We start from the raw sequence: 50,595 nt of genomic DNA, 5'->3' as shown, positions 1-50,595 counted from the left end.
CCGGGCCGATGCCGCCCAGCCCCGGACCGCGTTGCGCGCCATCGCGCTGCGGTTGCGGCCATGAGCACGACGGCTGCAACCATGAGCGCGGCGGTCGTCGCCCCGTGTGCAATCGGATCGAGCGTGCGCGGCAGCGCCGGTACGCCATGGCAGTCCGCGGCGACGGCCGGATGGTCGCTGGTCGAGGTGATGGTCGGCCTGCTGCTGGGCGCGCTGGCGAGCAGCGCGGCGGTGACGGCTTGGCTCACCATGCGATCCGCCTATGTCCTGGCCGCCGAGCAACGCGAACTGGAGCAGCGCGGCGGCGCCCTGCTGGAGGCGATTGCCGGGCTGCTGCGCCATGCGGGCTGGCATCCGGCTCCGACCGCCGCCCTGCCTCCGCCGCTGATCGGCCGCGACGACTGCGGCCAGCCGACGCTCGGCGACGCCCTGAGCTGCGGCAAAGCCGGCGTCGCCGGCAGCGATGCGCTGCTGATCCGCTTCGGCGGCGACCATCCGTTTGGCGATCCGGCGGTGCCCGACCGCTACCTGTCCGACTGCAGCGGTTACCCGGTCTCCATCGCGGTGGCCGCTACGGAAACCGCAGGGGCCTCGTCGCCGCAGGCGGCCGGCTACCTGACCGCCAACCTGCTGTACGTGGCCAACGGCGCCGACGGCGAGCCGCAATTGCTGTGCCGCTATCCCGGGCGCCGCGATGGTGGCAGTGGCAGCAGTAGTAGCGGTGGCGGTGGCGGTGGCGGTGGCGGTGGCGGTGGTGGCGGTGGTGGTAGCGGTGGTGGCGGTGGTGGCGGTGGTGGTGTCAGTGGCGGCATTGGGGGCAGCGGCGGCACGACGTGGAGCACGGGCGCACTGGCCCGCGGTGTCGAGACCCTGCAGCTGCGCTATGGCGTCGACCGCGACGGCGACGGCCGCGTCGATACCTTCCTGCGCGCCAGCGAACTTGCCATCGGCGGACCGGATGCGTGGCGCAAGGTGTTGGCCGTGCAGATCGCCCTGGTGCTGCGCAGCGGGGCTGGCATGCCGGGCACGGCCGCGACGCCCTTGCCACTGCTGCCGCCACGCACGACCGGCGAGCAAGGCGACGATATCGCGTTTATGCCCCGCTCCCGGCCCACCGCTTCGCGGCGAGTGTTCGCCACCACGGTGTGGCTGCGCAATGCGCCGTTCTGTGCGGAGTCGACATGCTGAGATTCGAAGACGATGCGATGCCGCCGCAAGCCGCACGCGGCGCCATCACGCTCATTTCCGTAGTCGTGCTGTCGACGATGACCCTCGCGCTGGCCGGCGCGCTGTTCGTGCTGCTCCTGGCCGGACATCAGGCGATCGGCCAGCGGCTCGAGCGCGAGATCGCGTTCCGCGGCGCGGAGGTCGCGCTGCGCGATGGCGAGCGCGATCTGCGCAGCGCAACTGCCGCCATTGCTGGGACTGCTGCGACTACCGCGACTGCTGCGACTGCTGCGACTGCTGCGACTGCTGCGACTGCTGCGACTACTGCAACTGCTGCGACTGGTGCGACTGGTGCCACAGCTGCGACTACCGCCACTACCGCCAACCAAGCGCTCGCCGGCCACAACGATCGCCTCGCCTCATGGCCTGCGCCCGGCCATTGCGGCACGCAGGCGCAGCGCGGCCTGTGCAGCCCTGCCCCCGGGCAGCCCCCGCCGTGGCGGGCTTGGATGGACCAGGCCCTGCCCGCGGACGGCATCGGAGTGCCGATCGGAAACGTAACCGGTGCAATCCTGCCGCTCATCCCGCCGGAGATGGCCGGCGCGACCACCGTGCCGCGCTATCTGATCGAACGGCTGCCGCCGAAAAGCGCCGGCGGATCGGCGCCCGCCGGCGTGCCGGCGCAGCGCTATCGCATCACCGCGCTCGGTCAGGGACGCGATCCGGCCGCGCGCGTCGTGCTGCAGACCGAATGGATCGAACCGGAACGGATCGATCCGCCTTCACGGCGTGGAGCGGCAAGCCAGCCGGAAGGCGGCCGCGTCCGGCGAATCGGTTGGCGCGAACTCGTCCCGCCATATCCGTCATGACGTCATGCCGCGTCATGAGGCCGCCATGAGGCGCCATGAAGCCCATGACCCCTCCATGAGGTGCCGTGACCCTCCAGGGAGCGCCGTCACTCGCGATGACCCTCCGTGACCCCGCCGCCACCGTCCATGACCGCCAACCGCACCGCCGCCTTCACGCTGATCGAGCTGCTGGTCGTGATCGTCATCGTCGCCATCGTCGCCGGCATCGCGGCCACCAGCTGGCATCGGCACCTGCAGCGCAGCTGGCGCGCGCAGGCGCGCACCGCGATGATCGCGGCGATGCTGGACCTGCAGCGCCACGCGATGGCCCGCGGCAGCTTCGCCGACGACAGCGGTCGCGGTCCCGCGGGACGCTGGCCACAGTGGGTCCCGCCGCCGCCTGCGCGTCCGCACTACCGGCTGGCGGCGCTGCCCTGCACCGCCGCCGGCCAGCGCGACGCCGACCTCGACCGCTGCATCGAACTGCACGCCTTCCCGCAATGGCCCGACGTCACTTGCGGCACGCTGATCCTGCGCGGCAGCGGCGAGTGGCTGGTGGAATCGCAGGACCAGGCGGGACCCGTACCATGGCCGGAGGGCTGCTGAGCGTCCGCGGCGGCGAGCGCGGGCGGCACCCCGCACGCTCGGCGGGCGCCACACTGATCGAATGGCTCGCCGCGATGGCGATCACGGCAACGCTGGCCGCTGCCGGCTACCCGTCCTATCGCGACGCGCTGGAGCGGCAGCAGGTGCGCCTGGCCGCCGACCTGCTGGCCGCCTCGATCGAGATGGCGCGCGAATTCGCGCTGGCCAGGCGCAGCACGGTTCTGCTGGCGCCGCAGCCCGGCTTCTCCGACTTCTCGCGCGGATGGCATATCGTCGCGAGGGAGGCCCGGGTGGCGGACGGGGCCACCGGGGCCACCGGGGCCATCGGAGCCACCAGGGCCATCGGAGCCACCAGGGCCAGCGAGGCCACAAGGACCAGCCAAGCCCCCGACGCCCCGGTGCTGTCATCGGTGGGCCTGGCCGCCGCCTGCCTGCGCGTCGCGCTGCGCGCCACCGACGGCGGCCGCGCGCTGCGGCTGGCTCCTGTGGGATACTCTCGGTCGGAACGTGGCGGCTTCTATGCGGCCACCTTTACCCTGCGCTGCGGCCATGCGCAGCGTCAGGTCAGGCTCGGCGCGCTGGGCCGCTTGCGCATCTGTACGCCCGGGCACGACGCCGACTGCGACAGCCGCATCGACAGCGAGCCCTGAGCCGCAGACCGGCCACGACCTTGGCCCGGCATGCCGGGCCGATTTAGCCCGACCGACTTGGCCGACCGACTTGGCCGACCGACTTGGCCCGACCGACTTGGCCGACCGACTTGGCCCGACCGACTTGGCCCGGCCGACTTGGTCCCAACCGAGTCAGCCAGCCCGACCACGCCAGCCACGCCAGTCAAGACAACCGGCAGGAAAACCGCTTACTCATGTTCTCCGAAACCGATCACGCCGCCATGCAGCAGGCCCTCGCGCTCGCCGCGCGCGGCATGTTCATCACCACGCCGAATCCGCGCGTGGGCTGTGTGCTGACCAAGGGCGGCAAGGTGATCGGCGAAGGCTACACGCAGCCCGCGGGCCAGGACCACGCGGAGATCCAGGCGCTGAAGAACGCCGCCGCGCGCGGCATCGATCCCGCCGGCGCGACCGCCTACGTCACGCTGGAGCCCTGCAGCCATTTCGGCCGCACGCCGCCGTGCGCCGATGCGCTGGTGCGCGCCGGCGTCAAGCGCGTGGTCGCGGCGATGGAAGATCCGAACCCCACGGTATCGGGACGGGGCCTGCAGCGGCTGCGCGATGCCGGCATCGACGTGCGCTGCGGCCTGCTGGAGAAGGAGGCGCGCGACCTGAACATCGGCTTCGTCTCGCGCATGACCCGCGGCCTGCCGTGGGTCCGCGTCAAGGTCGCGGCCTCGCTCGATGGCGGCACCGCGCTGCATGACGGCACCAGCCAGTGGATCACCGGCCAGGCCGCGCGCGACGACGGCCATGCCTGGCGCGCACGCGCCTGCGCGATCCTGACCGGCATCGGCACCGTGCGCGACGACGACCCCCAGCTGACCGTGCGCGCCATCGACACGCCGCGCCAGCCGCAGCGCGTGCTGATCGACTCGCGCCTGGAGGTGCCGCTGGACGCGCGCATGCTGACGCCTGACACCGGCGAATTCGCCAAGCCCGTGCTGGTGTTCTGTGCGATCGACGATCGCGCGCGCCGCACCGCGCTGGAGGCGCGCGGCGCCGAAGTGGTGGTGCTGCCCAACGCGCACGGCAAGGTCGAGCTGCGCCGCATGCTCGAGGAGCTAGGCCGGCGCGGCATCAACGAGCTCCATGTCGAGGCGGGCTTCAAGCTCAACGGTTCGCTGATCCGCGAAGGCTGCGCCGACGAGTTGCTGGTCTATCTGGCGCCCCGCCTGCTCGGCGACGCGCAGGGCATGTTCAACCTGCCGCCGCTCGCCCGCCTGCAGGACGCGCCGGCCTTCCGCTGGCACGATGTGCGGCAGATCGGCGACGATTTGCGGCTGATCGCGCGCCGCCATCCTGCGGGCTGAACGGCACGTCTCGCTGCGGGCTGCTAGCATGCCGCTTTGTCCTTGCTCTCTCCTTGCTTTCCCCTTCGCTTTCCCTCCCTGCTGACCAGACCATGTTTACTGGCATTGTGGCGGCCGTCGGCCGCATCGACTCCGTGACGCCGCTGGGCGACCAGAACACCGAAAACGCCGGCGTCCGCCTGCAGATCGACGCCGGGGGCCTCGACCTGTCCGACGTGCAGATCGGCGACAGCATCGCCATCCAGGGCGCCTGCATGACCGTGGTGGCGCTGCAGCCGGGCCGGTTCGATGTCGAGGTCTCGCGCGAGTCGCTGGACAAGACCACCGGCCTCGCGCAGCCCGGCCGGGTCAATCTGGAAAAGGCGCTGCGCCTGGCCGACCGGCTCGGCGGCCACCTGGTCTCCGGCCATGTCGACGGACTCGGCGAGGTCACCCATTTCGCGCCGGTCGGCGAATCGCACGAGCTGCGCGTGCGCGCGCCGCGCGAGCTGGCGCGCTATCTGGCCTACAAGGGCTCGGTGGTCGTCAATGGCGTCTCGCTGACGGTCAACCGCGTGACCGACCACGCCGACGGCTGCGAATTCTCGATCAATCTGATTCCCCATACGATCGAGGTCACCACGCTGCAGGACCTGCGGCCCGGCGCCAAGGTCAATCTGGAGATCGACCTGATCGCCCGCTATGTGGAGCGGATGCTGAGCGCCGACGGCAAGCTGGGCTGAACGCCCGCTGGCGGGCACGCAGGGCTGCCGGGGCCGGATTGCCCCGTCCATCGGCGGGCCCATCCCTCGTCCATCTCCTGGCTATCCCCCGGGCCATCCCCGAGGGCCATTCCCGGGCCGGCTCCGACCGGGCGCCTCGGGCCAACCCAGCCCCCGGCGCCCCTTGCCCCCGGCCCGCATCGCGTACAATGCCGGGTTAAACCGCGCGCCGCCCCGGCGCGCCGCAGTCGCCTCACGGGCCTCGCCCGGGGCCGCCCCGCCAGACTTTCCTTTGCCTACCTCATGACGATCGCCCCAACCGAAGACATCATTGCCGAGATCCGTGCCGGCCGCATGGTTATCCTGGTCGACGAGGAAGACCGCGAAAACGAGGGGGATCTGGTGCTGGCGGCCGATTTCGTCACGCCCGAGGCCATCAACTTCATGGCCAAGTACGGCCGCGGCCTGATCTGCCTGACGCTGACGCCCGAGCGCTGCCGCCAGCTGGAACTGCACCCGATGGTCAGCCGCAACGGCACCCCGCACGGCACCGCGTTCACGGTGTCGATCGAGGCGGCCGAGGGCGTCACCACCGGCATTTCGGCGGCCGACCGCGCCCGCACCGTGCAGGCCGCCGTCGCCCGCGACGCCAAGCCGAGCGATCTGGTCCAGCCGGGCCACATCTTCCCGCTGACCGCCCAGCCCGGCGGCGTGCTGATGCGCGCCGGCCATACCGAGGCGGGCTGCGACCTGGCCGCGCTGGCCGGCGTGACCCCGGCCGCGGTGATCTGCGAAATCATGAAGGACGACGGCACCATGGCGCGCCTGCCGGACCTGATCGAATTCGCCGAGCTGCACGGCCTGAAGATCGGCACCATCGCCGACCTGATCCACTACCGCAGCCGCACCGAATGCATCGTCGACCGCGTCGGCGAGCGCACCATGCAGACCCCGTACGGCACCTTCCGCAGCATCGCCTACCGCGACAAGCCCAGCGGCCACGCCCATCTGGCGCTGATCAAGGGCGACCCGCAGCGCGACCGCGAGACCCTGGTGCGCGTGCACGAGCCGCTGTCGGTGCTGGACCTGCTCGAGGTCTCGCGCACCACCCACTCGTGGACCGTGCCGGCCTCGCTGGAGGCGATCGGCGCGGCCGACAGCGGCGTGATGGTGCTGCTGAACTGCGGCGACAGCGCCGAGCGGCTGTTCGCGCAATTCAGCGCGCTGGACGAGCCGCAGACCCGCGCCCCGCGCAAGCCCGACCTGCGCACCTACGGCATCGGCGCGCAGATCCTGCGCGATGTCGGCGTCGGCAAGATGCGCGTGCTGGCCTCGCCGCGCAAGATGCCCAGCATGACGGGCTACGATCTCGAAGTGACCGGCTACCAGCCGATGAACGGCGACGACGACTGAGCGTCCCCCCCCCAATACCGGCGGCCGGCCCATCCCGGGCGCGGCCGCCCACCGAACCCTGGAGAACGATATGGATCACGGTTTCTACCCGAGCAACCTGGACGGCGAAGGCCTGCGCATCGGCATCGTGCAGGCGCGTTTCAACGAGCCGGTCTGCGACGAGCTGCGCGAGGCCTGCGTGGCCGAGCTGGAAAAGCTGGGCATCGAAGGCGAAGACACGCTGGTGGTGACGGTGCCCGGCGCACTGGAAATCCCGCTGGCGCTGCAGAAGATGGCCGAGAGCGGCCAGTTCGATGCGCTGATCGCGCTGGGCGCCGTGGTGCGCGGCGAAACCTACCACTTCGAGCTGGTTTCGAACGAGTCGGGCGCGGGCATCACCCGCGTCGGCCTGGACTTCAACCTGCCGATCGCGAACGGCATCCTGACCGTCGATACCGACGCCCAGGCCCATGCACGCACCCGCGAGAAGGGCCGCGACTGCGCCCGTGCCGCGGTCGAGATGGCGAACCTGGTGGCGGCGCTCGATTCGCTGCGCGGCCAGGACGACGAGGACGAGGACGACGATGAGTGATGCAGCACAGGGCGGCAAGCCTGCCGCCAAGTCCGGCCGCTCCGACGCCAAGGCGCCGCCCAAGAGCGCGCGCCGCCGTTCGCGCGAACTGGCGCTGCAGGGCCTGTACCAGTGGCTGCTGAACCGCAACGACATCGGCGCGATCCAGGCCCATCTGCACGACGCCCAGGGCTTCAACAAGGCCGACCGCGAGCATTTCGACGCGCTGCTCAATGGCGCCGTGCGCGAGGAAGAGCGGCTGACCGCCGCCTTCTCGCCGTTCCTGGACCGCACCGTCGAGGAACTGTCGCCGGTCGAGCGCGCCGCGCTGCTGATCGGCAGCTACGAGCTGGTGCATTGCATCGACATCCCGTACAAGGTCGTCATCAACGAGGCCGTCGAGCTGACCAAGACCTTCGGCGGCGTCGAGGGCTACAAGTACGTCAACGGCGTGCTCGACAAGGTTGCCGCGCAGGTGCGCGCCACCGAGGTCGCCGCCCGACGCTGACCGGCGCCCCGCCCCGCGGCATGCGCCGGACCGACACCCGCCCAGGCGGGTGTTTTCATTTCCGGCGATGATCGCGGGAGTGCGCCACACCGCGCCGGACCGCACCGCCCCGCGCCACGACGGCGCACCGCCTTACCCACCGATTCCAAGTTACCGCCATGGACCCACAGCGCCTCGCCACTGCCTCCCGCCTCGCCAATATCCGCGCCTTCCACGTGATGGAACTGGCCAAGCAGGCCGCCGAGCTCGAACGTGCCGGCCGGCACATCATCCATATGGGCATCGGCGAGCCCGACTTCACCGCGGCCGAGCCGGTGATACGGGCGGCGGAAGCGGCGATGCGTCGCGGCGTGACGCAATACACCGGCGCGCTGGGCATCCACGCGCTGCGCGAGGCGATCGCGGGCTACTACAAGACCGCCTACGGGCTCGATATCCCGGCCCGCCGGGTGATCGTCACCGCCGGTGCCTCCGGCGCGCTGCTGCTCGCCTGCGCGGTGCTGGTGGAGATCGGCGCCGAGGTGCTGATGCCGGACCCGAGCTATCCCTGCAACCGGCATTTCGTCGCGGCCTTCGACGGCGTCGCCCGGATGATCCCGAGCGGCCCGGAGGCGCGCTTCCAGCTGACCGCCGACCAGGTGCGCGAACACTGGGGCGAAGCCACCCGCGGCGTGCTGCTGGCCTCGCCGTCGAACCCGACCGGCACTTCGATCCTGCCCGACGAGCTGGATCGCATCCTCGCCGAGGTGCGGCAGCGCCGGGGCTTTGCCATCGTCGACGAGATCTATCAGGGGCTGTCGTACGACGGTCGGCCGGTGTCGGCGCTGTCGCTCGACGACAATGTCGTCACGGTCAACAGCTTCTCCAAGTACTTCAACATGACCGGCTGGCGGCTGGGCTGGCTGGTGGTGCCGGAGGCGCTGGTGGCCGACTTCGAGAAGGTCGCGCAGAACCTGTTCATCTGCGCGTCCGCGGTGGCCCAGCACGCGGCGCTGGCCTGCTTCACGCCCGAGGCGCTGGCGATCTACGACGAGCGCAAGGCCGAATTCCAGCGCCGCCGCGACGCCATCGTGCCCGCGCTCGAAACGCTGGGCTTCGGCGTGCCGGTCAAGCCCGATGGCGCCTTCTATGTCTACGCCGACTGCCGCGGCGTCCAGCACCCGGCCGCCGGCGATGCGGACCGGCTGACGCAGGCGATGCTGCACGATGCCGGCGTGGTGCTGGTACCCGGCCTGGACTTCGGCCCGCATACCGCGCGCGAGTACATCCGCATCTCGTACGCGACATCGATGGCCCACATCGAGGAAGCGATGCGGCGGCTCGGCAAGCTGTTCGGGAAATAGAGACAGCGATAGCGATAGGGCAATCGCGACGGCGGGCCATCGAGCCCGCCAAAACAGCCCGCCAAAACGAAAGCGGCGCAGCCAACCAGGCTGCGCCGCTTTTCTTGACCGCGCGCTTTCGACCGCGCGCCTTCTACCATGCGCGGACCCGCCGCGCCGGCATCAGGCCTTGCGGGGCGTCTGCGCCGCCTCCAGCTCGAACTTCTCCGGCTCGGGCGTATGCTCGGCCTGCGTCTTGGTCGACGACGGACCCGGCAGCGACTCGGTCGCGTCCGGCGTCGCCGCCGGCGCGTTGCCGCGGATGCCCAGCACCTGGCGCAGCTTCGCGCGCTCGGCCAGCACCTTGGCGCCGTAGCCGCCATCGGTGGCCGTGGTGGCGCCCACGTAGTACTTCAGGCCGCCTTCGATCGAACCGGCGCGGGCGATGCAATCCTTCAGCACCAGCGCACCGATCTTGATGTTGGCGTAAGGATTGAGCGCGGCCGCGACGCCGCCGACGTGCTCGTACTTGTCCTGGTGGACCTTGGTCATGACCTGCATCAGGCCCTGCGCGCCCACGCCGCTCTCCGCGTACGGATTGAAGCTGGACTCGATCGCGATCACGCCCAGGATCAGCAGCGGATCAATACCGACCTCGCGGCCGGTCAGATAGGCGGCCTTGACCAGTTGCGCGGTCGCCTGCGCGGCCACGCGGTACTTGCGCGCGATGTACTCGGCCACCGCGGCCTGTTCGCGCGCGCTGGCCAGCGCGCTGCTGTAGCGCGCGTCCAGGGCCACGCGCTGGGCCGGGATACGGGCCGCCAGATGGGCGACCGACGGCACCTTCGACTGGCTGGCATTGGCCCACTCGCCGACGCCCGACACGCTCGGCAGACCCACCCCCGCCACGGCCGGCACTGCGGCGCCGCCTGCCGGCACCGCTGGCACCTTCACCGCCGGCAGCAGCTTGGCGGCCGCCACGTCGGCCGTGCTGGCATGCACCGGCGCCGACGCGGTCGCCGCCTCCAGCAGGATGGCGGGCGCCTCGTTGCCGGCCAGCATGCCGGCCAGCGCGGTGCGCCATTCCTGGCTGACCGACAGCGAAATACCGGCCACTACCGCGATCAGACCCGCGCTGTTCAGCGCGTATTTCAACGTTGCGCGACCGCTGCGCAGTGCGCGGCCCGCGACCGGATGCGCGAGACGAACCTGCAGGGCACGCCGCACACCGGGAACCGGTTGCCTGAAGCGGACCTGCAACGCCCGCCCGACACCGGGAAGATGAAGGGTTTTCCAACCACTCATGCTTACCTCCATGCGCCGCCGGCTCCCGGTCCTGCAGGGCATTCGCCCACGCATGGCCGTCCACTGGCAACGTAGTCAAGTAAGGATGTCGCACCGCCTTGCAGGGGCGATCGGCATCTGTTGTTGGTGGGCGCTCCCCAAGCGCCCAGCGATTAGCAGAGGAGGCTCTTGGGGTAGCCTGCCCTGCTGCGAAGACTCAAGACGCGCCGGTCATTGCCGGCGGTGATCGGAGGGACCTCCCTTGTAGCGGTCCGCTCTGGTTGATCCAACGTGGTGATCTGCGTTACACCCCTTGACAGGATCGAAAAGTTCGTTGTTGCAACGCAGCACACCTTTGAGCAGACGCGATTGTAAAAACCGTTTTATATCGAGTCAAGAATTAAAGAACGAAAAACAATTCCTTTTTGTTATAACGGATCCCCGCTACGGTGGGGTGAAAGAATCACTCAGCTGGCCGCAATCGTAGTGCTGGCCTAGGCTGTCCGGCCCTGCTCGTCCGCCTGTCTTTCAAAAAAACTTACAATTTGCCGGTACGCTGTGCCGCAAAATTTTTCTTCCGAAGCGGTCGAATATGGACCGCACTTCACTCAGATTGACGCTCCGACGAGCGTGGCGCTCTCGCCGCGCCCCTCGCCCAACCACAAATTCCTGATGCAATACAAAGACTTGCGCGATTTCATCGGTCAACTCGAACAGCAGGGCGAGTTGCGGCGCATCGCGGCGCCGGTGTCGCCCGACCTCGAAATGACCGAGATCTGCGATCGCCTGCTGCGTGCCGAAGGGCCCGCCGTGCTGTTCGAGAAGCCCGCGCGCGCCGCCACGGCAGCCGGTGAGGCGATTTTCGACATGCCGGTGCTGGCCAATCTGTTCGGCACGCCACGCAGGGTCGCATTGGGCATGGGCGCGGAATCGCTGGCCGATCTGCGCGACATCGGGCGCGTGCTGTCTGCGCTGAAGGAGCCCGAGCCGCCGCGCGGCCTGCGCGAGGCCGGCAAGCTGTTCACGCTGGTCAAGTCGGTCTGGGACATGGCACCGAAGAAGGTGTCGAGCCCGGCCTGCCAGGAGATCGTCTGGGAGGGCAATGACGTCGACCTGGCGCGCCTGCCGATCCAGAAGTGCTGGCCCGGCGACGCCGCGCCGCTGATCACCTGGGGCCTGGTGGTGACCAAGGGCCCGCACAAGAAGCGGCAGAACCTGGGCATCTACCGCCAGCAGGTGATCGGCCGCAACCAGGTCATCATGCGCTGGCTGGCGCACCGCGGCGGCGCGCTGGACTTCCGCGAGCACGCATTGGCCAATCCGGGCAAGCCGTTTCCGATCGCGGTCGCGCTGGGCGCGGATCCGGCCACGATGCTCGGCGCGGTGACGCCGGTGCCCGATACGCTGTCCGAATACCAGTTCGCCGGCCTGCTGCGCGGCAGCCGTACCGCGCTGGCCGGCTGCCTGACGCCGACGCTGTCCGAGCTGAGCGTGCCGGCCTCGGCCGAGATCGTGCTCGAAGGCCATATTCAGCCCGACCCGACGCATCCGTCCGGCTACCAGCACGCGCTGGAAGGTCCGTTCGGCGACCACACCGGCTACTACAACGAGCAGGACTGGTTCCCCGTCTTCACCATCGACCGCATCACGATGCGGCGCGATCCGATCTATCACTCGACCTACACCGGCAAGCCACCCGACGAGCCGGCCGTGCTCGGCGTCGCGCTCAACGAGGTGTTCGTGCCGCTGCTGCAGAAGCAGTTTCCCGAGATCACCGACTTCTATCTGCCGCCCGAGGGCTGCAGCTACCGGATGGCGGTGGTGCGCATGAAGAAGCAGTACGCCGGCCACGCCAAGCGGGTGATGTTCGGCGTCTGGAGCTTCCTGCGGCAGTTCATGTATACGAAGTTCATCGTGGTGGTCGACGACGACGTCGACGTGCGCGACTGGAAGGAGGTGATCTGGGCGATCACCACGCGGGTCGACCCGACGCGCGATACGGTGCTGGTCGACAACACGCCGATCGACTACCTCGATTTCGCCTCGCCGGTGTCGGGGCTCGGCTCCAAGATGGGCATCGACGCCACCGACAAGTGGCCCGGCGAAACCACGCGCGAATGGGGACGTCCCATTCAGATGGATGCGGCGATCAAGACCCGTGTCGACGGCATGTGGGAGACGCTGTTCGAACGGCCGCCCGGCGGTTGAGGGCCGAGGGCCGAGGGCCGAGGGCCGAGGGCCGAGGGCCGAGGGCTGAGGGCTTCAGGGCGTGAGGGCTTGAGGTGCCCGAGACCCTGAGCGTCCGGCGCCCTCCGGCGTCCTGGACGCGGCCGCCGCCATCCCCCGCTATCATCTGCAACCAGAACCGATTACAGGAGACCACGATGGCCAATGCGCTAGACCGAATCCAGGACCGTGCCCTGGTCCGCAGCCAGTCCTATGTCAACGGCGAATGGGTCGGGGCCGACAACGGCACCACCTTCCCGGTGATCGACCCGGCCAACAACCAGGAACTGCTGCAGGTCGCCAACCTGGGCGCCGCCGAAACCGAGCGCGCGATCGCCGCCGCCGAGGCCGCCTGGCCGGCCTGGCGCGCGAAGACCGCCAAGGAGCGTGCCAACCTGATGCGCCGCTGGTTCGATCTGCTGATCGCCCACGCCGACGACCTGGCCGCGCTGATGACCGCCGAACAGGGCAAGCCGCTGGCCGAATCGAAGGGCGAGGTCGTCTACGGCGCGTCCTTCATCGAGTGGTTCGCCGAGGAAGCCAAGCGCGTCAGCGGCGACGTGCCGGCCTCGACCTGGGCAGACAAGCGGATGGTGGTGCTGAAGCAGCCGATCGGCGTGTGCGCGTCGATCACGCCGTGGAACTTCCCGATCGCGATGATCACGCGCAAGTGCGCGCCCGCGCTGGCCGCCGGCTGCACCATCGTGGTCAAGCCGGCCGAGCAGACGCCGCTGTGCGCGCTGGCGATGGCCGAACTGGCGCACCGCGCCGGCATCCCGGCCGGCGTGATCAATATCGTCACCGGCGATGCCGACCAGTCGATCGCGATCGGCAAGACGCTGTGCGCGTCGCCGGTGGTGCGCCATCTGTCCTTCACCGGCTCGACGCCGGTGGGCCGCATCCTGATGGGGCAATGCGCGCCGACGGTCAAGAAGATCGCACTGGAGCTCGGCGGCCACGCGCCCTTCATCGTGTTCGACGATGCCGATATCGATGCCGCTGTCGAAGGCGCGATCGCGTCCAAGTACCGCAATGCCGGCCAGACCTGCGTCTGCACCAACCGCTTCTATGCGCACGAGTCGATCTACGACGAGTTCGTCGCCAAGCTGGCGCGGCAGGCCGAAGGCCTGCGCGTGGGCAACGGCTTCGACGCCGGCGTGGCGCAGGGTCCGCTGATCGACGACCAGGCGGTGCAGAAGGTGCGCCAGCATATCGACGACGCGACCTCGCGCGGCGCCCGCCTGCTGACCGGCGGCAAGCTGGTGGAAGGCCTGGGCTCGGGCCGCTTCATCGCGCCGACCGTGCTGGCCGACGCCACCCCCGAGATGCTGATCTCGCGCGAGGAAACCTTCGGCCCCGTGGCGGCCGTGTTCAAGTTCCGCGACGAGCAGGAAGCCGTGGCGCTGGCCAACGCCAGCGAGTTCGGCCTCGCCTCGTATTTCTACAGCCGCGATATCGGCCGCGTCTGGCGCGTGGCCGAGCAGCTCGAATACGGCATGGTCGGCATCAACACCGGCCTGATCTCGAACGAGGTGGCCCCGTTCGGCGGCGTCAAGCAGTCGGGCCTCGGCCGCGAGGGCTCGACCTACGGCATCGACGAGTACCTGGAACTGAAGTACCTTTGCCTCGGCGGCATCTGACCCGTCCGACCGCCTCGCGGGCGCCGACGGCGCCCGCCCCCACCCCTTGAGCCATCCCGGTCCCGCGCAGCCATCGGCACGCGGGCGCAAACAACAAGGCAGAGGAGGAGACATGACGACGCTGGAAGAAGGCAAGCTGGTCTGGACGCCGTCGCCCGCGGTGCGCGAGCGCGCGCGGCTGACGGCCTTCATGCGATGGCTGCGCGAAACGCGCGGCCTCGCGTTCGACGATTACGACAGCCTGTGGCGCTGGTCGGTCACCGACATCGAGGCCTTCTGGGACGCGATCCGCGCCTACTTCGATGTCCGCTTCGACACGCCGGCCCGCCAGGTGCTGGCGCGCCGCGAGATGCCGGGCGCGCGCTGGTTCGAGGGCGCCAGCCTGAACTATGTGCAGCAGGTCTTCCGCCATGCGGGCGAAGGCGCGGCGCGCCAGCGCGCCGCGATCCGCCATGCCGGCGAAGCGCAGCCGCTGGCCGAACTGAGCTGGGACGCGCTGGAGTCGCAGGTCGCGGCATTGGCGCATACGCTGCGTCGGCTGGGCGTCGGCCGCGGCGACCGCGTGGCGGGCTATCTGCCCAACATCCCGCAGACCATCGTCGCCTTCCTCGCCACCGCCAGCGTCGGCGCGGTCTGGTCCGGCTGCGCGCCGGACATGGGGCAGGTCGCGGTGGCCGACCGCTTCCGCCAGATCGAACCGAAGGTGCTGATCGCCGTGGACGGCTACCGCTACGGCGGCAAGGCCTACGACCGCGCGCCGGTGGTGGCGCAGCTGGTCGACGCGCTGCCGTCGCTGACCGACCTGATCGTGGTGCCGCTGCTGGGAACGCCGGACGAGATACCGACCACCGCGCTGGAAACTGCGCGGGCAACTACGCTGGAAACTGCGCCGGAAAGCGCCCCGGGCAAGGCGAGCGCGCTGCGCCGCCATCGCTGGCAGGACGCACTGGCGCACGACGTGCCGCTGCAGATCGACAGCGTGCCGTTCGACCATCCGCTGTGGATCGTCTATTCGTCCGGCACCACCGGCATGCCCAAACCCATCGTGCACGGCCACGGCGGCATCGTGATCGAGCAGCTCAAGCTGATGGCGTTCCACAACGACCTCGGCCCGGACGATGTCTTCCACTGGTACAGCAGCAGCGGCTGGATCATGTGGAATGCGCAGGTGGCCGGGCTGCTGCTCGGCAGCACCATCGCGATCTATGACGGCAATCCGGCCTGGCCCGACGCCGGCGTGCTGTGGCGCTTTGCGGAAGCCGCCGGCATCACGGTCTTCGGCGCCGGCGCGGCGTTCTTCACGGGCGGCATCAAGGCCGGCGTGGTGCCGTCGCGCGAGGCCGACCTGAGCCGCCTGCGCGGCATCGGCTCGACCGGCTCGCCGCTGCCCGCGGAAGCCTACGACTGGATCTACCGCAACGTTCGCGACGACATCTGGCTGGCGCCGATGTCCGGCGGCACCGACTTCGCGGGCTCCTTCGTCGCCGGCTGCCCGCTGCTGCCGGTCTACGCCGGCGAGATGCAATGCCGCTGCCTCGGCGCCAAGGTCGAGGCCTTCGACGAGGCCGGCCACGCGCGGATCGACGAGGTCGGCGAACTGGTCTGCACCGAGCCGATGCCCTCGATGCCGCTCTACCTGTGGGGCGACACCGACGGCAAGCGCTACCGCGACAGCTATTTCGATACCTACCCCGGCGTCTGGCGCCACGGCGACTGGATCAAGATCACCTCGCGCGGCGGCGCCATCATCTACGGCCGCTCGGATGCGACCATCAACCGGCACGGCATCCGCATGGGCACCAGCGAGCTGTACCGCGTGGTCGAGGAACTGCCCGAGGTGCTCGACAGCATGGTGGTCGACCTCGAATATCTCGGCCGCGATTCGTACATGCCGCTGTTCGTCGTGCTGCGCGAAGGCATCGCGCTCGACGACAGGCTGGTCGACACGATCCGCGCGCGCATCCGCGAGGCGCTGTCGTCGCGGCACGTGCCCAACGCGATCCTGCAGGTGCCGGGCATTCCGCGCACGCTGTCGGGCAAGAAGATGGAGGTGCCGATCAAGAAGCTGCTGCTGGGCCACGACCCGGACAGAATCGCCAACCGCGACGCGATGGCCAATCCGGACACGCTGGACTGGTACTTCGATTACGCGCGGCGTTACCTGAGCGAGACCAGCGCCGCGACGGCCTAGCGCATCGAGGGCGGGCGGGCCGTGCCTTGCCGCGCCCTCCCGCACCCTGCCCTGGCCAGCCCCGCCGCGCCGCGCCTGCAGCGCCGAGCCCTTTCGTGGCCGTGCCCTGCCGTGCCGGTATCATGCGCCATCGCCCCGCCCGTTTTATCGCACGACCATGCCCAGCACTCCGAGGTTTCGCTACCAGGACCAGGACCTGATCCGCATCGGCCACGAGCACAACGCCCTGCTGCTCGCGCCTTGGGCCGGCGGCCGCCTGGTGCGCTGGATCCATCGCGGCACCGACATCCTGTACTGGCCCGACGACGCCGACTGGTCGCGCCCGGCGAAGATCCGTGGCGGCAATCCGCTGCTGTTTCCCTTTATCGGCCGCCATTTCGTCGACGGCCAACCGGGCCAATGGCGCGATCGCAACGGCGTGGTCCGTGCCATGCCGCAGCACGGCTTCGCGCGCGACCTGCCGTTCGAGATCGCAGCGTGCGATCCGGCGCGTTCGATCACGATGGCGTTGACCGATTCGGACGCGACCCGCGACGCCTATCCGTTTTCGTTCCGCTTTGAAGCGAGCTACCGGCTGCTGGAAGACGGACTCGAGGTCGCGCTGGTAGCGCGCAATACCGGCACCGAGCCGCTGCCCGTCTATGCGGGACACCACTTCTATTTCGCCGTGCCGCACGCCCTGCGAGGCCGGTGCCGATTGGCGATGCCGCCGGCCGAACGGTTGCGCCAGCGCGCCGACGGCAGCCTGACCGCGACCGAGCCCGGCGAAGGGGTCTACGCGCTCGACGACCCGCGCTTGCAGGACACCTTCCACCGCTTGCATGCGCCCGTTGCCGGAACGTGCGAGCTGGCGATTCCATCGGGCGAGGGCAGCGGCACGGGCCGCACGATCCGCATCGATCTCGAGGCCAACCGTGGGGCCGTCCCCTGGGAGGCCGTCACGACCTGGAGCGAACGCGAGGATTCGGACTTCTATTGCGTCGAGCCGTGGCTGGCCCTGCCCGATGCGATTCATCGGCCAGGAGAAACGCGATGGGTCGCGCCTGGCGACAGCACCGAAGCCGTTTGCCGGCTGCTTCCGACCTAGCCGCCTTGCGCGCGCAGCCGGATCGCGCATAAAATGGCCGCCTCACGCGGGCGTCGTATAATGGCTATTACCTTAGCTTCCCAAGCTAAAAACGTGGGTTCGATTCCCATCGCCCGCTCCACTTCGACTTTCCAGGGCGTTCCAAGGACGTCCATGGAGTGTTGCAAGTCATTGTCACTATTCGACTTTTTCAGAATCTTCGATCCAGTGACGTCCAGCGAAATCCACTGACAGCCGGTCCAAACTGGTACAAAAAGTGGCCCAAACAATGCGCGAGCTTCCCTTGCCGCATTGTTGCTGGAGGAGCCGGGACCCGACGGGAAACATGGCACTCAACTCGCTTTCAAGGAGTTGGGATCATGCTTTCGGACCTCATGGCACGGCAGGCCAAGTGCACCGGCAAGCCATACGCGCTGGCCGACTTCGACGGCCTCTATCTCTACGTTTCCGCCATCGGCACCAAGGCCTGGCACTTCCGCTATTCGTGGTTTGGCAAGCGCGAGCGCATCACCCTCGGTAACTACCCGGCGCTTTCCCTGAAGGACGCCCGCGCGCTGCGCGATGAAGCCCGCTCGCTGCTCGCCAAGGGCGTCAATCCCCACAGCGAACGCAAGCGCAAGCGGCACGCGATCGTCCTGGCCGGCGAGCACACCTTCATGGCCGTCTACGAGCAATGGCTGGCCCATCGCCGTCTCTCGCTGGAGGAAGGACGGCAGACCAGCCTGGAGCAGATCGGGCGCGTCTTCAAGAAGGACGTGTTCCCGTCGCTGCGGCACCTGACCATCTACGAGATCACCCGCGCGCACCTGCTGGACATCATCGGCAAGGTGGAAAAGCGCGGCTCGCTGTCGGTGGCCGAGAAGCTGCGGACCTGGTTCACCCAGTTGTTCACCTACGCCACGGTGGCGATTCCCAACATGGGCGAGAACCCGTCCAGGGACCTGGAAGTGGTCGCACTGCCCTTGCCGCCGGTCGAACACAACCCGTTCCTGCGCATGCACGAGTTGCCGGTCATGCTGCAGACGCTGCGCAAGTACCGCGGTCGCCTGAACACGCAATTGGGCTTGCGGCTGCTGATGCTCACCGGTGTGCGCACTGGCGAGTTGCGCTTCGCCACGCCCGATCAGCTCGATCTCGACCGGGGCCTGTGGATCATCCCCGTAGCCAGGCTCAAACAGCGCAAGCTGCTCACCAGGAAGAAGCGCAAGCGCCTGATCGACATCCCACCCTACATCGTGCCGCTGTCGGTGCAGGCGCAGGAGATCGTTCGCCACCTGCTCGACAACTTCAAGCCGGCCCAGGTTTATCTCATCCCCGGCGACTGGTGTCTGAAGAACCCGATCAGCGAGAACACGCTCAACGCCGCGCTCAAGCGCATGGGCTACGAGGACCAACTCACGGGGCATGGCATCCGGGCAACGATCTCGACGGCGCTGAACGAACTCGGCTACCCGAAGAAGTGGGTGGACGCCCAGCTCTCGCATGCCGATCCAGACAGGATCAGCGCGACCTACAACCATGCCGAATACGTCGAGCAGCGCCGCGTCATGATGCAGGACTGGGCCGATCGCCTGGACCTGTTCGAGCAGAACCAGGTCGAGGTTGCCAGCCGGCATCTGACCATCACGCTTCAGGGCCTGCCGACCATCGCCGGCCAGGCGGCCGTGCAGCCTCCGGTGGTCGACCTCACTGCGCCGCAACTGATCGTGACCGCGCCAACGCCCGACCAACTTGAAGCGCCGGCATCGGTGCAGCGGCTGTCGGCCGTGCGCATGCCCGAGTACGCACGGCCGCGCCTGTCGGAGGCGCAGCGCGAACGCCTGCAAGTGCTGGAGACCTTCGAGGCACCACACAACCTCTCGGTGGCGGACTACGCCAAGCTCGCGGGCAAGTCGCGCCGCTGGATCACCTACGAGATCCAGGCCGGCAACCTGCTGTCGATCCACATGGGGCATCGCGGGCAGCGGGTGCCGGACTGGCAACTCGATCCGCTCAAGCGCAGGCTGGTCCAGTCCGTCCTGAAGCAACTGCCACGGGGCATCGACACCTGGGACATCTACCACGCACTCCTGCGCTCGTACGAGGCGCTCGGGACACGGCCGGCCATCGAAGCCGTCAACCCAACGAACCTGCACCTTGCCGCGCGGCTGGTGGCCGCACAGTGCACGCAGGCGAGCGAGCCAGTCGTGACGACCGAGTTCCCTGAGCCGGTCCGGCAAAGCGTGCAGCGGCTGGTGCGCGAAGCCGTCGCTGCCGATGCCGCCGAAGCGACGGCCGGAGATTGATCAAGCCAGGGTCGCGCCGAGGTTCGGTCAGGCGCTTGCCTGGCAGATCGAAGTAGGACTTTTCGGTGGAAGTGGTCATGGTGAATCTCCTGAAGAACAAAGAGGCGGAGACACACCCGACCCAAGGCGGGGAAGGTGTGAACCCCCCGCGTGGGTTGATGGAACAGCTTGGTGGCATCGCCATCGAGAACCGATGGCCGTTCGCGCATGGACGCCGGTGCGAACTGGAGTGATCAACGCGGTCGGAACCGCGTCGCAGCCTTGAAGATCGTGGCTGCCTGGGCATGTCGCTGACGGACGTCAGCGGAACATGGCCGGAAGCGTGGCGCCAGGGCAGCGCGCAGGCGAGCGGCAATCGGCACTCGCGGCTGTCCGCATTGCCGGGAAGAAAGAGGCCCCCGGAGCGGGGGCCAGGGATGGGCGGTCAGTTGCCGCTGGGGGTGGAAGGAACCGCCTGCAGCGACAGGTGTGTCGCGGTGGTGGACACGTCGAGGTCGTCCTCGCTGTGCAGGATGCGCGCAAACACGCTCTCCTGCGGATCGAAGAACTCGCCGAAGTCGTCGCCACCGAACGCGGCGCGCGCCAGCTCCCACCAGTCGTCGAAGGCATCGACATCCGGGTTGCGGCCGGCGGCATAGGCGATGGTCTTCTGGCGACCATCGGGTCGGCGCTCGCCGCGCTCGGCCAGGAAGTACACGCCCTGATCCTTGACCAGGATGATGCGGCATTGGTTGACCACGGCCTCGGCAAGTACGGGCCGCAGGTCGGTACCTTTGAATCACACAGACATGGGTGTGATCTCCAGAGAGGCAGGAAGAGAGGCTTCCCGCCGCGAGCGCGGGAAGCCGCTGGGAGCATGTGGTACAGCATGCCTTCCACGGTCATTCGTAGATCAGTAGATGGCCTTGTGCAGCAGAATTTACCGCAGCTTCGACCAGTGCTCGTCACTGAGCAGTAATCGGGGCATTGCAAGCTCGTATTGGTGTTGTGTGAGAGCTACAACGACACGATCTTTTTATTATATATCAATGGCTTAGATCGAAACGGCAACAGACCCTAGGCAAAAACGGCGGGCGCCATTGACATAGATCAATGTTATGTGCTGTGCCCCTTGAAATTTGCAAGAAAGCGCGCATTAATGCAAATGGTTGCAAGAATCGGCAATTGATGAACAAGGTCAAAGAGTTGCGTGGTGGAACCATGAAAACTGGTCCGGATGAAATCTTCACGCTCGACGAGCTGGCGGCGTACTTGAAGGTTGGCAAGCGCACGCTATACCGACTCGCCGCGCAAGAGGAGATCCCGGCGTTCAAAGTGGGTGGGACATGGCGGTTTCGGCGAAGCGACATCGATCGCTGGATTGAAGATCGATCGCCAACCGAGGCACGGAAAGGAGGTGATGCGCGAAGGTGAACAGCTTGACTCCGACACGTACGCCGTATGGCCTGTGTGCCTTGGCCTGGATCAGCAGGCAAACGGATTGAGAGATTCCCTGACTATTTCTGGAGGTGTGACATGAGTTTCGATCTGAAAAAGTTGGCTCCCTGGAACTGGTTCAAGAACGAACAGGAAGAGCAACAGGCGGCTGCCTCGCTGCCTGTGCAGCGCAATGACCAGCCTGTGGCAGGGGGTGCAGTCAGTCCGATCCTGCAATTGCATCGCGAAATCGACCGCCTCTTTGATGACGCATTCCGCGGGTTTGGTGTTCCGACTTTGGCCATGCCGCGTTGGCCGGCAGAGTGGCCAGGCGTGCTGAAGCCGGCCGTGGATATCCAGGAAACCGATAGGCAGTACCGGATTGCTGTGGAAGTTCCAGGTGTCGAGGAGAAGGACATCCAGATCACGCTCGACAACGACGTGCTGGTGGTGCGCGGTGAAAAGCGGCAGGAGCAGGAGAAGAAGGAGGGAGGCTTCCATCGGATCGAGCGGTCCTACGGCAGTTTTCAGCGTGCGCTGAACCTGCCCGGCGATGCCAATCAGGACTCCATCAAGGCCAATTTCAAGAATGGCGTGCTCACCATCACGATGGACAAGCGTGAGGCCAGTGCACCGAAGCAGGGGCGCTCCATTCCCATCAACAGCTGAAATCGACTGCCGCTTGCGTACTTGATCAATCAACTCGCAGACGAGGTGCCATGACACGCGGCACCTCGTCGCCCCAATCACTCCAGGAGTGCCAGCATGGCCAGAAAACAATGCCAAGTCTGCGGCCAACCCGCCACCGTGCGGGTAGAAGCCAATCTGAATGGTCGCCACAGCACCATGCTGCTGTGCGACGACCACTACCGCCAGCTGGTACGCCAGCAAAAGCGTACCGTTTCCCCGCTGGAAGCCTTGTTCGGCTCGCGCAGCGGGCTGTTCGAGGATTTCCTGGGCAGTGACTTCTTCCGCCTCGGTGACGACTCGGCGCCGGTGACAGCCGATACCGACGATGAAGTGGTCGATGCCTCGTTCGGCGAACCGGCGTCCGCAGGGGCCGGCGCACCGCGCCGTCGCGGTGGCGGGCTGGCCAGCCGCATCAGCGAACAATCAGAGACCCTGCTGCAGGAGGCCGCCAAGCACGCCGCCGAGTTTGGCCGTCCCGAGGTGGATACCGAACACCTGCTGCTGTCGCTGACCGACAGTGACGTGGTCAAGACCATCCTTGGTCAGTTCAAGATCAAGGTGGACGACCTCAAACGCCAGATCGAATCCGAGGCCAAGCGGGGCGACAAGCCCTTCGAGGGCGAAATCGGTGTGTCGCCGCGCGTCAAGGACGCACTCAGCCGCGCCTTCGTGGCCTCCAACGAACTCGGTCATTCCTATGTCGGCCCCGAGCATTTTCTGGTGGGACTGGCCGAAGAAGGCGAAGGTCTGGCGGCCAACCTGCTGCGCCGCTATGGCCTCACGCCGCAGGCGCTGCGCCAGCAGGTCAACAAGGTGGTCGGCAAGGGCGCCGAGGACGGCCGCGCCGAGACGCCCACCAACACCCCCGAGCTCGACAAGTACTCCCGCGACCTGACGAAGATGGCGCGTGACGGCAAGCTGGACCCGGTCATCGGTCGAGCCCAGGAGATCGAGACCACGATCGAGGTGCTGGCACGGCGCAAGAAGAATAACCCAGTGCTGATCGGCGAGCCCGGCGTGGGCAAGACCGCCATCGTCGAGGGTCTGGCGCAGCGCATGGTGGCCGGCGAGGTGCCCGAGACGCTGCGCGACAAGCGCCTGGTTGAGCTGAACATCAATGCAATGGTCGCAGGTGCCAAGTACCGGGGCGAGTTCGAGGAGCGCGTGCAGAAGGTGCTCAAGGAAATCTCGGAGCACCAGGGCGAGCTGATCCTGTTCATCGACGAGGTGCACACCATCGTCGGTGCGGGCCAGGGCGGCGGCGAAGGCGGCCTGGACGTGGCCAACGTGTTCAAGCCCATGATGGCGCGTGGCGAGCTGAACCTGATCGGCGCCACCACGCTCAACGAATATCAGAAGTACATCGAGAAGGACGCCGCGCTGGAGCGACGCTTCCAGCCGGTGACGGTGCCGGAGCCCACCGTGGCGCAGGCCATCATGATCCTGCGCGGCCTGCGCGACACCTTCGAGGCGCACCACAAGGTCAGCATCTCAGAGGAAGCGATCATCGCCGCCGCGGAGCTCTCCGACCGTTACATCACCGCGCGCTTCTTGCCGGACAAGGCCATCGACCTGCTTGATCAGGCCGCCGCCCGGGTGAAGCTGTCTGCGACGGCACGTCCGATCGCCGTGCAGGAGCTGGAGGCGGAACTGCACCAGCTGCGCCGTGAGCAGGACTACGTGGCAGCCCGCAAGCAATACGACAAGGCGGCAGAGATCGGCAAGCGGATCGAAGCCAAGGAGGCCGAGCTCAAGAAGCGCGTCGAGGAATGGGAGCGCGAGCGCGCCTCGGGCAGCGCCGAGGTCAAGGCCGAGCACGTGGCCCAGATCGTCTCGCGCCTGACCGGCATTCCGGTGAACGAGCTGACGGTGGAGGAGCGCGAGAAGCTGCTGCACCTGGAGCAGCGTCTGCACGAGCGCCTGGTCGGGCAGGACGAAGCGGTGCGCGCCGTCGCCGATGCGGTGCGGCTGTCGCGCGCCGGCCTGCGCGAGGGCAGCAAGCCGGTAGCCACGTTCCTGTTCCTCGGGCCCACCGGCGTCGGCAAGACTGAGCTGGCCAAGACCCTGGCCGAAGCCATCTACGGCGACGAGGGCGCACTGTTGCGCATCGACATGTCGGAGTATGGCGAACGCCACACCGTGGCGAGACTGGTGGGCGCGCCCCCGGGCTACGTCGGCTACGACGAGGGCGGTCAGCTGACCGAGAAAGTGCGTCGCAAGCCCTACAGCGTGCTGCTGCTCGACGAGATCGAGAAGGCCCACCCCGACGTCTACAACATCCTGCTGCAGGTATTCGACGACGGCCGCCTGACCGACGGCAAGGGGCGCGTGGTGGACTTCACCAACACCATCATCATCGCCACGTCCAACCTGGGCTCGGACATCATCCAGCGGCGCCTGAAGGCGCGCGGTGCGGCTGGCGAGGAGTACGAGAAGACAAAAAACGAGGTCATGGACGTGCTGCGCGGGCACTTCCGGCCCGAGTTCCTCAACCGGATCGAAGAAATCATCGTCTTCCATGCCCTGGGCAAGGAGGAGATCCGTCACATCGTCGGGCTGCAACTCGATCGCGTGGCGCGTAACGCGGCCAGCCAGGGCGTGACACTGACCTTCGACGAGACCTTGATCGACCACTTTGCCGAGGAAGGCTACAAGCCTGAATTCGGCGCGCGTGCGCTCAAGCGCTTGATCCGCAGCGAGCTGGAAACGGCGCTGGCGCGCGAGATGCTGGGCGGCGGCATCGGCAAGGGCGATCACGTCGTCGCCCGCTGGGACGACAAGGCGGATCGGGTCGGCTTCGAGCGCACGGAGCCGCCCAAGAGCGAGGTCGAGGCCGACAAGCCGGCCGAAGCCAAGTCAACCGATGCGCCGAAGAGCGACGACGGCAAGGGTTCCCGGAAGAAGAAACCGGCGAGCGATCCATCCTGATGCATCGGGGGCTGTCATGTCTGCTTCCCATGGCCTGGCATCGGCAGCCACCCTGGTCTCACTCGCGGCGGCGCTCGCCGCTGCGGGGCACGCGGTCGTCTACAAGCGTGACCCGCGATCGGCCGCGCTTTGGGTGCTGCTGATCGCCCTGCTACCGCTTGGCGGTTCGCTGCTGTACCTGTTGTTCGGTATCAACCGCTATCAGTGGCGGGCGCGGAGGCTGTACCCGGGCGCTGGTCGCGCATCGCCGACCACAGACTGTATGGAGGTCCCCGCCACGCTGCCGTCGGCGTTCTCCGGCCTAGCGCATCTGGTGGGGCGCGCCACCGGTCAGCCGCTGACCGGTGGCAATCGCATCGAGCCACTGGTCGATGGCGAGCAGGCCTACCCGGCCATGCTCGCCGCGATCGACTCGGCCCGTCACAGCGTTGCCCTGACATCCTACATCTTCGATGGCCAGGGCATCGGTACGCAGTTTGTCGAAGCCCTGCAGCGTGCCCATGCGCGCGGCGTGCAGGTGCGGGTGCTGATCGACGATGTCTCCGCACGATGGGTACGCCAGAGCGCCTATCGACGGCTGAAGCGCAGCGGATTAATGGTGGCGCCGTTCAATCCGACGCTGATCCCCGCACGGCTGCATGCCGCGCACCTGCGCAATCACCGCAAGCTGCTGGTGGTCGACGGCGAAACAGGCTTTACCGGCGGCATGAACATCTTCAGCCCCTACTGGCGGCCGGATGCGCCCGAGCAGGCCTGCCATGACTTGCATTTCCGCCTGCAGGGCCCGGTCGTCGCCGATCTCAAGCGTTGCTTCACCGAGGATTGGTGTGACACCTCGGACGAGCGGCTCGACGAGCGCTTCTGGGGTGGGCGGCCTGCGCCGGCTGCCGAGCTGGGTACAAGCTGGGCCAGAGGCATTGAGGCCGGCCCTGACGAAACCCTGGACCGGATGCGTTGGACATTCATGGGGGCCTTGAGTGCGGCACGGCAGTCGGTTCGCATCTGGACGCCCTACTTCGTGCCCGATCAACCGATGATCGCCGCGCTGAGCACGGCCGCCTTGCGCGGCGTACGGATCGAGGTGCTCACGCCTGCCAACGGCGATCACCCGTCCGTGCAATGGGCGGCCCGCGCCCATTACTGGCAGGTGATGGAGCATGGCGTACGGATCTTCGAGCGGCCCGGCCCCTTCGACCACACCAAGCTGATGCTGGTCGATGGCGCCTGGTGCTGCCTGGGGTCGGCCAACTGGGACGCACGCAGCCTGCGGCTCAACTTCGAGTTCAACGTCGAGGTCTACGACGCTGCTCTGTGTGACCGTCTCGAAGCACTTTTCGATACCACACGCGACGCGTCGGCCCTTGTCACACCCACGGCCGTGCGCATGCGTCCGCTTGCCGTAAAGGTGCGCGACGGTGTCGCCCGCCTGTTCACACCGGTTCTATAGAGAAACGACTTTCGGAGAACAACGCTGATGGAAAAGAAAGATCAATGGAACGTCGGCTACTGGATCGTTGCCGGCCTGATGCTGCTGATGCTCCAGAACTACTGGCAAGCGGCGCAGACCGTCGAGCCGGTGCCGTACAGCGAATTCGAGAAGGCGCTGGCCGAGGGCCGTGTTGCCGAAGTCCTGGTATCGGACCGTACCGTCACCGGGCGCCTTAAATCACCGGACGCCCGTGGCAAGACCACCATCGTTGCGACCCGCGTCGAACCTGATCTGGCGGAGCGCCTGTCCAAATACGAGGTTCCTTATGCACGGGTGGTGGAAAGCACCTGGCTGCGCGATCTGCTGTCATGGATTCTGCCGGCAGTGGCATTCTTTGGCGTCTGGTTTTTCCTCTTCCGCCGCTTTGCCGAGAAGCAGGGCATGGGCGGTTTCCTGAGCATTGGCAAGAGCCGCGCCAAAGTGTTCATGGAGAAAAACACGGGCGTGACCTTCGCGGATGTGGCGGGCGTGGACGAGGCCAAGGCTGAACTCGTCGAGATCGTCGATTTCCTGAAGAACCCGCAGGACTATGGCCGCCTCGGTGCGCACATCCCCAAAGGCGTGCTGTTGGTGGGCCCGCCGGGCACGGGCAAGACCTTGCTGGCCAAGGCGGTGGCCGGCGAAGCCGGGGTGCCGTTCTTTTCCATCTCCGGCTCGGAGTTCGTCGAGATGTTCGTCGGCGTGGGGGCCGCGCGCGTGCGCGACTTGTTCGAGCAGGCCCGCACCCAGGCGCCCGCCATTATCTTCATCGACGAACTCGACGCTCTCGGCCGCGCGCGCGGTGCGGGTGGGCCGATCGGCGGCCACGACGAGCGCGAGCAGACGCTCAACCAGTTGCTCACCGAGATGGATGGCTTCGACAGTTCGGTGGGACTCATCATCTTGGCTGCCACCAATCGCCCGGAAATTCTCGACCAGGCGCTGCTGCGCGCCGGCCGTTTCGATCGCCAGGTGCTGGTGGACCGGCCCGACAAGAAAGGGCGTCTCGACATCCTGAAGGTCCATGTCAAGAAGGTCACCCTCGCGCGCGATGTGGACCTGGAGCAGGTCGCGGCGCTGACCACCGGCTTTTCCGGCGCCGACCTGGCCAATCTGGTGAATGAGGCGGCGCTGGCCGCGACACGGCGCCGCGCGCAGGCGGTGGAATTGCAGGACTTCACCGCCGCCATCGAACGCATTGTGGCCGGGCTCGAAAAGAAGAGCCGCGTGCTCAGCACGAAGGAGCGGGAAACCGTGGCCTACCACGAAATGGGCCATGCGCTGGTGGCACTGGCCCTGCCGGGGACCGATCCCGTGCACAAGGTGTCGATCGTTCCGCGTGGCATCGGCGCGCTCGGCTACACGCTGCAACGCCCAACCGAAGACCGTTTCCTGATGACACGGGCCGACCTGGAGCACAAGATCGCCGTGCTGCTGGGCGGGCGCGCCGCCGAGAAACTGGTGTTCGGCGAACTGTCCACGGGCGCGGCAGACGATCTCGCGCGGGCCACCGACATCGCCCGCGACATGATTACGCGCTTCGGCATGGATGAGGGCTTGGGGTACGTCGCTTTTGAGGCACAGAGGCCGCGTTTTCTTGATGCGCCTGAACTGGTACAGGGTGGCTGCCGGGTAGCCGAATCGACTCAGGCACGCATCGACCAAGCCATCCGTGACATCGTGATGGGTGTGTTTGATCGTGCATACCGAATTCTCGAAATTAACCGAGAAGTGCTGGAGCGGTGCGCGCGCGAACTGCTCGCACGGGAAACGCTGGATGAACACAGCATCCGACAACTGACGCAAGGGCTACTGCTCGAATCCCCATGTCACAGCGGCCCAACTGCCGGAGCCATTACTTCCTCTGTGTCCCAAAGAGCCACCTCATGAGTGACAGCCTTCATATCGTCTGCCCACACTGCCAATCCATCAATCGCGTTCCAGCCAACAAACTGGCTGAGCAGCCCAATTGCGGGCGGTGCCAGTACCCGCTGTTCGCCGGAGAACCCATCGAGCTGACCACAGCGACGGTAGAGGACATCACCGATCTCAAGAGGGTCGAGCAGGCGCTGAACTCTATGCGCCTACAGCGAAAAGAGTTGGCCAGCCACGTTCCCGGTATGCTTTACCAATACCGTCTTCGTCCGGACGGCAGCTCGCACTTCCCTTATGCCAGCGCGAAGATACGGGAAATATACGGGGTTGCACCGGAGGATGTTGTCGAAGATGCCACTCCTGTGTTCGCGGCGCTCCATCCTGAAGACCGCAACCGTGTGCATGAAACCATACAGGCGTCGGGGAGGTCACTCGCGCTTTGGCATGACGAGTACCGGGTGCAGTTTCCAGACGGTCGGGTGATCTGGGTCGAAGGCGAGGCGTCGCCTGAAGCCATGCCTGATGGGAGCATCCTCTGGCACGGCTATATCCATGATGTCACCTCACGCAGAAGATCCGCGGAAGAGCTTCGCCTTGCGGCTAAAGTTTTTGCGCACGCAGGAGAGGGCATCCTCGTTACCGACGCTCAGGCCCACATTGTCAACGTCAACCGGGCGTTTACCGTGATCACTGGTTATGCGCGGGAGGAAGTATTGGGCCAGACACCCCGTCTGCTCCAGTCCGATCGCTATGACGATGAGTTCTATCAGACCGTTTGGCAGGCTCTGCGTGAGCACGACTACTGGCACGGAGAGCTCTGGTGCCGACGCAAGAACGGCAGCCAGTTTGCCGCGCTGCTGACGATCAGTGCAGTCCCGGATATGCAGGGCCATATCGAGCATTACGCAGCCATGTTCTCCGACATCACGGCGCTGAAGGAGAACCAGCAACAGCTTGAACGCGTTGCTCATTACGACCTGCTCACCGGCTTGCCCAACCGACTATTGCTTGGAGACCGCCTTAAGCAGGCCATTCGTCAGACACGTCGGCGTGGCATGCACCTGGCGGTTGTCTTCATCGATCTGGATGGATTCAAGAAGGTCAACGACCAGCACGGCCACGCAGTCGGCGACAAATTGCTGTCCGTCCTGTCCAGGCGTATGACGCAAGTGTTGCGCGAAGGCGATACCTTGGCCCGTCTTGGTGGTGATGAGTTTGTCGCTGTTCTGGTCGACCTGCCGGATATTTCCATCAGCGTACCGATTCTTGATCGCCTGATCGAGGTAGCTGCGCAGCCCGTACCGATTGGTGACGCACTGTGCGAGGTGAGCGCGAGTATCGGTGTGAGCTACTACCCGCAAGTCGAAGACATCGACGCCGACCAACTACTGCGGCAGGCAGATCAGGCCATGCATTTCGCCAAGCAAGCTGGCAAGAATCGGTATCACGTTTTCGATACGGAGAAGGATCGTACGCTGCGCACCCGTCACGAAGGATTGGACAGCATAAAGAATGCACTTGCCAATGGGCAGTTTCTGCTTTACTTCCAACCTAAGGTCAACATGCGCACCGGTGAGGTGCTGGGCGCCGAAGCCTTGATCCGCTGGCAACATCCGGCGCGTGGCTTGTTATCTCCTGCCTCCTTCATACCCCTCATTGAGAATCATCCGCTCGGGATTGACGTGGGGAAATGGACCATCGAGGCTGCGCTGACCCAGATCGAAATTTGGCGCAAGGCCGGCCTACATGTCCCGATCAGCGTGAATATCGGTGCCGAGCACTTGCTGCAACCGGACTTCATCATGCATCTACGGGGTATGTTGTCACGACATCCCGGCGCCCAGCCGCAAGACCTTGAACTGGAAATCCTCGAAACCAGCGCCGTGGAGGACTTCGTTCAAGTGTCTCAGTTGATGGCGCTGTGCGAGAGGATGGGATTGCGTTTTGCCATCGACGATTTCGGCAGCGGCTATTCATCGCTGACCTATCTGAAGCGCCTGCCCGCGTACCTGCTCAAGATCGACCAAGGTTTTATACGCGACATGCTCGAGGATCCGGACGATATCGCCATCCTGGATGCGCTACTGGCACTGGCAAGGTCGTTTGGCAGGAACTGCATCGCGGAGGGAGTCGAATCCATTAAGCATGGTGAAATTCTGCTGCGTCTGGGATGCGAGTGGGGCCAGGGTTATGCCATCGGGCATCCGATGCCGGTGCATGAATTCGAGCAATGGCTACACACCTGGCAGGTACCCGTATCCTGGATGGGTTTCAAACCTGACAGTCGCGCCGCGCTGCCCGTGCCGTTCACATACGCCGACCACCGGGTCTGGATTTCCCAGATGATCGACTATCTGTCAGGCAAGACCCAAGTGCCTCCTCAATCCGAAACACTCCAATACTGGCGGGATCAAAGTGGTCGCCCTACGTTCTTCGGCAAGGATCCCAATGATCAGGTCGATGTCCTGCATCAGAGCATCCAGCAGTTGGCTCACACCCTGAGTGAAATGAAAAATGCCGGCCGTGTCGAGGCATTGAGGGCTGGCATCGACAGGTTGCAACATTTGCAGGCGGATCTGCTGGGATTGCTGCCGCCGGACCAGAAGCCGGATTGATGCCATGCATGGGACGAAGGGTTGACGTGCAAGAGGCTGATCCACCCATCGGCGGCGCCACAGGCGCGCAGGACATTATGCGCTGGATGGCTTCGCAATTGCCCCGGTGATGCAGGTGTAATCGAGTCGTCTTATCGGACTCCCCGTTCCATTAACGTTTCATTGAAAGAGAGAGCAACGCTTATGCATAAAGAATCTGGCCACACGGCCCTTGACGAGATGCGCTCCCAGTGGCGGTTGATGACGGTTTACGAGCGCTTCGAGCAGGTCGTCGCCCTCGTTCTGTCGGCGGTGATTGCCGTCATCATCGTGGTGTCGCTTCTCCAGCTCATCTCTATAGTCTTCACACTGCTGATCCTCGATGCCTTCAATCCCATGGACCACAAGGTATTCCAGAGCGTGTTTGGCATGATCATGACGCTCTTGATCGCGATGGAGTTCAAGCATTCCATCGTGCGCGTGGCGCTGCGTCGGGACAGCATCATCCAGGTCAAGACCGTGATCGTCATCGGCCTGATCGCGCTGGCACGCAAGTTCGTGGTCCTCGACCCCGACACGAGTCCCGCCAAAATCGCCGCGCTGGCAGGCGCCACGCTGGCGCTTAGTATCACTTACTGGCTGCTGCGCGATCGCGACAACCGCGCAGCCGAGACATCTGGGCATGAACCGTCATCATCCCAGTGACCTGCGTGCTGCGTTGTTGCAACATCGCCGGCTCAACCGCCTGCAGACGGGGTTGCTGGTCCTGACCCTGGTCGGGATTGCGACCGCTGCGGGGAGCCTGTTGTTCGGCGAAGGCGGCTTTTGGCTCGCGCTGTTTGCCGTTGCTGGCGCGCTGCTGCTGGAGCCGACAGCCGCGTCGGCGCTGACCTTGCGCCTGTACCGCGCGCGGGCCCTGCACCCGCACGAAGCGCCCAAGATTTGGGCCATGTTGCGCGAACTGTCCGCCCGTGCCGGTTTGTCCGCCACGCCGGTGCCGCACTACGTGCCCAGTGCCGTCGTCAACGCCTTCGCTATCGGCTCGAAGCAGCATGCATCGATCGCCCTCACCGATGGCCTGCTGCGCAACCTGAGTCCGCGCGAACTGGCGGGTGTGCTCGCGCACATCGCTAATGAGGATCTGCGTGTCATGGGGATGGCGGATTCCGTCAGTCGCCTCACGAGCCTGCTGGCGATGGTCGGACAGATCGCTATTGTGTTCAGCTTGCCCGCACTGCTGGCCGGCGCGGTGGCGGTCAACTGGCCTGGACTGCTTCTGCTGGCCGCCTCGCCCCAGCTGGCCCTGCTCGCACAGCTCGGTTTGTCTCGCGTGCGTGAGTTCGACGCCGACCGCCTCGCGGCGGAACTGACCGGCGACCCGCAAGGGCTGGCGTCCGCACTGGCGAAGATCGAGCGGGTCAGCCGCTCCTGGGGTGCCTGGCTGTGGCCGGGATGGGGCAATCCCGAGCCTTCCTGGTTGCGCACGCATCCGGCAACGCAAGATCGCATCTCACGCCTGCTGACGTTGGCGCCTGGACCAGCAACAGCCTTGCCGTTTCACGCGCCCCATTTCTTGCCGGAATCCGCTGTGACGCCGCGCCCGCCGCGCTGGCGCCCGAGCGGGCTATGGCGCTGATTGCCTATCAACAGGAGACTTCTCATGGCCTACCCTAACCCGTATCCACGCCCCGCACCGGATCCCTTCATCCGGCGGTGGCTCTTCATCACCGCCTGCATTGCTGCGCTCATGCTGCTGTGGCAGTTCCTGCCCGCCATCGAGGCATGGTTCAGTCCGCGCGAGGCGGCAGAGCGCACCGTGACGGCGCGCGGCGACTTGGCGGCGGACGAAAAGGCCACCATCGAACTGTTCGAAAAATCACGCGCCTCGGTGGCCTACATAACCACCGCGCAGCTGGTGCGCGACGTCTGGACGCGCAATGTCTTCTCCGTGCCCCGTGGCACGGGATCGGGCTTCATTTGGGACGACGCCGGCCATGTCGTCACCAACTTCCACGTCATCCAGGGCGCGTCCGAAGCCACCGTCAAGCTTGCCGACGGCCGCGACTACCAGGCCGCGCTGGTGGGGGCGAGCCCAGCGCACGACATCGCCGTACTCAAGATCGGCGTCGGCTTCAAACGCCCGCCTGCTGTGCCTGTCGGCACCAGCACCGACCTCAAGGTGGGACAGAAGGTGTTTGCTATCGGCAACCCCTTTGGCCTGGACTGGACGCTCACCACCGGCATCGTCTCCGCGCTCGACCGCTCGTTACCGGGAGAAGCGGGCGGCCCGACAATTGATCACCTGGTCCAGACCGACGCCGCCATTAACCCCGGCAACTCGGGCGGCCCCCTGCTCGATTCGGCCGGGCGGCTTATCGGCATCAACACGGCGATCTACAGTCCCTCCGGCGCCTCGGCCGGGATCGGTTTTGCCGTGCCGGTGGACACCGTCATGCGGGTAGTGCCGCAACTCATCAAGTCCGGCAAATACATCCGCCCGGCGCTTGGCATCGAGGTGGACGAACAGCTCAATCAGCGCCTGCTTGCACTGACCGGAAGCAAGGGCGTGTTCGTGCTGCGTGTCACCCCCGGCTCTGCAGCGCACAAAGCCGGGCTCGCGGGTGTCGAAGTCACGCCGCAAGGCATCGTGCCGGGCGACCGCATCATCGATGTTGATGGCAAGGCGACGGACGATGTGGCCAAGCTGCTCGCGCGGCTAGACGACAGGAAGGTCGGCGATGTGGTGGTCTTGTCAGTGGAACGGGCCGGCAAATCGCGCGAGGTGCGTGTGGAGCTGCAACCCGGGAATTGATTGAACTGAACCTGTGGATCAGGCGGTAGTGCAGCGTCGCGGCGATTGAGGTTCTCAGGTCTTCGGCCAGGTAGCGTTCCGCCTCAACCTCCGTAATTTTCGGATGCGATCTGCCTATCCGAATAGGCAAGCATGCAACGCCGGAACCTCTTGCCAATCATCGAAGGAGAAAGCGAGGCGCAATCCGCATGAGGTGGACGCAGGCCAGGAACGAGGCAAACAGGAGGCCGCATTGGAACTCAGACTACTGCGCTATTTCGTTGCGGTCGCGGAAGAACTGCATTTCGCGCGAGCGGCCGAGCGCCTTGGCGTAGAACAATCGCCTGTGTCGCGCGCAATGCGCAATCTCGAAGCCACGCTCGGCGTGCAGTTGTTCGACCGCAGCGCGCACCAGACGCGACTGACCTGGGCCGGTCAAGTGTTCCTCGGTGAGTGCCGGCGTGTGCTGGCCACCGTGGAGCAGGCGGTGAGTGCCGCAAAGGCGGCGGCGCAGGGCTATCAGGGTTATCTGCGCATCGCCATCTGCGCCAGCTTGGCGCAGCCCCACATTGCCACCTTGCTGGCGCGCAGCCGCGAGGAAGAGCCCGAACTGGAGATTCGCGTCTTCGAGCTGCCTTTCGCGCAGCAGCTCAAGGGCCTGCACAACGATCTGCTGGACATCGGCTTTGCGCTGTCGGACGCGGTGAGCGAAGGCCTTGTCGCCGAGCCCGTGTGGACCGATCCTCTGTCGGTGATCGTGCCCGTGCGCCACCCCTTGTTGGCGCACGCGGAAGTGCCATTGGATGAAGCCTTGAAGTTTCCGTTGGTACTGTGCCATCCGGACGCGGGATCGGGCTGCCACCACCAGATCCAGGCGGTGCTTCAAGGTGCGTCCAAGCCGCTCAAGCTGGTAGATCAGGTGACGAGCCTAGGCGTGATGCTGACTCTGGTCGGTGCCGGTTATGGCCTAGGTTTCGCCATTGCCTCGCAGGTGCAGACCCTGAACCGCCCCGACATAACCGTTCGCCCCTTGGCCGGCACGCCGCCCATGCTGTCCACCTACCTGCTGCGCCGCAGCGCCGAACCCTCTGAGCCCATGAAGCGGTTTCTGCAGCGCGCCCGCGAGGAGTTCCTGCCAAAGGGAGATGAACCGGCCTCGTGACGTTGAGCGCTCGGGTACATTGGCTACTGCTGGCTGTCCATGGCTCGCACTGGACTTGCTCGGAGCGCACGTGTCGCGGGTTTTTAGATCTGTCCGGTTTTGTAGCACATGAATTGTCCGCTTTTTTGCCGGGTGGCGGGGAGCGGCGGAGGGCGTAGCCCGGAGCCGGTTCCCGCCACCCGGCGGCGCGCCTGGCGGACGGTTCAGGCGGCCTGTTTCAGCTCCTTGGCGATCAGCTTGCCGTCGGGGGAATACGCGGCGAGCTTGCGCGGCCCGTGAAACACCGCCAGATTGCGATCGGCATAACGATGCACCCGTACTCTCGCCTTGACGTAGTTGCACCGGTGCCGGTCGGCGGGAATCTGCAATGACAGGTTGTCCAGGCGCACGCAGTTATCGTTGCCTACGGTGCGCTCGATCTGCTCGCATAGAATGTCCTGCAGATTGGCGCCGATCCAGGGTACGAATGCGCTGCCTTCCTCGCGGGCCGGCACGGCAAACTCGGCATTGAACGCCGGCAGATAGACCTCAGCCAGGTAGCGGTTGGCCTGCGCCATGTCGGTGATGCCCGCCAAGGCCAACTCCTTGGGCAGCCGGTCCTGATGGGTGGCGAAGGCGCGCTCGGAGCGTCCCCGCGCCTCGGGCGAATAGGCCGCAATCATCTCGATGCCCAATTGCTTCATCGCCCGCCCGAACTGCGTGGGGTGATCTTTGTCGACCTTGCCGCCCGCCTCGGGGGTGGTCCAATAATGACTGCCCCGGTCACTGTAGAACGAGCAGAACAGCCCCCGGGCGCCGATGACCTCGCCCACCCCGCGAAAGCTGCTTGCCGTGCCTTCCTCCTCGACGAAGAACATCGAGTAGTGCTCGTTGGTCGCATCATCCATCGTCACGATCAGATCCCACAGGTGCCCGGCCACCCATTCATGCCGGCTGCCGTCCTGATGGATCATCATGCCCGCCAGCGGCATGCGTTCGCGCTTCTTGCGGTGCGCGCCTTTACGCTTGCCCACCTCGACCAGCCCCGCCTCCTGCAGGCGCTTTTTGACCCAGCTGTAGCTGCGCGTGCCGCCCTCGCGCCGGTACCAGGCGTGAAAGTGCCGAACGTTCCAGCCACGATGGCGGCTGCGGTACCGATCGGTCAGCGCCACCACTTCATCCACCGGAGCGCGCCGGTTCGACACCTGCTCCAGGCGCCGATCAATCAAGCCATCCAACCCCTCGGATTCGAATCGCACCAGGTAGCGGCGGAAACTGTGCTCGCACATCCCCAGCAGCCGGGCCGCCTCCGCTTGCGTCAGCCGGCCAGCGTTCCATCCCTCATAAGCCTCTCCAAACCTCATCTTCCGGATCTCCTGTAGCAGCTCCGTCGGCCTCATCAGTCACCTCCCTGAGGCAACTATGACGACCGGACAGATCGCGTGCTACAAATCCGGACAACTCAAGAACTCGCGACACTTGCTCGGAGCGCACGTTGACCAAGCGTGGTTTTTCAGTCCATAATTATGTCCATCTCGGTTCGCCGAGTGCGGAAAACTCGTTATCGATCAACGAGTTGGGAACACGATGATGTTCCCATCGCCCGCTCCACCCTCCCCTGCAGTCCATCCCCTGGTCCGATCCGAAAGCGCTGTCCGTAAGCATGCGAACGGTCAAGGCCGCGCTCGTCTTGCGCTACGGTCCGCGGGCGGCTTCCCCGAATAACGCAGCGTCTCGATCAGCAAGGTCATCGCCCGCGACGAATGCCGGCGGCTCGGGTAGTAGAGGTGGTAGCCAGGAAAAACCGGGCACCAGTCCTCGAGCAATGGCACCAGGTCGCCCCGCTCGACGTGGGGCAGGATCATGTTTTCCGGAACGAAGGCCAGTCCCATGCCGGCCAGGGCGGCGGTCACCATCTGGTCGCTGTCGTTGGCCACGAATTGCCCATCCACGCGGATATTCAGTTCGCGCTTGCCCTTCCTGAACTCCCACGCGTACAGCCCGCCGTAGGTCGGCAAATACAGATTGATGCAGCGATGCCCGGTCAGCTCCTGCGGCGTCCTGGGGTGTGGCTTGCCGGCAAGGTAGGCGGGCGAGCCGACGACGGCGAAGCGCACGTCGGGACCGATGCGCACCGCGACCATGTCTTGCGCGACCAGGTCGCCCAATCGCACGCCCATGTCATAGCGGTCGGCGGCGATGTCCGACAGCCCGTTATCGAGGATCAGTTCGACGCGGACATCGGGATACGTCCGCATGAAATCACCCAGACGCGGCCACAGCACCGAATTGGCGGCGTGCTCGGTGGCGGTGATGCGAATGGTCCCGCGCGGCTGGTCGCGCAATTCCGCGATGGCGCCCAGCTCGGCCTCGACCTCCTCGAGGCGAGGCGCCACGGTCGCCAGCAGGCGCTCGCCGGCCTCGGTGGCCGAAACGCTGCGCGTCGTGCGAGACAACAGACGGACGCCGAGCCGTGCCTCCAGGCCCCGGACCGCCTGGCTCAGAGCCGACTGCGATACGCCCAGTTGCGCCGCCGCACGGGTAAAGCTGCGCGCCCGCGCGACGGCGATAAAGGCGGCGAGATCGTCGAAGGTCGTGCGCGGCATTGATAAGCCCTCCTTATAACCGCGTGCGAATCTAGCATCTTTTTCGGTCAACGGCAGTCGCGTAAAGTCGGCGCGGACGGTGGCGGACGCCTGAGCGGTGGCGCCCGTCGATCAATGACCGAGGAGCATCGCAATGAAGAGATCCCTGACACGAACGGCCCTGTGCGCCGCCGCGCTTCAGGCCGCGGTCGCCGGCGCGGCCGAGCCGAAGGCGGCGGACGGGCAGCGCATCACCCGCGTCGGCAGCCAGGCCTCGGCCGCCGGTCCGGCCGAGTACTTCACGGGGCGCGCGCGTATCGACCCGCTATGGCCAGCCGGCGACGACATCCATGCCTCCGGCGCAATGGTGACCTTCGAGCCCGGCGCGCGCTCGGCCTGGCACACGCATCCGGCCGGGCAGCGCCTGGTGGTGGTCTCGGGTGTCGGGCTGACGCAGGAGTGGGGCAAGCCGGTGCAGGAGATCCGGCCCGGCGACGTGGTCTGGTGCCCGCCCGGGGTCAAGCACTGGCACGGCGCGTCCCCGACGACCGCGATGACGCATCTTGCGGTCAGCGGCACCAGGGACGGCAAGAACGTCGAGTGGATGGAGAAGGTCAGCGATGCGCAATACCAGGACCGCTAAGGGATTGGGCGTTGCCTGCCTGGAAGCGCCCACATCGTCACAACTAATGGCGACCCGCGGCGCGGCTCCGTATGGGGAGGCACTGCGCTAGAATACGCGCTTGCCGCTGGCCGCCCGGCTCCACCAGGCACCGGCCACTGGCCCACGGAACCCATCATTCTCTGGCCGCCCCTCCGACACCGGGTCATTCCGAACGGTGAATCGCCCGGCAGCCTTTTTGTTGCCATGTTTCCCGACGATCCCATTCCGACCGAGGCCACCGTGCCCGACGACGAGCCGGCCGGCACGGCTGGCGATCCCGCCGCCAACGTCGCCCATCCCCGCCGCATCCGTTCCTTCGTGCGCCGTGCGGGACGGACCTCGACCGGCCAGCAGCGCGCCATCGACGAGCTCGGGCCCCGCTTCGTGCTGCCCTACACCGGCCAGCCGCTGGACTGGCAGGCCGCGTTCGGGCGCGCGGCGCCGTCGATCCTGGAGATCGGCTTCGGCATGGGGGAGACGACGGCGCATATCGCGCAGCTGCGGCCGCAGGACAACTTCCTGGGCTGCGAGGTGCACGAGCCCGGCGTGGGCGCGCTGCTGAAGCTGATCGGCGAACGGGGCATCGACAATATCCGCATCCTGCAGCACGACGCGGTCGAAGTGGTCGCCCACATGCTGACCGAGGAAAGCCTGGATGGGGTGCATATCTTCTTCCCCGATCCCTGGCACAAGAAGCGCCACAACAAGCGCCGGCTGGTGCAGCCGCCTCTGGTCAAGCTGCTGGCGAGCCGGCTCAAGCCCGGCGGCTATCTGCACTGTGCGACCGACTGGGAGGAATACGCGCACCAGATGGTCGAGGTGCTGTCGGGCGAGCCGACGCTGGCCAATACCTCGGAGGCGCCCGGCGGCTTCGCGCAGCGGCCGGACTACCGGCCGGTGACCAAGTTCGAGCGGCGCGGGCTGCGGCTCGGGCACGGCGTGTGGGACGTGGTGTTCCGCAAGAGGGGATAAGATTGCACTCCCCTCTCTCGCAAGCGAGAGGGGAGGATCTTCAACCGTGCCAGGCCACGATGCCCAGCTGCGCCGTCGCCAGCACCAGCACCCCGAACACGATCCGATACCAGGCGAACGGCTTGAAGTCGTGCGTCGCCACGAATCGCAGCAGCCAGCGCACACACAGGAAGGCCGACAGGAAGGCGAACACGAAGCCGACCGCGAACACGCCGATGTCGTCGGCCGACAGCAGGTTGCGCGCCTTGTACAGTTCGTAGACGCTGGCGCCGAAGATCACCGGGATCGCCAGGAAGAACGAGAATTCGGTCGCCACCTGGCGCGACAGGCCGAACAGCATGCCGCCGATGATGGTGGCGCCCGAGCGCGAAGTGCCCGGCACCAGCGCGAAACACTGCGCGATGCCGACCTTCAGCGCGTCGCGCCAGTTCATGTCGTCGACCGATTCGATGCGCGGAGCGCTCGCCTTGGCCGCTTCCAGCAGCGCATTGCCCTGCGGATGCGAGACCTGCCCGCGCCGGCTCTCGCGCCATTCGGCCAGCAGGATCACCAGCCCGCCGACGATAAATGCGGTCGCCACGGTGATCGGGTTGAACAGATAGGCCTTGATCCAGGGGCCGAGCAGGAAGGCGAGCACGATCGCCGGCACCGTGGCGATGATCACGTTCATCGCGAAACGCTGCGCGCGCGGCTCGGTGGCGAGCCCGCCAACCACGTCGACGATGCGCCGGCGGAATTCCCAGCAGACGGCCAGGATCGCGCCGAACTGGATCACGATCTCGAAGATCTTGCCCTTCTCGTCGTTGAAGTTCAGCAACTCGCCAGCCAGGATCAGGTGTCCGGTGCTGGAGATCGGGAGAAACTCGGTCAGTCCTTCGACGATGCCGAGGATCAGGGCTTTGAGGGCGATGGCAATATCCATGCGATGGCGGACGATTGGAGCGATTCAGGGACAATGCGCCCGCCGGCCGGCGCATTGGCGCAGCCACACGAGCACGCGTAATTGGCAAATTGCGTTGATACCGGGGGACGACCCTGGGCGGCACGACCATGCCGCCCCGCGATGGCCGGGCGAACGCCGGCCTCGCCATGGATTGTTCTGCGCTGCTACGGACGACTGATCTTGACGTTGATGCCGTCCGGCAGCACGGTGATTGTACCGGGCTCGACACGCGTCCCCCCGAACTTGAGCTCGTCGGGCTTGAACGTGTAGAGCGGATAGTCCTGCAGCAACTGCTCGGCCAGAATGCCGCCGAGCGCGTTCAACTGGCGCGAGTACTGCTGCGGCAGACCGGCCACGTCGAACTGCTTGACCTCGGGGTCCTGCAGCACCAGCGAACGGGTCGACGGGTCGTAGCGCAGCGCGCTGTCCAGCGCGAACCGTCCCTTCATCGCCTCGCGGAAGAACAGCCGGTTGTCCAGTGTGGCGTCGAACGTGATGCTGACGCGATTGCGCTGCGGATCGAGCAGCAGCTGCGGGTTGGCCAGCTGGATGTCGAACAGCTGCATGTAGCGCTGGCTGAACGGGAACTTGCGCTCGAGCGCCGCCTGCAGCTGGCTCTGCGAAAAGGTGTATTCATTGCCCACCCAGCCGCAGCCGGCCAGCCAGGCCGTCACGGACACGGTGAGTGCGGCGGTGCCGCAGGCCGCCAGCCAGCGCCGGCGAGAAATCGTGGCCATCCACAGGTCTCCAGATTCGGTCAGGCGCCGCGGGCCGATGCCGGCGCGGTCGCGACCTCAAGTTGCGTCAGCCAGTGCAGCGCCGCCTCGCGCGATTCGCCGCACATCTCGGCCGACGGCCGCAGGCCGCCGCAGAAGGCGGGCCGCTCGGGGCGGCCGAACACCGCGCAGCGCATGTCAGGTAGCAACTGCGCGCACGGCACGCCGGCCGGCTTGCCGTGCGGCATGCCCGGCAGCGGCGAGGCGATCGACGGCGCGATACAGCAAGCGCCGCAACCGGCACGGCAGGAAACGTCAGACTGGCAGGACATCGCAATGGTTCAGAACGGCTTTGGCGCCATTGTGCACCACCGCACCGCCATGGCCTGTGTTCCCGCCCACATCCGGGCGGCGCGCTTGACCGCTCCGGAGGCGCACACTACATTACTGACCCATCGGTTATTTATTTCGCCGCCCGTCCTGGCCCGGCGCTCCCCCTGCAGTGAATCCACCCCAAGTCCCACGCCTCGATGCCCGCGTTGGCGCCAACGAAGGTGCGAACGACGGTGCCAACGACGGCGCCCCCGAAGCGCGACGCTGGTCGCGCCGCAAGTCCGCCCGCCCGCAGGAGCTGGTGGCGGCCGCGCTCGACCTCTTCGTCGAGCGCGGCTACGCGGCCACGCGGCTGGAGGACGTCGCCGCGGCGGCCGGCGTGTCGAAGGGCACGGTCTATCTGTACTTCGCCAACAAGAAGGAACTGTTCAAGACCGTGGTGCGCGAGAACCTGGTGCCGGCGCTGGTGCGCGGCACCGATCTGGTCGACAGCTACGAGGGTTCGACCCCTGAGCTGCTGCGCGAACTGCTGCGCGGCTGGTGGGGCCTGATCGGCGCGACGCCGGTGGCGGGCCTGACCAAGCTGATCATGGCCGAATCGGCCAACTTCCCCGATATCGCGCGCTTCTACCACGAGGAAGTGATGGTGCCCGGCGACGAGCTGTTCGCGCGCGTGCTGGCGCGCGGCGTCGCACGGGGCGAGTTCCGCGCGCTGCCGGCCAATCCGACCACCACGCTGATCTGCGCCCCGCTGGTCTTCCTGATGCTGTGGCAGCGTGCGTTCCGCATCGGCTCGGACGTCGACATCGACCCCGAGGCGTTTCTCGACAACCTGCTGCAGGTGCTGCTGTTCGGCCTGACGGCCGGGGCCGCGCGCGATACCCCGCTGCCGCCGCAGGCCGGCCCCTACGTCTGGGAACAGATCCGCGACGAGATGCAGCAGCAAGCCCGCTTGCAGGGCGACGCGCCCGCCGACGGCACGACGCCCATCACGGTACATGGCGCCGGACGTACCGCCGGTCACAGCACCGTACGCAGCAAAGTCAGCACCAAAGCCGGCACCAAAGCCAGCGCCAAGGTACGCACCCACCCCCGGCCCACCGCACGCGCAAACGGCCGCCCTGCTCCGGCGGCCACTCCCGAACCGAAACCAAAGCGCCGCCGCACCGGCCGCGCCCCTGACGATGAAGATCTCGCGTAACAAGCTGCTGCTCGTGGTGCTGGCCCTGGCCGTACTGGCCGGCGCCGGCGCGATGGTGCGCAAGGCCAGCGGCAGCAAGCAGCCCGCCGCGGTGGCCGCTGCCCCGGCGGCCAACGTCATCGAGCTGCTGCAGACCGATGTGGTCGCCGCCGCGGCGCACGACCTGCGCGTGACCCTGCCCTTGTCCGGCAGCCTGCGTGCGCTGAACCAGGCCGCCGTCAAGGCCAAGGTTTCGGGCGAGGTGCGCGACGTGCTGGTGCGCGAGGGCGAACCGGTGCGCGCCGGCCAGGTGATCGTGCGCATCGATCCGACCGAATACCAGGCCAAGGTCACGCAGGCCCGCGGGCAGATGCTGGCGCAGCGCGGCCAGTACGAGAACGCGCGCCAGACCTGGGAGCGCAATCGCGACCTGGTGGGCCGCGGCTTCATCTCGAAGACCGCCTTCGACAAGTTCCAGTCCGAGCTCGACGTGGCCAAGGCCAACCTCGATGCGGCCGAGGGCGGGCTGGCGGTCGCGCAGAAGGCGCTGGCCGACACCGTGGTCAAGTCGCCGCTGGACGGCATGGTCGCTGTGCGCTCGGTGCAGCCCGGCGAGAAGGTTTCACCCGACACCGCGCTGCTGGAGGTGGTCGATCTGCGCATCCTCGAGCTGGAGGCGCCGGTGCCGATGGCCGATGTCGGCCGCGTGGCGATCGGCCAGCCGGTGCAGCTCGACGTCGAGGGCGCGGGCCGCTTCGAGGGCAAGCTGGTGCGGATCAATCCCGCCGTCACGCAGGGCACGCGCAGCATCATGGTCTACATCCGCGTCGACAACCCCGAGCACCGGCTGCGCGCCGGCATGTTCGCGCAAGGCGGACTGGTGCTGGGACAGCGCGCCGGCGTGGTGTCGGTGCCGATCACCGCGGTGCGCACCGAAGGCGAGCGCGCCTTCGTCTATGTGATCGAGAACGGCATGCTGGCCGAGCGGCCGGTGGAGCTCGGCATTCGCGACGACAGCGCCGGGCTGGTCGAGATCGCCGGGGGCCTTGCCAGCGGCGCGCAGGTCGTGCGCAGCAATCTCGGCACCTTGCGGGTCGGCAGTCAGGTTCGCCTGATCAAGGCCTGAACGAGCGGAGCGCCCGATATGTGGTTCACGCGTCTGTCGATCCGCAACCCGGTGATGGCCACCATGATGATGATGGCCTTCATCGTGATCGGGCTGTTCTCGTACCAGCGGCTGCCGGTCGACCAGTTTCCCGACATCACGTTCCCCATCGTCGTGGTGCAGACCGAGTACCCGGGCGCGCCGCCCGAGTCGGTCGAGTCCGATGTCACGCGCAAGGTCGAGGAGATCGTCAATACGATCTCCGGCATCGACGAGATCTTCTCGCACTCGTACCAGGGCACCTCGGTGGTCGTGATCAAGTTCGACCTGAGCGTCGACGTGGCCCAGGCCGCGCAGGACGTGCGCGACAAGATCGCGCTGATCCGGCCGCAATTCCGCGACGAGGTCGAGGAACCGCGCGTGCTGCGCTACGACCCCTCCGACGCGCCGATCTTCCATCTGTCGGTATCGAACGCCCCCGGCTCCGCGCGCAGCCAGCGCGAGCTGACCACCATCGCCGACCAGATCGTGCGCAAGCGGCTGGAGACGGTGCGCGGCGTCGGCGCGATCAGCATCGTCGGCGGCACCAAGCGCGAGATCGAGATCCGCATCCGGCCGGCCCAGCTCGAGGCGCTGGGCATCGGCGTCGACCAGGTGATGACCGCGATCCGCAACGAGAACCAGGAACTGCCGGCGGGCGAGCTGCGTTCCTCGGCGACCGAGACCGTGGTGCAGATCAAGGGCCGCGTGGTCGATCCGGCCGCCTTCAGGCAGATCATCGTCGCGCGGCGCGGCAATCAGCCGGTCACGCTCGAGCAGGTGGCCGAGGTGCGCGACGGCGAGCAGGAGCAGGAGAGCCTGGCCCTGCTCGGCGGCAAGCGCGCGCTGTTCCTGTCGGTGGTCAAGGCGCAGGGGCAGAACACCGTCGATACGGTGGACGGCCTGGTCCGCATGACCGACGAGGTGCGCAAGCTGGTGCCGGCCGGCGTGCAGCTGACCGTGATCAACGACAGCGCGCGCGGCATCCGGCGCAGCGTCGACGAGGTCCGCTCGACGCTGCTCGAAGGCGCCTTCCTGACGGTGGCGATCGTCTTCCTGTTCCTCGGCTCGTGGCGCAGCACGGTGATCACCGGCCTGACGCTGCCGATCGCGCTGATCGGCACCTTCGGCGTGATGTACCTGTTCGGCTTCACGCTGAACGTGATCACGCTGATGGCGCTGTCGCTGTGCGTCGGCCTGCTGATCGACGACGCGATCGTCGTGCGCGAGAACATCGTGCGGCACAACCTGATGGGCAAGAACCACCGCGCGGCGGCGCTGGACGGCACCGAGGAAATCGGCCTGGCGGTGCTGGCAACGACGTTCTCGATCGTCGCGGTGTTCCTGCCGGTCGGCTTCATGGGCGGCATCATCGGCCGCTTCTTCCATCAGTTCGGCATCACCGTGGTGGCCGCGGTGATGATCTCGATGTTCGTGTCGTTCACGCTGGACCCGATGCTGTCGTCGGTCTGGCACGATCCCGACCTGCACGGCACCGGCAACAAGCGCAGCTGGTATGGGCGCAGCATCGGCCGGCTGCTGGACTGGTTCTCGGCGCGGATGGACGCGCTCGGCCACGGCTATGGCGCGATGCTCGGCTGGGCGCTGAAACACCGGCTGGCCACCGCGCTGATCGCCGTGGTGACCTTCTTCGGCAGCTTCGCGCTGGTGCCGCTGATCGGCACCGAATTCGTGCCCAACGCGGATCTGGGCGAGACGCAGATCGGCTTCACCACGCCGGTGGGCACGGCGCTCGAGGTCACCGAGGCCAAGGTGCGGCAGGTCGAGGCCGCGCTGCGCGAATTCCCGGAAGTGGCCTACACCTACGCCACCATCAACGCCGGCAATACCTCGGGCCGCAACAACGCGCTGGTGTCGGTGCGGCTGGTCGACCGCAAGCAGCGCGAGCGGACCACCACGCAGCTCAATCCGCTGATCCGCGAGCGGATGAACCGCATCGCCGGCATCACGCTGACGATGGTCGGCATGCCCGATGGCGCCGGCGGGCAGAAGGCGATCCAGGTCTCGCTGCAGGGCGACGACCTGGGCGAGCTGAAGCGGCTGTCGGAGGAAGCGTCGCGCCGGATGCGGGCGATTCCGGGCCTGGTCGATCTCGATTCGAGCATGAAGGACGATCGCCCGACGGTGGAAGTGCGCATCCGCCGCGAGCTCGCCTCGGACCTGGGCATCGGCATCACGCAGATCGGCAACGCGCTGCGGCCGCTGCTGGCGGGCGACGCCATCAGCAGCTGGCGCGCGCCGGACGACGAGAACTACGACGTGCGCGTGCGGCTGCCGAAGGACGCGCGCACCGGCATGGCGGACCTGTCGGCGCTGATGATCGCCAGCACGCAGACCAACCCCGACGGTTCGCCCCGGATGGTGCCGCTGCGCCAGATCGCCGAGCTGGTGCCCACCACCGGCGCCAACCAGATCAGCCGCCGCGACCTGAACCGCGAGGTCGAGCTGACCGCCAATACCGCGGGCCGCTCGCAGGGCGAGGTCGCGCGCGACATCAAGCAGGCGCTCGACGGCATGACGTGGCCGGTCGGCTACAAGTACCGCTTCGGCGGCTCGACCAAGTCGATGAACGAATCGTTCGGCTATGCGGTGTCGGCGCTCGCGCTGGCGGTGATCTTCATCTACATGATCCTGGCCTCGCAGTTCGCCAGCTTCTTCCAGCCGATCGCCATCATGACCTCGCTGCCGCTGACGCTGATCGGCGTGTTCGCGGCGCTGCTGCTGTTCGGCTCGACGCTGAACATGTTCTCGATCATCGGGTTCATCATGCTGATGGGGCTGGTGACCAAGAACGCGATCCTGCTGGTCGACTTCGCCAACCAGGCGCGGCGCGGCGAGCACGGCAAGGCCCCGCTGTCGCGCGAGGCCGCGCTGGTCGAGGCGGCGCGCGTACGGCTGCGCCCGATCCTGATGACCACGCTGGCGATGATCTTCGGCATGGTCCCGCTGGCCTTCAGCCTCGGCGAGGGCGCCGAACAGCGCGCGCCGATGGGGCAGACCGTGATCGGCGGCATCATCACCTCGTCGATCCTGACGCTGGTGGTGGTGCCGGTGATCTACACCTACCTGGACGATCTTGGCGGCTGGCTGGCACGGCGCTGGCGGGGCAAGGCGGCGGCGGAGGGGACGCAGGGCGGGGCCGAGGCAGTGGCCCCGGCGGGCCCCCAGCAGGACCACGAGCGAGGCCACGGCCAAGGCCACGTCCAAGGCCACGAGCCCGCCAACCCCGCCCGGCCTGCCCCCGGCCGGCCGGCGAGCGCGGAATGACGCGCGGAATGACGGCCCGACCTGTCGGCCACAGGCGCCCGGCCCCCCGCTCCGGTCGGATGCCCCGGCGTCACGCCGGGGAGTTAAAATGTCGGGTTTGACGGAATTCCCCGGCCCCTGGCACCGCGCGGCCGGAACACGAAACAGATAGCGGTTGGCATAGCAAGGAAGGCAAGATGGACCTCGAAAAAGCCCGATTCAACATGATCGAACAGCAGATCCGGCCCTGGGACGTGCTGGATCAGGAAATCCTCGACCTGCTGGCCGTGGTCAAGCGCGAGCAGTTCGTGCCCACGGCGTACCAGGCGCTGGCCTTCGTCGATACGGAAATCCCGCTGCCGGGCGGCCAGAACATGCTGGCCCCGCGCGTCGAGGCCCGCGTGCTGCAGGAGCTGGGCGTGCGCAAGCACGAGAACGTGCTGGAGATCGGCGCAGGCTCCGGCTACATGGCCGCGCTGCTGGCCCATCGCGCCCGCCATGTGCTGACGGTCGACATCCGCCCCGAGCTCGCCGCGCTGGCCCGCGACAACCTCGCCAAGGCCGGCATCGTCAATGTCGAGGTCGCCGAGGGCAACGCCGCCGAAGGCTGGCCCGCCGGCGCCCCCTACGACGTGATCTGCATCTCCGGCTCGCTGCCGGTGGTGCCCGAGGCGATCCTGTCGCAGATCAAGGTCGGCGGCCGCATCGCCGCCTTCGTCGGCACGCTGCCGGTGATGGAGGCGCAGCTGATCACGCGCGTGTCCGACACCGAATACCAGACCGTCAATCTGTTCGAGACCGCGGTCGCCCCGCTGACCGGCGCCAAGGCGCCGTCGCGCTTCCAGTTCTGAGCCGGAAAACCACCATGCAGCAGATTACCGCCACCGAGTTGTCCCAATGGCTGGGCGACGCCAGCCGCGCCAAGCCGGTGCTGCTCGACGTGCGCGAGGACTGGGAAGTCCAGACCTGCGCGCTGCCCGGCATCACGCATATCCCGATGGGGCAGATCGTCGCCCGCGCGGCCGAGCTGGACCCGGACGCCGAGGTCGTCTGCGTCTGCCATCACGGCGGCCGCAGCATGCAGGTAGCCAACTTCCTGGAGCGGCAGCATGGCTTCGGCAAGGTCTACAACCTGAGCGGCGGCGTGCATGCCTGGGCCGAGCAGGTCGATCCCGCGATGCCGAAGTACTGAGCGGACGCTAACCGTCGGCCGCGCCGCGTCCGACAAGCTGGAGACGTCATGAGGTTTGCGCTGTGTCCCGCGCGGAGTGCCGCGCATGCTGTTGCGTCGAATGTTGCGTCGAATGTTGCGTCGAATGTTGCGTCGAATGGTGTGCCGATCGGTGTGTCGGATGCTCTGAGCGAGGATCGGCGCGGTCGCCTTCCGCACGCGCCTTCGCGCGCCGCCTCCGGCGTGGCGCTGGCGCTGTGCCTGGCCGCCCTGCTGCCGCTTCCGGCCAGCGCGGCCGACCTGCTGCAGGTCTATCGCGAAGCGCAGTCCAACGACGCGCAGTTCGCCAGCGCGCGCGCCCAGCTTGCCGCCTCGCAGGAACGCCTGCCGCAGGGCCGCGCCGGCCTGCTGCCGCAAATCAACGGCGTGGCCGGTGTCACCCGTACCAAGATCGACCAGAGCGCGCCGATCGACGCCAACCGCTTCCTGAACAACAAGAACTGGGCGCTGCAGCTGACCCAGCCGCTGTTCCGCTGGGATCGCTGGGAAACCTACAAGCAGGGCGAACTGGCCGCGCTGGCGGGGGAAGTCACCTTCAGCCAGGCGCAGCTGGACCTGATCACGCGCACCGCGCAGGCATATTTCGACGTGCTGGCCGCGCAGGACAACCTGTATCTGGCCGGCGCGCAGAAGCGCGCGATCGCCGAGCAGCTCGAACAGGCCAAGCGCAATTTCGAGGTCGGCACCGCGACCATCACCGATACCAACGACGCGCAGGCCCGCTACGACCTCGCGGTCTCGACCGAGATCGCCGCGCAGAACGAGCTCGAAGTCCGGCGCGCGACGCTGCAGCAGATCACCGGCAGGCCGGTCGACGAACTGATGGGGCTGCGCCCCGCTGCCGATATCCCGGGTCCGCAGCCGGCCGACGTCAACCTCTGGGCCCAGCAGGCCGAACAGACCAACCCGCAGGTCAGCCTCGCCCGCTACAACCTGGAAACGGCGCAGCGCGAATACAACAAGGCGCGCGCCGGCCACCTGCCGTCGGTCGACCTGGTCGCCTCCTACGGCTATCAGGACTCGTCGGGCCTGATCCAGCAGCAGGTCAACGTCGCCAGCCGCTACAACAGCGCGCAGATCGGCGTGCAGCTGACCATTCCGATCTACGCCGGCGGCCAGATCCAGTCCCGTGCGCGCGAAACGCTGGCGCTCGCCGACCGCGCCGCCAGCGATCTCGAGTTCGCGCGCCGCACCGCGGCGCAGAACGCGCGGCAGACCTTCTCCGGCGTCTCCAACGGGCTGGCCCAGGTGCGCGCGCTGGAAGCGGCCGAACGCTCGGCGCAGACCGCGGTCGAGTCGAACCGGCTCGGCTACGAGGTGGGCGTACGCATCAACATCGACGTGCTGAACGCCGAGGCGCAGCTGTTCTCGACCCGCCGCGATCTCGCCCGCGCCCGCTACGACACCATCATGAACGGCCTGCGCCTGAAGGCCGCCACCGGCTCTCTCAGCGAAGACGACCTGGTGCAGATCAATACGCTGCTGACGCTGCCGCCGGGCTCGATGTACAAGCTGCCCGAGCCGCCGAAGGCCGCCGCGCCGGGCGCGAAGCCGGCGCGGACGGCAAAGCGCGGCTAGCGCCAATCGATCCACGGCCATCGGTGCAATGCCGATGGCCGAATTCCTTCCGTTCGCGCCGCATCGGCAAAGGGGCGATCCCCTCCCTCTCGCGATTCAATCCGCCATGGGCGTGCGCGCCGCCGGGGAGAGGGGGTTCTCTCCCCATCGGTAAAACCTGCTTGCCTTCAATTCACCCGCGTACGCCGCTGTACCTCCAGCAGCTCCCAGCGGATCGCGGACGCATCGGCCGGGGGATTGGGCACGCGGTACTCGCGCACGCGCAGCGTGTAGGCGATGCCGGGCTCGAAATCGAGCCCTTCGATCGGCCCGTACCACAGCTGCCAGGGGGCGTTGGGATCGTCGCGGACGCGATAGCAGGTCTGCTTGCCGACGCCGGTGCATTCGACGCGCTGCGAATCCACATAGACGGTCTTCTCGACGCCCGACGCGGCGGCCTGGCCTTGGCCCTGGCCCGTCTGCCCTGACAGGCCTTGCTGGCCCTGCCCTTGCTGCCCATCGAGCCGATCGCCGCGGCGGCCCACGCCCTCGCGTTCGACGAAATGCAGCAGATCGCCATCGGCGGTCTTCCAGATGATCTGGCGGCCCGTGGAGCCTGCCGACGGCTGCGTGCCGACCGTCGTAAACGGCGACTGCATCGCCTTCAGCAGGCTGTTCTCCACCTCCATCAACGGCGGCGGACAGGCGCGGCGCGTGCTGGCGACGCGATCGAAGCGCATGCCGCTGTCGGTCTTGCCATAGCTGCCCGTCATGCGATTGCAGCCGGTGTTGCCGGTGACCGTGCCCTGCGCCGCGTCGATGCCGGCGTTGAACTCGAACAGCACCGGCTCGCCGTTATCGCCATGCGGGATCTGTTTCAGCGAGCCGTCCGGCATCTGCCAGCGCACCAGCTCCCAGCGGCTGGGGCCACCGGGCCGGGTCTCGCTCAGGGTCGGCGTCGCCGACGGCGAATCGGGGGCCGGCGCGGTGACGCAGCCGGACATCGCGGCACCAAGCAGCGCTGCGGCCGCGGCTGCGGTACCCATGCGGAAGGACAAGGACATCGGTTCGCTCCTCGAGTTGGCGGGATGCATCGACGACGATGATGCGTCCCGAAGCAAAGAGAGTGCCGGACGCACCCACAAGGTGACGCCACGCAGGACGCCACGGAGGACGCCACGGAGGACGCCACAGGGACGCCACAGGGAGGCCACAGGGACGCCACAGGGGGACGCCCGGCAAGTGTACGCAATCGATTTGACGCAGCCGGGATCAGCGAGTGCCCGGG

At 66.9% G+C, this 50,595-nt stretch carries 41 protein-coding genes, 1 tRNA gene and 1 pseudogene; 35 read left to right on the top strand and 8 right to left on the bottom strand.

Annotated features, from left to right (window positions below; translation table 11 throughout):
• Nucleotides 1–60 precede the first annotated feature (60 nt).
• The 10 genes from AC6EI8_RS04905 (at nt 61) to AC6EI8_RS04860 (ending at nt 9,120) form a co-directional block, all read left to right on the top strand.
• On the top strand, nt 61–1,188 hold the full coding sequence (locus AC6EI8_RS04905; RefSeq protein ID WP_498381420.1) for a PilW family protein: 1,128 nt from the start codon (nt 61–63) through the stop codon (nt 1,186–1,188).
• A complete protein-coding gene (locus AC6EI8_RS04900; protein ID WP_498381419.1) occupies nt 1,182–2,036 on the top strand; it encodes a hypothetical protein in 855 nt (284 codons plus the stop codon). Before AC6EI8_RS04905 ends, AC6EI8_RS04900 begins: the two co-directional genes overlap by 7 nt.
• Before the next feature lie 126 nt (nt 2,037–2,162).
• Nucleotides 2,163–2,621 carry a prepilin-type N-terminal cleavage/methylation domain-containing protein gene (locus AC6EI8_RS04895; protein WP_226108353.1) on the top strand — a complete coding sequence of 153 codons (459 nt, stop codon included), beginning with the start codon at nt 2,163–2,165 and terminating at the stop codon, nt 2,619–2,621.
• Nucleotides 2,603–3,271 carry a pilus assembly protein gene (locus AC6EI8_RS04890; protein WP_498381418.1) on the top strand — a complete coding sequence of 223 codons (669 nt, stop codon included), beginning with the start codon at nt 2,603–2,605 and terminating at the stop codon, nt 3,269–3,271. The genes AC6EI8_RS04895 and AC6EI8_RS04890 overlap by 19 nt, the downstream gene beginning before the upstream one ends.
• A 215-nt stretch (nt 3,272–3,486) precedes the next feature.
• Nucleotides 3,487–4,605 (top strand): bifunctional diaminohydroxyphosphoribosylaminopyrimidine deaminase/5-amino-6-(5-phosphoribosylamino)uracil reductase RibD, encoded by a 1,119-nt coding sequence (gene ribD, locus AC6EI8_RS04885; RefSeq protein ID WP_149317777.1) that lies wholly within the window; start codon nt 3,487–3,489, stop codon nt 4,603–4,605.
• 92 nt (nt 4,606–4,697) lie between these two features.
• Nucleotides 4,698–5,327 carry a riboflavin synthase gene (locus tag AC6EI8_RS04880; protein ID WP_498381417.1) on the top strand — a complete coding sequence of 210 codons (630 nt, stop codon included), beginning with the start codon at nt 4,698–4,700 and terminating at the stop codon, nt 5,325–5,327.
• Between the two features lie 282 nt (nt 5,328–5,609).
• Nucleotides 5,610–6,719, top strand: a complete 1,110-nt coding sequence (ribBA, locus tag AC6EI8_RS04875; RefSeq protein WP_149317775.1) for a bifunctional 3,4-dihydroxy-2-butanone-4-phosphate synthase/GTP cyclohydrolase II — start codon at nt 5,610–5,612, stop codon at nt 6,717–6,719.
• A 70-nt stretch (nt 6,720–6,789) separates the two neighbouring features.
• The gene (gene ribH / locus AC6EI8_RS04870; protein ID WP_149317774.1) at nt 6,790–7,290 is read left to right on the top strand and encodes a 6,7-dimethyl-8-ribityllumazine synthase; all 501 of its coding nucleotides are present in this window, start codon (nt 6,790–6,792) and stop codon (nt 7,288–7,290) included.
• Nucleotides 7,283–7,777, top strand: coding sequence for a transcription antitermination factor NusB (gene nusB / locus AC6EI8_RS04865; RefSeq protein WP_149317773.1), 495 nt, complete (start codon nt 7,283–7,285; stop codon nt 7,775–7,777). Before ribH ends, nusB begins: the two co-directional genes overlap by 8 nt.
• Nucleotides 7,778–7,935: 158 nt before the next feature.
• Nucleotides 7,936–9,120: a pyridoxal phosphate-dependent aminotransferase gene (locus AC6EI8_RS04860; RefSeq protein WP_498381416.1), complete on the top strand. Its 1,185-nt coding sequence runs from the start codon at nt 7,936–7,938 to the stop codon at nt 9,118–9,120.
• A gap of 162 nt (nt 9,121–9,282) precedes the next feature.
• Here the strand turns inward: AC6EI8_RS04860 and AC6EI8_RS04855 are convergent, their stop codons facing one another.
• Nucleotides 9,283–10,404 carry a lytic transglycosylase domain-containing protein gene (locus AC6EI8_RS04855; protein ID WP_149317771.1) on the bottom strand — a complete coding sequence of 374 codons (1,122 nt, stop codon included), beginning with the start codon at nt 10,402–10,404 and terminating at the stop codon, nt 9,283–9,285.
• A gap of 651 nt (nt 10,405–11,055) precedes the next feature.
• Between AC6EI8_RS04855 and ubiD the strand changes: the two genes are divergently transcribed.
• From ubiD to AC6EI8_RS04820, 7 genes are all read left to right on the top strand, one after another.
• The gene (gene ubiD, locus AC6EI8_RS04850) at nt 11,056–12,591 is read left to right on the top strand and encodes a 4-hydroxy-3-polyprenylbenzoate decarboxylase (protein ID WP_265633318.1); all 1,536 of its coding nucleotides are present in this window, start codon (nt 11,056–11,058) and stop codon (nt 12,589–12,591) included.
• Nucleotides 12,592–12,767: 176 nt separating this feature from the next.
• Nucleotides 12,768–14,249: an NAD-dependent succinate-semialdehyde dehydrogenase gene (locus tag AC6EI8_RS04845; protein ID WP_265633317.1), complete on the top strand. Its 1,482-nt coding sequence runs from the start codon at nt 12,768–12,770 to the stop codon at nt 14,247–14,249.
• 112 nt (nt 14,250–14,361) lie between these two features.
• Complete coding sequence (locus AC6EI8_RS04840; RefSeq protein ID WP_498381415.1) at nt 14,362–16,440, top strand: acetoacetate--CoA ligase; 2,079 nt, start codon at nt 14,362–14,364, stop codon at nt 16,438–16,440.
• A gap of 157 nt (nt 16,441–16,597) precedes the next feature.
• Entirely contained in the window at nt 16,598–17,527 is a 930-nt protein-coding gene (locus AC6EI8_RS04835; RefSeq protein ID WP_265633315.1) for an aldose epimerase family protein, read from the top strand.
• A gap of 46 nt (nt 17,528–17,573) precedes the next feature.
• A tRNA-Gly gene (locus tag AC6EI8_RS04830) sits at nt 17,574–17,648 on the top strand.
• A 238-nt stretch (nt 17,649–17,886) separates the two neighbouring features.
• The gene (locus AC6EI8_RS04825; RefSeq protein ID WP_226108371.1) at nt 17,887–19,812 is read left to right on the top strand and encodes a tyrosine-type recombinase/integrase; all 1,926 of its coding nucleotides are present in this window, start codon (nt 17,887–17,889) and stop codon (nt 19,810–19,812) included.
• Between the two features lie 65 nt (nt 19,813–19,877).
• Complete coding sequence (locus AC6EI8_RS04820) at nt 19,878–20,045, top strand: hypothetical protein (RefSeq protein WP_498381414.1); 168 nt, start codon at nt 19,878–19,880, stop codon at nt 20,043–20,045.
• Between the two features lie 191 nt (nt 20,046–20,236).
• Here AC6EI8_RS04820 and AC6EI8_RS04815 read toward each other — a convergent pair whose 3' ends face one another.
• Nucleotides 20,237–20,551: a DUF3085 domain-containing protein gene (locus tag AC6EI8_RS04815; protein ID WP_498381413.1), complete on the bottom strand. Its 315-nt coding sequence runs from the start codon at nt 20,549–20,551 to the stop codon at nt 20,237–20,239.
• A gap of 428 nt (nt 20,552–20,979) precedes the next feature.
• On the opposite strand from AC6EI8_RS04815, the gene mads1 reads away from it, so the two are divergent.
• From mads1 to AC6EI8_RS04765, 10 genes are all read left to right on the top strand, one after another.
• Nucleotides 20,980–21,225, top strand: coding sequence for a methylation-associated defense system helix-turn-helix domain-containing protein MAD1 (mads1, locus tag AC6EI8_RS04810; protein ID WP_498381412.1), 246 nt, complete (start codon nt 20,980–20,982; stop codon nt 21,223–21,225).
• A 102-nt stretch (nt 21,226–21,327) separates the two neighbouring features.
• A complete protein-coding gene (locus tag AC6EI8_RS04805) occupies nt 21,328–21,897 on the top strand; it encodes an Hsp20/alpha crystallin family protein (protein WP_498381411.1) in 570 nt (189 codons plus the stop codon).
• Between the two features lie 96 nt (nt 21,898–21,993).
• The gene (gene clpK, locus AC6EI8_RS04800; protein WP_498381410.1) at nt 21,994–24,846 is read left to right on the top strand and encodes a heat shock survival AAA family ATPase ClpK; all 2,853 of its coding nucleotides are present in this window, start codon (nt 21,994–21,996) and stop codon (nt 24,844–24,846) included.
• Nucleotides 24,847–24,862: 16 nt separating this feature from the next.
• The gene (locus AC6EI8_RS04795) at nt 24,863–26,293 is read left to right on the top strand and encodes a phospholipase D-like domain-containing protein (RefSeq protein ID WP_498381409.1); all 1,431 of its coding nucleotides are present in this window, start codon (nt 24,863–24,865) and stop codon (nt 26,291–26,293) included.
• A gap of 27 nt (nt 26,294–26,320) precedes the next feature.
• Nucleotides 26,321–28,204, top strand: coding sequence for an ATP-dependent zinc metalloprotease FtsH (gene ftsH, locus AC6EI8_RS04790; protein WP_226108383.1), 1,884 nt, complete (start codon nt 26,321–26,323; stop codon nt 28,202–28,204).
• Nucleotides 28,201–30,804, top strand: coding sequence for a putative bifunctional diguanylate cyclase/phosphodiesterase (locus AC6EI8_RS04785; RefSeq protein WP_498381408.1), 2,604 nt, complete (start codon nt 28,201–28,203; stop codon nt 30,802–30,804). Before ftsH ends, AC6EI8_RS04785 begins: the two co-directional genes overlap by 4 nt.
• Nucleotides 30,805–30,987: 183 nt before the next feature.
• Nucleotides 30,988–31,488 (top strand): phosphate-starvation-inducible PsiE family protein, encoded by a 501-nt coding sequence (locus tag AC6EI8_RS04780; RefSeq protein WP_226108384.1) that lies wholly within the window; start codon nt 30,988–30,990, stop codon nt 31,486–31,488.
• Nucleotides 31,466–32,419: a zinc metalloprotease HtpX gene (locus AC6EI8_RS04775; RefSeq protein WP_498381407.1), complete on the top strand. Its 954-nt coding sequence runs from the start codon at nt 31,466–31,468 to the stop codon at nt 32,417–32,419. Before AC6EI8_RS04780 ends, AC6EI8_RS04775 begins: the two co-directional genes overlap by 23 nt.
• A 24-nt stretch (nt 32,420–32,443) precedes the next feature.
• A complete protein-coding gene (locus AC6EI8_RS04770; protein WP_498381406.1) occupies nt 32,444–33,595 on the top strand; it encodes a S1C family serine protease in 1,152 nt (383 codons plus the stop codon).
• A gap of 232 nt (nt 33,596–33,827) precedes the next feature.
• Entirely contained in the window at nt 33,828–34,736 is a 909-nt protein-coding gene (locus AC6EI8_RS04765) for a LysR family transcriptional regulator (RefSeq protein ID WP_498381405.1), read from the top strand.
• Nucleotides 34,737–34,939: 203 nt separating this feature from the next.
• On the opposite strand, the gene AC6EI8_RS04760 is transcribed toward AC6EI8_RS04765, so the two are convergent.
• Both AC6EI8_RS04760 and AC6EI8_RS04755 read right to left on the bottom strand, forming a co-directional pair.
• Nucleotides 34,940–36,079 (bottom strand): ISNCY family transposase, encoded by a 1,140-nt coding sequence (locus tag AC6EI8_RS04760; RefSeq protein ID WP_498381404.1) that lies wholly within the window; start codon nt 36,077–36,079, stop codon nt 34,940–34,942.
• Between the two features lie 309 nt (nt 36,080–36,388).
• Nucleotides 36,389–37,321 (bottom strand): LysR family transcriptional regulator, encoded by a 933-nt coding sequence (locus tag AC6EI8_RS04755; protein ID WP_149318006.1) that lies wholly within the window; start codon nt 37,319–37,321, stop codon nt 36,389–36,391.
• A gap of 133 nt (nt 37,322–37,454) precedes the next feature.
• On the opposite strand from AC6EI8_RS04755, the gene AC6EI8_RS04750 reads away from it, so the two are divergent.
• Nucleotides 37,455–37,943, top strand: a complete 489-nt coding sequence (locus AC6EI8_RS04750) for a (R)-mandelonitrile lyase (protein ID WP_498381403.1) — start codon at nt 37,455–37,457, stop codon at nt 37,941–37,943.
• A gap of 225 nt (nt 37,944–38,168) precedes the next feature.
• Entirely contained in the window at nt 38,169–38,936 is a 768-nt protein-coding gene (gene trmB / locus AC6EI8_RS04745) for a tRNA (guanosine(46)-N7)-methyltransferase TrmB (protein ID WP_149317764.1), read from the top strand.
• Between the two features lie 40 nt (nt 38,937–38,976).
• Here the strand turns inward: trmB and AC6EI8_RS04740 are convergent, their stop codons facing one another.
• The 3 genes from AC6EI8_RS04740 to AC6EI8_RS04730 form a co-directional block, all read right to left on the bottom strand.
• The gene (locus tag AC6EI8_RS04740) at nt 38,977–39,858 is read right to left on the bottom strand and encodes an undecaprenyl-diphosphate phosphatase (protein WP_150084329.1); all 882 of its coding nucleotides are present in this window, start codon (nt 39,856–39,858) and stop codon (nt 38,977–38,979) included.
• 185 nt (nt 39,859–40,043) lie between these two features.
• Nucleotides 40,044–40,616: a DUF1439 domain-containing protein gene (locus AC6EI8_RS04735; protein WP_150084330.1), complete on the bottom strand. Its 573-nt coding sequence runs from the start codon at nt 40,614–40,616 to the stop codon at nt 40,044–40,046.
• A gap of 20 nt (nt 40,617–40,636) precedes the next feature.
• Nucleotides 40,637–40,927, bottom strand: coding sequence for a YkgJ family cysteine cluster protein (locus AC6EI8_RS04730; protein WP_149317761.1), 291 nt, complete (start codon nt 40,925–40,927; stop codon nt 40,637–40,639).
• Nucleotides 40,928–41,049: 122 nt separating this feature from the next.
• On the opposite strand from AC6EI8_RS04730, the pseudogene AC6EI8_RS04725 reads away from it, so the two are divergent.
• From AC6EI8_RS04725 to AC6EI8_RS04700, 6 genes and pseudogenes are all read left to right on the top strand, one after another.
• Nucleotides 41,050–41,916, top strand: a pseudogene (locus AC6EI8_RS04725) (TetR/AcrR family transcriptional regulator); the annotation flags it as partial.
• 265 nt (nt 41,917–42,181) lie between these two features.
• On the top strand, nt 42,182–43,234 hold the full coding sequence (locus AC6EI8_RS04720) for an efflux RND transporter periplasmic adaptor subunit (RefSeq protein WP_498381421.1): 1,053 nt from the start codon (nt 42,182–42,184) through the stop codon (nt 43,232–43,234).
• A gap of 18 nt (nt 43,235–43,252) precedes the next feature.
• Nucleotides 43,253–46,540 (top strand): efflux RND transporter permease subunit, encoded by a 3,288-nt coding sequence (locus AC6EI8_RS04715; protein WP_498381402.1) that lies wholly within the window; start codon nt 43,253–43,255, stop codon nt 46,538–46,540.
• A 176-nt stretch (nt 46,541–46,716) separates the two neighbouring features.
• Nucleotides 46,717–47,370, top strand: a complete 654-nt coding sequence (locus AC6EI8_RS04710; RefSeq protein ID WP_149317759.1) for a protein-L-isoaspartate O-methyltransferase family protein — start codon at nt 46,717–46,719, stop codon at nt 47,368–47,370.
• A gap of 14 nt (nt 47,371–47,384) precedes the next feature.
• On the top strand, nt 47,385–47,711 hold the full coding sequence (locus AC6EI8_RS04705; RefSeq protein ID WP_149317758.1) for a rhodanese-like domain-containing protein: 327 nt from the start codon (nt 47,385–47,387) through the stop codon (nt 47,709–47,711).
• A gap of 222 nt (nt 47,712–47,933) precedes the next feature.
• Nucleotides 47,934–49,328: a TolC family outer membrane protein gene (locus AC6EI8_RS04700; protein ID WP_149318003.1), complete on the top strand. Its 1,395-nt coding sequence runs from the start codon at nt 47,934–47,936 to the stop codon at nt 49,326–49,328.
• 167 nt (nt 49,329–49,495) lie between these two features.
• Here the strand turns inward: AC6EI8_RS04700 and AC6EI8_RS04695 are convergent, their stop codons facing one another.
• Nucleotides 49,496–50,371, bottom strand: a complete 876-nt coding sequence (locus AC6EI8_RS04695) for an META and DUF4377 domain-containing protein (protein WP_498381401.1) — start codon at nt 50,369–50,371, stop codon at nt 49,496–49,498.
• Nucleotides 50,372–50,595 lie beyond the last annotated feature (224 nt).

The sequence above is a fragment of the Cupriavidus sp. R6-3 genome (assembly GCF_059772245.1).
Note: the sequence above shows the minus strand (reverse complement) of the source record. Positions and strands in the feature narration are given on the sequence as shown.

Bases quoted from the DNA above. Each gene is read 5' to 3' on its own strand.
- AC6EI8_RS04905 (WP_498381420.1), top strand. From the start codon at position 61: ATGAGCACGACGGCTGCAACCATGAGCGCGGCGGTCGTCGCCCCGTGT.
- AC6EI8_RS04900 (WP_498381419.1), top strand. From the start codon at position 1,182: ATGCTGAGATTCGAAGACGATGCGATGCCGCCGCAAGCCGCACGCGGC.
- AC6EI8_RS04895 (WP_226108353.1), top strand. From the start codon at position 2,163: ATGACCGCCAACCGCACCGCCGCCTTCACGCTGATCGAGCTGCTGGTC.
- AC6EI8_RS04890 (WP_498381418.1), top strand. From the start codon at position 2,603: ATGGCCGGAGGGCTGCTGAGCGTCCGCGGCGGCGAGCGCGGGCGGCAC.
- ribD (WP_149317777.1), top strand. From the start codon at position 3,487: ATGTTCTCCGAAACCGATCACGCCGCCATGCAGCAGGCCCTCGCGCTC.
- AC6EI8_RS04880 (WP_498381417.1), top strand. From the start codon at position 4,698: ATGTTTACTGGCATTGTGGCGGCCGTCGGCCGCATCGACTCCGTGACG.
- ribBA (WP_149317775.1), top strand. From the start codon at position 5,610: ATGACGATCGCCCCAACCGAAGACATCATTGCCGAGATCCGTGCCGGC.
- ribH (WP_149317774.1), top strand. From the start codon at position 6,790: ATGGATCACGGTTTCTACCCGAGCAACCTGGACGGCGAAGGCCTGCGC.
- nusB (WP_149317773.1), top strand. From the start codon at position 7,283: ATGAGTGATGCAGCACAGGGCGGCAAGCCTGCCGCCAAGTCCGGCCGC.
- AC6EI8_RS04860 (WP_498381416.1), top strand. From the start codon at position 7,936: ATGGACCCACAGCGCCTCGCCACTGCCTCCCGCCTCGCCAATATCCGC.
- AC6EI8_RS04855 (WP_149317771.1), bottom strand. From the start codon at position 10,404: ATGAGTGGTTGGAAAACCCTTCATCTTCCCGGTGTCGGGCGGGCGTTG.
- ubiD (WP_265633318.1), top strand. From the start codon at position 11,056: ATGCAATACAAAGACTTGCGCGATTTCATCGGTCAACTCGAACAGCAG.
- AC6EI8_RS04845 (WP_265633317.1), top strand. From the start codon at position 12,768: ATGGCCAATGCGCTAGACCGAATCCAGGACCGTGCCCTGGTCCGCAGC.
- AC6EI8_RS04840 (WP_498381415.1), top strand. From the start codon at position 14,362: ATGACGACGCTGGAAGAAGGCAAGCTGGTCTGGACGCCGTCGCCCGCG.
- AC6EI8_RS04835 (WP_265633315.1), top strand. From the start codon at position 16,598: ATGCCCAGCACTCCGAGGTTTCGCTACCAGGACCAGGACCTGATCCGC.
- AC6EI8_RS04825 (WP_226108371.1), top strand. From the start codon at position 17,887: ATGCTTTCGGACCTCATGGCACGGCAGGCCAAGTGCACCGGCAAGCCA.
- mads1 (WP_498381412.1), top strand. From the start codon at position 20,980: ATGAACAAGGTCAAAGAGTTGCGTGGTGGAACCATGAAAACTGGTCCG.
- AC6EI8_RS04805 (WP_498381411.1), top strand. From the start codon at position 21,328: ATGAGTTTCGATCTGAAAAAGTTGGCTCCCTGGAACTGGTTCAAGAAC.
- clpK (WP_498381410.1), top strand. From the start codon at position 21,994: ATGGCCAGAAAACAATGCCAAGTCTGCGGCCAACCCGCCACCGTGCGG.
- AC6EI8_RS04795 (WP_498381409.1), top strand. From the start codon at position 24,863: ATGTCTGCTTCCCATGGCCTGGCATCGGCAGCCACCCTGGTCTCACTC.
- ftsH (WP_226108383.1), top strand. From the start codon at position 26,321: ATGGAAAAGAAAGATCAATGGAACGTCGGCTACTGGATCGTTGCCGGC.
- AC6EI8_RS04785 (WP_498381408.1), top strand. From the start codon at position 28,201: ATGAGTGACAGCCTTCATATCGTCTGCCCACACTGCCAATCCATCAAT.
- AC6EI8_RS04780 (WP_226108384.1), top strand. From the start codon at position 30,988: ATGCATAAAGAATCTGGCCACACGGCCCTTGACGAGATGCGCTCCCAG.
- AC6EI8_RS04775 (WP_498381407.1), top strand. From the start codon at position 31,466: ATGAACCGTCATCATCCCAGTGACCTGCGTGCTGCGTTGTTGCAACAT.
- AC6EI8_RS04770 (WP_498381406.1), top strand. From the start codon at position 32,444: ATGGCCTACCCTAACCCGTATCCACGCCCCGCACCGGATCCCTTCATC.
- AC6EI8_RS04760 (WP_498381404.1), bottom strand. From the start codon at position 36,079: ATGAGGTTTGGAGAGGCTTATGAGGGATGGAACGCTGGCCGGCTGACG.
- AC6EI8_RS04755 (WP_149318006.1), bottom strand. From the start codon at position 37,321: ATGCCGCGCACGACCTTCGACGATCTCGCCGCCTTTATCGCCGTCGCG.
- AC6EI8_RS04750 (WP_498381403.1), top strand. From the start codon at position 37,455: ATGAAGAGATCCCTGACACGAACGGCCCTGTGCGCCGCCGCGCTTCAG.
- trmB (WP_149317764.1), top strand. From the start codon at position 38,169: ATGTTTCCCGACGATCCCATTCCGACCGAGGCCACCGTGCCCGACGAC.
- AC6EI8_RS04740 (WP_150084329.1), bottom strand. From the start codon at position 39,858: ATGGATATTGCCATCGCCCTCAAAGCCCTGATCCTCGGCATCGTCGAA.
- AC6EI8_RS04735 (WP_150084330.1), bottom strand. From the start codon at position 40,616: ATGGCCACGATTTCTCGCCGGCGCTGGCTGGCGGCCTGCGGCACCGCC.
- AC6EI8_RS04730 (WP_149317761.1), bottom strand. From the start codon at position 40,927: ATGTCCTGCCAGTCTGACGTTTCCTGCCGTGCCGGTTGCGGCGCTTGC.
- AC6EI8_RS04720 (WP_498381421.1), top strand. From the start codon at position 42,182: ATGGTGCGCAAGGCCAGCGGCAGCAAGCAGCCCGCCGCGGTGGCCGCT.
- AC6EI8_RS04715 (WP_498381402.1), top strand. From the start codon at position 43,253: ATGTGGTTCACGCGTCTGTCGATCCGCAACCCGGTGATGGCCACCATG.
- AC6EI8_RS04710 (WP_149317759.1), top strand. From the start codon at position 46,717: ATGGACCTCGAAAAAGCCCGATTCAACATGATCGAACAGCAGATCCGG.
- AC6EI8_RS04705 (WP_149317758.1), top strand. From the start codon at position 47,385: ATGCAGCAGATTACCGCCACCGAGTTGTCCCAATGGCTGGGCGACGCC.
- AC6EI8_RS04695 (WP_498381401.1), bottom strand. From the start codon at position 50,371: ATGTCCTTGTCCTTCCGCATGGGTACCGCAGCCGCGGCCGCAGCGCTG.